The sequence below is a fragment of the Salmonella sp. SJTUF15581 genome (genome assembly GCF_043356775.1).
Taxonomy (GTDB): Bacteria; Pseudomonadota; Gammaproteobacteria; order Enterobacterales; family Enterobacteriaceae; genus Salmonella; species Salmonella enterica.
Genome location: NZ_JBEUJY010000009.1, coordinates 1 through 56,629 on the forward strand (window position 1 = coordinate 1; position 56,629 = coordinate 56,629).

Consider the following 56,629-nt stretch of genomic DNA (forward strand, 5'->3'; position numbering starts at 1 on the left):
TGGATTTGCCCCTATATTTCCAGACACCTGTTATCACTTAACCCATTACTGGCCTGCTGCCGCAGATATTCCCGTGGCGAGCGATAACCCAGTGCACTATGCGGATGCCATTCGTTATAATGCTCGAACGCCTCTGCAAGGTTCTTTGCTGCCGTTAACCCGTCTGGTTTAGGCATGATACTGATGTAGTCACGCTTTATCGTTTTCACGAAGCTCTCTGCTATGCCGTTACTCTCCGGACTCCGCACCGCCGTGTTCTTCGGTTCAAGCCCCAACATCCGGGCAAACTGCCGTGTTTCATTAGCCCGGTAGCATGAACCATTATCCGTCAGCCACTCTACTGGAGACGCCGGAAGCTCGTTGCCGAAGCGGCGTTCCACCGCTCCCAGCATTACGTCCTGTACTGTTTCACTGTCGAAGCCGCCCGTAGTGACTGCCCAGTGCAGTGCCTCACGGTCACAGCAGTCCAGCGCGAACGTGACTCGCAGTTTTTCTCCGTTATCACAGCGGAACTCGAACCCGTCAGAGCACCATCGTTGATTGCTTTCTTTCACGGCCACTTTGCCAGTATGTGCCCGTTTCGATGGCGGTACAGCGGTTTTTCGCTCAAGCAACAGCGCATTCTGGCGCATGATCCGGTAAACACGTTTGGCATTGATCGCAGGCATACCATCAAGTTCGGCCTGTCTGCGAAGCAGCGCCCATACCCGACGATAACCATACGTGGGCAGCTCTCCGATAACATGGTGTATACGGAGAAGCACATCCGTATCATCTGAGTGACGGCTGCGGCGACCATCTTTCCAGCCATCGGTTCGTCTGAGAATTACGTGCAACTGCGCACGCGACACCCGGAGACAACGGCTGACTAAGCTTACTCCCCATCCCCGGGCAATAAGGGCGCGTGCGCTATCCACTTTTTTGCACGCCCGTATTCAACGGCTTCTTTAAGGAGTTCATTTTCCATCGTTTTTTTGCCGAGCAGGCGCTGGAGTTCTTTAATCTGCTTCATGGCAGCAGCAAGTTCAGAGGCAGGAACGACCTGCTCTCCTGCGGCCACAGCAGTAAGACTTCCCTCCTGGTATTGCTTGCGCCAGAGAAATAACTGGCTGGCTGCCACACCGTGTTGCCGGGCAACAAGGGAGACCGTCATTCCCGGTTCAAAACTCTGCTGAACAATAGCGATCTTTTCCTGTGTAGTACGCCGTCTGCGTTTCTCCGGTCCTAAGACATCAATCATCTGCTCTCCAATGACTAGTCTAAAAACTAGTATTAAGACTATCACTTATTTAAGTGATATTGGTTGTCTGGAGATTCAGGGGGCCAGTCTACTTACATTAATAACCCTACTACGGCTCTTGACTGGGCCAATATGGATAATCCAGGTACAGTCGATGGTAACTATGTAAACTATAGCGGCTTTGTCTACTACAACAACGCCAATGGTGATTTCGATCAGACGTTCAACGGTGACACTGTTAATGGTACGATTTCTACCTATTATCTGAACCATGACTATGCCACTGATTCAGATAACACTCTGAACATTACGAATTCGAATATACATGGTTCAATTACTTCAAAGCTGCCTTTCGGCTACTGGAGTATTACACCAGCTTCTATTGACCCTGTAACTGGAGCTGTTACCCCTCGTATGTATAACGGTTATACATACGACAATGGTACTACCATTACTGATACAAATTGGTACGACGGTGATGTATTTACGCTGAATATTTCAAACTCTACTATTGATGATGATTATGAAGCGCTTTATTTCACTGACACTTATTTGAGCGGTGATGATGGTACTACAACTAAAACGACTAATGAGTCGTTCTATACGGCTTTAGGGGTTGCAGTAGATCTGAACGTAGAGAGCAATATCAATATTGCTAATAATTCTCGTGTTGCGGGTATTGCTTTGTCTCAGGGGGATACAACCAATACTGCGTATACATCCGAGTACCATCAGTGGGACAATAATATTAGCGTCTCCAACTCTACTGTGACTTCTGGTTCAGAAATTCCGTTGGAAGATGACTATGACGGAGCAAAATACTTCTTTGGTAACTCTGCTGAACCTAGTGACTATAATGGTGATGGTAGTGTAAATGATGTAGCACTGTCTTTCTCTGACAACGCTGATTCTAATTACTCCATGAAGAACAATGTTTACTTCGACCATTCTACCTTATTGGGCGATGTAGAGTTTTCTAGCCACTGGAATAATGATGGTGAATTCTTCTATTCAACAGGCTATGACAGCAACGGCGATGGTGTTAAGGATACCAACGGCGGCTGGATTGATGACAGTCAGAATGTTGATGAGCTAAATATTACTCTGGATAATGGTAGTAAATGGATTGGTTCGGCTAAGATTACTGCCGATGCTATTGCTCCAGCTAATATGTACGACGTTGCATATAATAGCCTTACCCCTGGTGCGACTATTGAAGCTAACGATTGGGATCGTGTTATTGACAACAAAGTATTCCAAAGTGGAGTATTTAACGTTGCATTAAACAATGGTTCAGAGTGGGATACTGTCAACTCTTCCATTATTGATACCTTAGCTGTAAATAATGGCTCTCAGGTAAATGTTACAGACTCTACCCTGGTATCAGACACCATTGGATTGACCAACGGTTCTAGTATGAATATCGGTGAAGATGGTCAGGTAGCAACTGATCATCTGACTATCGATAGCTACAGTACTGTTGCGCTGAATGATGATGTGACTCATTATGGTGATTATTCACTGTATGCCAATACTATCACTGTAACTAATGGTGGTATGTTGGATGTTAACGTTGATCAGTTTGATAATGGTGTATTCAGCACTGATAAACTGGAACTGACCAGCGGCAATACTGCTGATCACAACGGTAATGTTGTTTCTGGCGTGTTCAATATCCATAGCAGCGATTATGTTCTGAACGCTGACCTGGTGAACGACCGTACCTGGGATACCACTCAGGCTAACTATGGTTACGGTACTATCGCGATGAACTCTGACGGTCACCTGACCATCAACGGTAATGGCGATATCAACAACGGCGACGAACTGGATAACAGCTCTGTTGACAATGTTGTAGCGGCTACCGGTAACTATAAAGTGCGCATCGACAACGCTACTGGTGCCGGTTCTGTTGCGGATTACAAAGGCAACGAGCTGATTTATGTTAATGACGTAAACACCGATGCTACCTTCTCTGCAGCAAACAAAGCTGACCTGGGTGCTTACACCTATCAGGCTAAGCAGGAAGGCAACACTGTCGTGCTGGAACAGATGGAACTGACCGACTACGCTAACATGGCGCTGAGCATTCCTTCTGCGAACACCAATATCTGGAACCTGGAACAAGACACCGTTGGTACTCGTCTGACCAACGCTCGTCATGGCCTGGCGGATAACGGCGGCGCATGGGTAAGCTACTTCGGCGGTAACTTCAACGGCGACAACGGCACCATTAACTACGATCAGGATGTTAATGGCATCATGGTCGGTGTTGATACCAAAGTTGATGGTAACAACGCTAAGTGGATCGTTGGTGCGGCAGCAGGCTTCGCGAAAGGCGATCTGAGCGATCGTACCGGTCAGGTGGATCAGGACAGCCAGTCTGCCTACATCTACTCTTCCGCTCGTTTCGCAAACAACATCTTTGTTGATGGTAACTTGAGCTACTCTCACTTCAACAACGATTTGTCTGCTAACATGAGCGACGGTACTTACGTTGACGGCAACACCTCTTCTGACGCCTGGGGCTTCGGCTTGAAACTGGGTTATGATCTGAAGCTGGGTGATGCAGGCTACGTAACGCCTTACGGCAGCGTATCCGGTCTGTTCCAGTCTGGCGACGACTACCAGCTGAGCAACGACATGAAAGTTGACGGTCAGTCTTACGACAGCATGCGTTATGAACTCGGTGTAGATGCAGGTTATACCTTCACTTACAGCGAAGATCAGGCGCTGACCCCGTACTTCAAACTGGCTTACGTTTACGACGACTCCAACAACGATGCTGACGTAAACGGCGACTCTATCGACAACGGCGTAGAAGGTTCTGCGGTACGTGTTGGTCTGGGTACTCAGTTCAGCTTCACGAAGAACTTCAGCGCCTACACCGATGCTAACTACCTCGGCGGCGGTGATGTTGATCAAGACTGGTCTGCAAACGTTGGTGTTAAATATACCTGGTAATCATTTTCTCTCAGGAGAAATAAAGGTAATTTAAACTGAAAAATGCCCGTCAAGGACTTGACGGGCATTATTGCAAGGAATGCATATGTTATCTTTAAGCAAGCCACTACAGGAATTCTACAGACTCGATAAATGCCTTTCTAAGCATGGTACGCGTTTCGAGTTTGTTAATGATAAAGAGATTATCTGTTCACCTGATGAAAGTAATACCCATACCTTTGTTATTTTAGAGGGGGTTGTTTCGTTAGTTCGAGGTGATAAAGTTCTTATTGGTATTGTGCAGGCCCCCTTTATTTTCGGTTTAGCCGATGGTGTGGCGAAAAAAGAGGCACAATATAAATTAATTGCGGAGAGCGGTTGCATCGGTTATCGCCTCTCATCATCACAAACTCTTGCCATCATTGAGCAGAACCAACTGTGGCGTGAAGCCTTCTGTTGGATAGTATGGAAAAGTCAGGTACTGGAACTTCGTGACAAGCAGCTCATTGGTAATAATTCTTACGACCAGATTCGTGCGACGTTAATGACAATGATTGAGTGGGATGAAGAACTTCGCTCACGTATTGGTGTTATGAATTATATTCATCAACGAACGCGCGTATCGCGATCGGTGGTGGCGGAAGTTCTCGCGGCCCTGCGTAAGGGTAATTACATTGAAATGAATAAAGGCAAACTGATCAGTATTAACCGTTTGCCCTCTGAATATTAACAAGAATGTTGCGCCTCGTCTGATATAGCGCGAGGCGCGACGACTCAGGATGCAGGAATAGCAATCGGTTTATTGCCGCTTAGCTCAGTAACCAAATCGTTAATCCCGTCGCTCATATTGGTAAAACGCGTGAGGGGGGAACGGGTTACGACCACAAAAGCGCCAATATTATATTGTGGGATCATCGCCATATAGGTAATAAAACCGCCGCCGCCTCCTGTTTTCTGGATAATGCCAGGACGTCCGTCTTTTGGCGCCATATAGACCCAGCCCAGACCGAGCGCGTCGGCTTTACCCGGTACGTCCATCCCAATGATTTTCTTTAACTGTGTGCGCTGATAAATCAACGTTTGCATACGATCGGCCTGTTGGCTACGGTGATAGAAATCTGACGACAGATACTGTTGCATCCAGCGCATCATATCTCCTGGCGTAGAATAGACCCCGCCGCTGCCAATGGCAGCCAGCGTATTATTACAGGGGCTTGCGCCTTTTTCTGCCACCATCAGACGCTTACACTGATCGGGAGAAGGGGTAAACGTGGTGTCTTTCATTCCCAGCGGGCGAGTAATCTTTTCTTCAAACAGTTGCGTATAAGGTTTGCCGGAGGCGGTCGCCAGCGCGTCGGCTAACAGGTCGAACGCCAGATTGGAATAGGCCGCCTGCGAGCCTGGCGCGACTTTTAACGTTGCTGTGGAGAGCCAGTTCCAGCGTTGTTCGCGGGTTGGCCAGACAAATACCGGACGATGCGCCGCGCCGCCGGGCTGTTCTCGCGGAAGCGCGCTGGTGTGGGTCGCTAAGTTGACCAACGTAATCGGCGTGCCTTGATACGTCGGGACATGCGCGCCGGGAGGCGCATATTTGCTGAGAGGATCGTTTAATTTTACCGTTCCCTGATCGAGCAATTTTACCAACATTTCACTGGTCATTAGCTTGGTGAGCGAAGCGATACGAATGACCGAATCAAGCTGTGGACGAACATTATTGCCCGGTCTGGTGTCACCGAAACTACGAAATACGCGTTGATTGCCGTCGATCACCACCAGCGCCATGCCCGTGGCGCCGCTACCATAAAAGATATGCTCGGCATAACGATCAACGATATCAGAGGCAAAAACCGGATCGGCAATCGGCTGAGCCGCCTGGACAGAAGTAAGGGATGCCGCAAACAGCATGGCAGTAAAAAGCAGACTACGTTTCAACGGTGATGTCCATAAGTGAAATAACGGTGGTTATGCGTATTTATACTACCCGGCGGCACATTGCAAAACGTTAAAGAGAAAAAAGTGGGTGAAAAAACGTAACGGCGGGTTTTCGTGATGGAGAATGTTTACTTTTGTGATAGAGCGCTTGTGATAACCTGATAGCGTCAGCCTGCCTGCTTAGGATGAAACTCGTCGAAACAATTCTGTTGAGCAGAAGTGCGAACTAAGCGTCACAACGTAGGTCACAATGCCTGGTTTAGCCCTTTCATTTGCGTGGGCATGGCGTGATATTGCCGTCATCACAGCAGCCGTAATAAAGAGAAGAAGTTAGCAGGAGAGCATGATGTTTAAATCTTTTTTCCCAAAGCCAGGGCCGTTTTTCATGTCGGCGTTTGTTTGGGCGCTGATCGCCGTCATTTTCTGGCAGGCGGGAGGAGGAGATTGGGTGGCGCGACTTGTGGGGGCATCCGATGAAGTGCCTATCAGCGCAGCGCGCTTCTGGTCGCTGGACTATCTGATTTTTTATGCTTATTACCTGATTTGCGTGGGTTTATTTGCAACGTTCTGGTTCATCTATAGCCCGCACCGCTGGCAGTACTGGTCGATACTTGGCACCTCGCTCATTATTTTTGTCACCTGGTTTTTGGTGGAGGTTGGCGTCGCGGTTAACGCCTGGTACGCACCGTTCTATGATTTGATTCAAACGGCGCTCAGCTCGCCGCACAAGGTCACTCTTGGTCAATTTTATCATGAAGTGGGGGTGTTTCTCGGTATTGCGCTTATCGCCGTGGTGATCGGTGTGCTGAACAACTTCTTTGTCAGCCACTATGTATTTCGCTGGCGTACCGCAATGAATGAGCACTATATGGCGCACTGGCAGTACCTGCGCCATATCGAAGGGGCTGCCCAGCGTGTGCAGGAAGACACCATGCGTTTTGCCTCTACACTGGAGAATATGGGCGTGAGTTTTATCAATGCCATCATGACGCTCATCGCCTTTCTGCCGGTGTTGGTCACTCTGTCAGCGCATGTGCCGAATTTACCCATCGTAGGGCATATCCCTTACGGCCTGGTCATTGCCGCTATAGTCTGGTCATTAATGGGGACGGGCCTGCTGGCGGTCGTCGGGATCAAATTGCCGGGGCTGGAATTTAAAAATCAGCGAGTGGAAGCCGCTTATCGTAAGGAGCTGGTCTACGGTGAAGATGACGCCAGCCGCGCCACGCCGCCCACCGTCCGTGAACTGTTTAGCGCGGTGCGTCATAACTACTTCCGTCTCTACTTTCACTATATGTATTTCAACATCGCGCGCATTCTCTATTTGCAGGTCGATAACGTTTTCGGTTTGTTCCTGCTGTTTCCTTCCATTGTTGCCGGTACGATTACGCTGGGGCTGATGACGCAAATCACCAACGTGTTTGGCCAGGTGCGCGGTTCGTTCCAGTATTTGATTAACTCCTGGACGACGCTGGTGGAGCTGATGTCTATTTATAAACGTTTACGTAGCTTTGAACGTCAGTTGGATGGTCAGCCAGTTCAGGAAGTGACCCACTCTTTTAGCTAACAGAAGGAAACGTTATGTCGGCGGCGTCCCGTCTTTATCCTCTGCCTTTTCTGGCGGTCGCCATATTGGCTGGCTGTAGTAGTCAATCCGGGCAGCCGGTGAGCAAGGGCGAGAAGCCTGTCGACGTGGCAAGCGTAGTACGTCAGAAAATGCCAGCCACTGTCAAAGACAGAGAGGCCTGGGCGAAAGATATCACGACAACATTTAAGAGCCAGGGGCTGGCGCCGACGGTAGAAAATATCTGTTCGGTGCTGGCTGTCGCCCAGCAGGAGTCCGGTTATCAGGCGGATCCTGTCGTGCCGGGGCTAAGTAAAATCGCCTGGCAGGAGATTGATCGCCGCGCTGAACGACTACACATTCCGCTGTTTCTGGTGCACACCGCGCTGAAAATTAACTCCCCCAACGGCAAGAGCTATAGCGAACGCCTGGACACGGTAAAAACCGAAAAACAGCTTAGCGCTATTTTTGACGACTTTATCAATATGGTCCCTATGGGGCAGACGCTATTTGGCTCATATAACCCGGTGCATACGGGCGGCCCGATGCAGGTCAGCATTGCCTTTGCCGAACAGCACGCGAAAGGTTATCCGTGGAAGATGGCGGGTACGGTACGTCAGGAGGTCTTTACGCGCCGTGGCGGGTTGTGGTTTGGAACCTACCATTTGCTGAATTACCCGGCGAACTACAGCGCGCCTGTTTTCCGCTTCGCCGACTTCAACGCGGGATGGTACGCCAGCCGTAACGCTGCGTTCCAGAATGCCGTCAGTAAAGCCAGTGGGGTAAAACTGGCGCTGGATGGCGATCTGATTCGTTATAACAGCAAGGAACCGGGCAAAACAGAGTTAGCGGTGCGCAAACTGGCAGGGCAGTTGGGAATGAGTGAGCGTGAAATTCGCAGCCAACTGGAGAAAGGCGATAGCCTGGCGTTTGAAAAAACGGCGCTCTACAAGAAAGTCTATAAACTGGCCGAGGCCAAAACGGGCAAGACGCTTGCGCGGGAAATGTTGCCCGGTATTCAACTGGAAAGTCCGAAGATCACGCGTAAGCTGACGACCGCCTGGTTTGCTAAACGAGTTGATGAGCGGCGGGCGCGGTGTATGGGGCGATAAATTTCGCGCTGGGATATTTTCTCCAGCGCGCTAAGGTTTATTGGTGACGGTGACGCCAGCGTAAAAACGCGGCGATAACGGCGAAAATGAGGCAGCCCGTGAGGAAGGGCACCAGGCCAAAAATCGTCCCGACGCCCAGCCCAATCTCTACCCGCGGTCGACCTGTATCCTGTACCTGCATCAGATGCTCATAGATGCCCGGCGCATGAACCAGCAGGTTTAAGAGTTGCGCTCCGGCCCAGAAGCAAAACAGTACAAATATGGCGTAAGCAATATTTCCGGGCGTAGAGGAGGTTTCTCGATGCTTCCCGCTGAACAGCGATTTTGAGAGAGTGAAATCAGCCATAAAGACCTCCAGGATGATCGGCTACGATCTGGCGTTATGCCATCGGCTTACTGTGAAGTCTGACAGGTCATTGTGTTTGTCAATATCAGAATCATGGTAATTTCACATACGGAATGTATCCATCGCGTAAATTTTTGTTAGTTGTCACAAAACGATCACTTTTATCAAAATCAATTAACATTTAAGAAATTCCGTATCCCCCACAGACTCGCTCGCCAGAAGTATGTAAAAATACGTTTTTGTTGCTGTTAATACGTCGGAGTCGTTATGCGTTTGCCTGTAAAAATTCGTCGTGACTGGCACTACTATGCCTTCTCTATTGGCCTTATCTTTATTTTGAATGGCGTCGTAGGATTGCTGGGTTTTGAGGCGAAAGGATGGCAAACCTATGGTGTTGGGCTGGTAACGTGGATTATTAGCTTCTGGCTGGCGGGGTTCATCATTCGCCGGCGCGAAGATGATGAGGTAAAAGACGCCCGATAAACGTTGCGCTATCGGGCGTGCGCTATTACATCGTGGTTTTTAAGGCATTATTCGCCGTATGGCGTTCCAGCGCCAGCTCAATCAGACGGCTGATCAAATCGGTATAGCCCAGTCCGCTCGCCTGCCAGAGTTTTGGATACATACTGATATTGGTAAAACCTGGCAGCGTATTGATCTCGTTAATCACGACCTCATTGTCTGCCGTTAAAAAGACATCGACACGCGCCATACCCGCGCACCCCAGCGTCTGATAAGCCTGGATCGCGATCGCGCGGATCTTGTCATTCACCTCGGAAGGGATCTGCGCAGGCACGACAACTTGTGCGCCGTTATCATCAATATACTTAGTATCGTAGGCGTAAAATTCGCTATTCAGTACGATTTCGCCGCAGGTACTGGCCTGTGGGTTATCGTTACCTAATACGGCGCATTCGATCTCGCGCCCTTTGATCCCTTGCTCCACCACCACTTTATGATCGAATTCGAAAGCCAGCGCGACCGCCTGCTGATATTGCGCTTCGTTAGCGACTTTACTGACGCCGACCGAAGAGCCCTGATTGGCGGGCTTAACGAACAGCGGCAGTCCCAGACGGGATTCAACCTCGGCAAAACTAAACGCGTGACGATTCGTTCGGGTGAGTGTAATAAACGGAGCGATATTCAGTCCTGCATCGCGTAGCAGTCGTTTGGCGACGTCTTTATCCATGCAGGCTGCGGAGCTCAGCACGTCTGAACCGACAAACGGTAAGTTTGCGACGCGCAGCATCCCCTGCAATGAGCCGTCTTCGCCCAGCGTACCGTGGACGATAGGAAAAATAACATCTACCGTCGGTAGCGGCTGCCCGTTCTGAGCGTTAATCAATTGGTGTTGGTGTTTGCCAGGCACCTGGGCCAGACTGATTGCCGAAGGACGTAGCGCGATATGTGCCGGATCGTCTGCATTCTGCAAATAATTTTCCGCATCGTTAACATGCCATTGTCCCGCCTTATCTATCCCTAACAGCACCACGTCGAAGCGGGTTTTATCGATCGCATCAACGATATTTTTCGCTGATTGCAAAGACACTTCATGTTCCGCCGACTTACCGCCAAATACTATTCCTACCCGCAATTTCGCCATCTTAAAAACCCATTCCATCGAATGCAAAGCGTATACATTACCACGACAAAACGCGGGTTTCGCGGGGTTCTGCCATAATGTTTATGGGATGTGAGAACGGAGGCCGCGTGAGAGGTAAGGGTTTTCTGATTATTGTGCTGTTGGGCGGTATTGGCGGGCTGGGATATCGTTATCTTCCCTCTTATTATAATCCTTTTGCTCCGCTACAACTTGCCGATCCGCCAGGCTGGATCACGACCTTCAAACTACAGCGCCTGACGCCGTCGCAGTGCCGGGAGCTGTTGACGGCGGCCAATCAACAGGGATTAATTTCATCACAACCTGTTGCGGATAGCGCTGGTGAATGTCCCTTGTCCCATGTTGTGCGCGTCAGAGATTTTGGCCAGGTCAAACTGAGCAGCAGTTTTTTAGCCTCCTGCCCGCTGGCGCTGCGCTCCGCGCTGTTTGTCGAACAGCAGGCAAAACCTTTAACAGAAACGTGGATGAAGCGCCGCCTGACCCGCATCGAACATCTGGGCAGCTATGCCTGCCGTAATATTTATCACCGCCCGGATGCGCGTCGCAGTGAACATGCCAGCGCAGAAGCGCTGGATGTCAGCGGGTTTCAGCTATCAGATGGCCGAAAAATCACTGTTCTGCGCGGCTGGGGGCGTCAGGAGACGGGGCCCTGGTTACGCGCTATGTTAAACGCCAGTTGCCATTATTATGGCAATGGGCTCGGGCCTGACTATAACGCTGCGCATGCTAACCATTTTCATCTTGGAATGCGGGGCTACGGCGTGTGTCGTTAAAGCATAAACGTCTGCCTTGCGCGGCTATATAATGTGACATGTTTCACAAAAATGATGAACGGGGAGACAAAATAGCAAAGTGTGACGTATCGCACCTCTGGAACCACCAGGAAAAAGAGAACTTGCTAAGCTAACGCGTATTTTCAGCTACTTACTGTTACGAGTCTTATGGAATCCTGGAAAGTTAATCTAATTTCCGTTTGGTTTGGATGTTTTTTTACCGGGCTGGCAATCAGCCAAATCCTGCCATTCTTACCCCTTTATATTTCCCAGCTTGGCGTCTCTTCCCATGAAGCGTTATCAATGTGGTCCGGGTTAACGTTTAGCATCACGTTTCTTATTTCCGCCATTGTGTCGCCGATGTGGGGCAGTCTCGCCGATCGTAAAGGGCGTAAACTGATGCTATTGCGCGCGTCGCTCGGGATGGCGATAGCTATTCTACTGCAGGCATTTGCGACCCATGTCTGGCAACTTTTCCTGCTGCGCGGAATCATGGGGTTAACGTCAGGCTATATCCCCAATGCCATGGCGCTGGTAGCCTCTCAGGTACCGCGCGAACGTAGCGGCTGGGCGCTCAGTACGCTTTCTACCGCGCAGATCAGCGGCGTTATCGGCGGGCCGTTAATGGGCGGCTTTGTCGCGGATCATATCGGGCTGCGGGCGGTATTTCTGATTACCGCCATGCTGTTGGTGGTGAGCTTTCTGGTCACGCTATTTTTAATTAAAGAAGGCGTGCGTCCGGTCATCAGGAAAAGCGAACGCCTGAGCGGTAAAGCCGTTTTTGCGTCGTTACCTTATCCTGCGCTGGTGATCAGTTTGTTTTTTACCACGATGGTCATTCAACTCTGTAATGGTTCCATCAGTCCAATCCTGGCGCTGTTTATCAAATCAATGATGCCGGACAGTAATAACATCGCCTTTCTTAGCGGGTTAATTGCCTCGGTGCCCGGTATCTCTGCGCTTATCTCCGCGCCTCGCCTGGGAAAACTTGGCGACAGAATCGGCACGGAAAGAATTCTGATGGCCACGCTTATCTGCGCAGTGCTGCTTTTCTTCGCGATGTCCTGGGTCACCACGCCGTTCCAGTTGGGGCTGTTGCGTTTCTTGTTAGGCTTTGCCGATGGCGCGATGTTACCCGCCGTACAAACGTTATTGGTGAAATACTCCAGTGACCAAATTACCGGACGTATTTTTGGCTACAACCAGTCATTTATGTACCTGGGCAACGTGGTTGGGCCGTTGATGGGCGCGACGGTATCGGCGATGGCCGGTTTCCGCTGGGTTTTTATCGCTACGGCGGCGATCGTGTTGATCAATATCGGGCAACTGACCCTGGCGTTACGTCGTCGGCGTAACGCGCAAAAAGCGAAAGGCCAATAGCGGTGCATCGTAACGGCGCTTCTGCCGTTACGATATGGTTTAAATTAAAAGATATATTCTTTATCCGTGAAGTTTTTCTATAGATGGCATAACCTTAAATTATGATATAGCGTGATTATTGTTTTTTGATGGTTTATTATCGTCTCGTTTTCGGTCTGAGAAACGTTTCGCTGCGGCGACAGTGATAATTATTTGTGTAAAGTTCTTCCTGTATCATAAAAATAGTACTTTCAGCCTCTAGGCAGTGGTTCTTCATAGTGATAACGTCACCCTGGAACTAATAAGGAAATATGGTCATGAAAAATCTCATAGCAGAGTTGTTGCTTAAGCTAGCCCAAAAAGAAGAAGAGTCGAAAGAACTGGTTGCTCAGGTAGAAGCGTTAGAGATTATCGTCACAGCAATGTTACGTAACATGGCGCAAAACGAGCAGGAGATGTTGATACGTCAGGTAGAGGGGGCACTTGAAGGCGTAAAGCCGGATGCCAGCGTTCCTGATCACGATACGGAATTGCTGCGCCAATATGTAAAAAAGTTGCTGAGACACCCCCGGCACTAATCGTATTTTAAAACAACACAGTTGTTATAACGTTACTTTTATGAAATAACATAGCCGCTTCGTTTTTATTTTCTTCTGGGTAATACAGAGCGAAATAAAAACGAAGCGGCTATGGTAATAACAGTGTAACGCTATGCGCTGTTCTTCTGCATCCTGCCAGTGTGACTGTGGATAATCGAATTGCACATTAGCCTACGGTTTGTCAATCAATAAAACATCTATTGCTAACGGTAAGTAATACTTTTACAACCGGGTGGTATTTTTGCCAGTAACGGCCAGACTTATATAAAGTCCCTGGGATATTTCCCAAAGGGACAACGTGTAATGTGTACACTGACAAAAGGATGGTGCTATGAAAATAACATTACTGGTGACTTTACTTTTTGGCCTGGTCTTTTTAACCGCCGTCGGCGCAACCGAGAAACCGTTAACGCCGCAACAGCAGCGCATGACGACCTGTAATCAGCAGGCGACAGCGCAAGCGTTGAAAGGCGATGCGCGTAAAACCTACCTTAGCGACTGTCTAAAAAACAGTCAGTCAGCCCCTGGCGAGAAAAGCCTGACGCCGCAACAGCAGAAAATGCGTGAATGCAATGTTCAGGCGACGGAACAATCACTGAAAGGCGATGACCGTAGCAAGTTTATGAGCGCCTGCCTGAAAAAAGCGGCGTAGTGCTATCGGGTGAGTCCTGAAAAACACTCACCCGAAATTTCATACTTCCTCCATGCGCTCTGTTTCTATAATTTGGGAAAATTGTTTCTAAATGTTCCCAAAAATAATGAATGATGAAAATTTTTACCGAAAAGCGGTTGAACAGGCGGTAGCGCCGCCTGACCCTTCTGATGATCGCCAGCGCTCCGGATTGCGCTTCGCCCGGCGCATCAGGCTACCGCGAGCGGTGGGGTTAGGGGGGATGTTTTTACCGGTGGCCGCCGTGTTAGTGTCGCAACCTGTCTTTGGCGGCTGGTGGCTATTGCTGGTCGGCTGGTCTTTTGTCTGGCCGCATCTGGCGTGGCAGTGGGCGGCGAAAGCCCTTGATCCGCTACGCCAGGAAATTTACAACCTGAAAGTGGATGCGATCCTCTCCGGCATGTGGATCGCGTTGATGGGCGTCAATATGTTGCCTGCCGCCGCGCTGTTTATGATGATGAGCATGAATCTGATGGGCGCTGGCGGGCGGCGGCTATTCACTGTCGGAATGGGCCTTTTGCTGGCGTCATGTCTGGTGACGTTGCAGCTTACCGGGCTACCCGTCGCGATGCGAAGCTCGTCGCTGGAAGTCACGCTCTCTTTGCCCGTCATTATGTTGTATCCGCTTCTGTTCGCCTGGGTAAGTTATCAAACGGCCATTAAATTAGCGGAACATAAGCGACGCTTGCAGGCGATGAGTTCGCGGGATGGCATGACCGGCGTCTATAACCGACGCCACTGGGAAATTTTATTACGTAATGAATTCGATCACAGCCGACGCCACCATCGGGAGGCGACATTGTTGATTATCGATATCGATCATTTTAAGAGCATTAACGACACTTGGGGACATGATGTTGGGGATGAGGCTATTATCGCCCTGACGCGTCAATTACAGATAACGCTACGCGGGAGTGATATTATCGGGCGCTTTGGCGGCGACGAATTTGCGGTGATTATGTGCGGAACGCCGGCAGACAGCGCGATTACCGCCATGTCGCGAGTGCATGAACGGCTAAATACCTTACGCTTGCCGGGCGCGCCGCAGGTCATGTTACGTATCAGCGTGGGCGTGGCGCCGTTAACGCCACAAATCGGTCATTATCGGGAATGGTTAAAGTCTGCGGATATGGCGCTTTACAAAGCAAAGAATGCCGGACGTAACCGCACCGAAGTGGCGGCATGACGTCCAGCCGGGCTTCAGGATTTACTGAGCGCCTCTGATTTTTCCATACACTTCGTCATCGCTTCTATTACCGCTGCGCGGAAGCCACGTTCTTCCAGAACGCGTACGGCTTCAATCGTCGTTCCGCCAGGCGAGCACACCATATCTTTCAGTTCGCCGGGATGCTTTCCGGTTTCGAGTACCATTTTCGCCGATCCCATAACGGCCTGCGCGGCGAATTTATAAGCCTGAGCACGAGGCATACCGCCCAGAACGGCAGCGTCCGCCATCGCCTCGATAAACATAAAGACATAGGCCGGCGAAGATCCGCTCACGCCAACCACCGGATGGATCATCGGCTCAGCAATTACTTCCGCCTCGCCAAAGCAGCGGAAAATATTCAGCACATCAGCCGTATCTTCCGGTGTGACCAGCGCGTTGGGTGTGACGGAGGTCATTCCTGCGTTGACCAGCGACGGCGTATTCGGCATAGCGCGAATGATTTTACGGTCGTGCCCCAGCGCGCGCGCAAGCTGATCAAGCGTTACGCCTGCGGCGATAGAGACCACCAGCGAGTCTTTGTTCAGGCTGGAGGAGATTTCACTGAGCACTTTCACCATAATGCCCGGTTTTACCGCGCCGAAAACGATATCCGCGACCTGAGCGACCTCCTGCGCGCTTTGCGCCGCATTAATGCCGTACTGATCATGCAGGGCGGCGACTTTATCGGGGGAGGGGGTGTAGACCCAGATCTGGCCGGGAAGTACCTGACCGCTGGCAATCAGTCCGCCAAGAATAGCCTTGCCCATATTACCGCAGCCAATAAAACCGATTTTCTTCTCCATCTCGTCACTCCCTATGTTTGTGTGTTATGGGGAATGGTTAGCTTAACGCGGATTGAAAACGGGCAGAAGGAGAAACAGCACTTTGATGAAAGGCAAAAGCGCGAGACAATAAAAGATTGTATACCGTACGGGAGACATTATGACCATCTGGGTGGATGCGGATGCGTGTCCGAATGTCATTAAAGAAATTTTGTACCGCGCCGCCGAGCGGATGCAGTTGCCGCTTATTCTGGTTGCCAATCAGGCCTTGCGCGTGCCGCCTTCGCGTTTTATCCGCACGCTCCGCGTGGCCGCCGGGTTTGACGTGGCGGACAATGAAATCGTGCGTCAATGCGAAGCGGGCGATCTGGTGATTACCGCGGATATTCCGCTGGCGGCTGAAGTGCTGGAAAAAGGCGCTGCGGCTCTTAATCCCCGGGGAGAACGCTATAGCGACGCCACGATTCGCGAACGTCTGACGATGCGTGACTTTATGGACACGCTACGCGCCAGCGGCGTACAAACGGGGGGGCCAAACACTCTCTCGCCGCGCGATCGTCAGCATTTTGCCGCCGAGCTGGATAAGTGGTGGCTGGAAAGCCAGCGTAAAAAATAAATCCTGTAATGAAAAATTTACAGTTTATTCATTTCTGATTCTTGCTATAGTACTAATATTGTGACTTTAGTACCTTTGTGTAAATTATTATTTACATTTATGCGTTGTACTAGTTAGATGATATGATTATAACATTGCTGATATCAAATCCTGCGTATGCGCAGTTCCTGGGGGAACGCCTGCTATGATGCAACCTCTTTATCTTGTTGGCCCGCGGGGCTGTGGGAAAACCACCATCGGTATGGCGCTGGCGCAGGCAACCGGTTTTCGGTTTGCAGATACCGACCGCTGGCTGCAATCGCACGTGCAGATGAGCGTCGCTGATATCGTTGAAAAAGAAGGCTGGGGAGGGTTCCGCGCTCGGGAAACCGCGGCCCTGGAGGCGGTAAGCGCGCCTTCGACTGTCGTGGCGACGGGAGGCGGTATTATTCTCACGGAGTATAACCGACGTTATATGCACCGTGTTGGCGTAGTGATTTATCTGTGCGCGCCGGTATCCACGCTGGTTAACCGGCTTGAGGCTGAACCTGAAGCGGATCTGCGCCCGACCCTCACCGGCAAGCCGTTGAGCGAAGAGGTTCGGGAAGTGCTTGAGCAGCGTGACGCGTTGTATCGCGAAACGGCGCATTACATTATTGACGCGACGAAAGCGCCGGCCCAGGTCGTTTCTGAAATTATCGCGGCGCTGCCGCCGTCGACGCAACGGTTACAGGGAGATGTCTATACTTAACGCTCACCCAGAATAAAGGAAACGCTATGCCAACCAGACCACCTTATCCGCGGGAGGCTTATATCGTCACCATTGAAAAAGGCACGCCGGGCCAGACGGTGACGTGGTATCAGCTACGGGCTGACCATCCGAAACCTGATTCGCTCATCAGCGAGCATCCGACCGCAGAAGAAGCGATGGATGCGAAAAAACGTTACGAAGATCCGGATAAATCATAGACGCATGAACCACTCGGAAGGGATTCTGAGTACCCCTAAATTGTATCTCCATCACATTCTTGAAACATTTATACTGGCAACTAAAACCGTAAATTAAGCGATAACAATACAATATTGGAGTTATTTGGAATCTTTACACAATACGTTGCTCATCTGCTGCTACGCTTTCTGAGATTTGTAGGGCAGGTAGCGCGGTGAGCGTGTGAATATTTGCCCGGGAATTACGACGAAGTAATAAGGTGGAATAAAAATGAGTGCGTCGTTGGCAATCCTCACAATCGGCGTTGTGCCAATGAGCGAAGTGTTACCGCTTCTGACGGAATACATCGACGAACAACACATCACCCATCATAGCCTGCTGGGAAAAATGAGCCGGGAAGACGTTATGGCGGATTACGCTGTAGAGCCTGGCGACGATCCGCTTTTGACGTTGCTGAATGATAACCAGATAGCCCATGTTTCCCGCCAGAAAGTGGAGCGAGATTTACAAAGCGTTGTCGAGGTGCTGGATAACCAGGGTTATGACGTCATTATACTGATGAGCACCGCGGCGATTAAAAGTATGGCAGCCCGTAATTCTATTTTGCTTGAACCGCTGCGTATTATTCCACCGCTTGTCGCCTCTATTGTGGATGGGCATCAGGTGGGCGTGATTGTGCCTGTTGCAGAACTTCTGGCGGCCCAGGAGAAAAAATGGCAGGTATTGCAAATGCCGCCGGTGTATTCGCTGGCGAATCCGGTTCACGGTTCTGAGCAACAGTTAATTGATGCCGGGCAGGCGCTACTGGATCAAGGCGCGGACGTCATTATGCTGGATTGTCTGGGTTTTCATCAGCGTCATCGGGATATTTTACAGCAGGCGCTGGATGTGCCGGTTTTACTCTCTAATGTTTTGATTGCGCGGTTAGCTTCAGAACTGCTTGTCTAATTTTACGTGACAGGCCGAACGTCAGGACTCTATATTGGGTGTTAATTTAATAATGAGACGGGGCCTGATTATGCTACAAAGCAATGAATACTTTTCCGGGAAAGTGAAGTCTATTGGATTTACCAGCAGTAGCATCGGCCGGGCCAGCGTTGGTGTGATGGCGGAAGGGGAGTATACCTTTGGCACCGCCGAACCCGAAGAGATGACGGTTGTGAGCGGCGCGTTGAAGGTACTGTTGCCGGGAACTGTCGAATGGAAAGTGTATACAGCCGGTGAGGTGTTTAACGTGCCTGGCCACAGCGAGTTTCATCTACAGGTCGCTGAGCCCACCTCGTATCTGTGCCGCTATTTGTAACGGAACGGTGAGTCCCCTCTCCGGCGGAGAGGGACCCTCTGGTTAGCGCTGCGCTTCGCCGCCTAATCCTTCCACCAGGCTTTGAATCAGCGCCGCCAGCTCGCCGGTCATCAGGATAAAGTCCGCGTCAAAACGTTGGGCAAAATCTTCCCGGTCGATATCTTCGTTCTGATCGCGCAGCTCATCGCAGAATTTCAGACGCTTAATGGAGCCGTCGTCGCACATGACGAATTGAATACGCTGCTGCCAGTCGAGCGCCAGCTTCGTGACCACTTTACCCGCTTCAATATGAACGGCGATCTCGTCGCTGACCAGATCCTGCTTTTTCGCGCGGATCACGCCGCCATCTTCCAGCATCGCTTTCAATTCGGCTTCGTCCAGCAACTGGAAACCCTGAGCGACCGTACCGGAGCGCACCCACTCGGTGAGCGTCAGCTCAATCGGATTTTCCAGCGCCAGCGGGACGACCGGCAGCGAGCCAAGACTTTTACGCAGTAGCGCCAAAGTATCTTCCGCTTTTTTCGCGCTGGCGCAGTCAACCATAATCAGGCCGTTAACGGTATCAATCCACATCATTGTCTGACTGAAGCGGCTAAACGCGCGCGGCAGCAACGAATGCAACACTTCATCCTTCAGGGAATCTTTTTCCGTCTTCTTCAGCTTGCGACCCTGATCGGCTTCCAGTTTCTGGATTTTCGCCTCCAGTGCCTGTTTGATCACTGGCGATGGCAGGATTTTCTCTTCTTTGCGCGCGCAAATAATAATTTGGCCATTGGCGGTGTGCGTTAACGCATCGCTGTGAGAGCCCATCGGCGGAACCCAGCCCATTTTGGCCATATCCTGGCTACCGCATGGGGTAAACGTCATTGAGGCGAGCTGTTTCTCCATCTCTTCGGCGCGTAATGTGATATCGCGGCTAAGACGGTAAACCATTAAATTTTTGAACCACAGCATGATAATTTCCACGGCCTTGTCGTTAAATCCAGGCGGTATAGTAACGAATTGTCGGCAGGCTTGCATTGCCAATCAGAACGGTGAATTCTACCCTGTTGATATTCCCAAAAAATGAGGAGCGGTATGTGCGTATTGGTATCGATTTAGGCGGCACAAAAACGGAAGTCATTGCGCTTGATGATGCAGGAGAGCAGCGGTTTCGCCATCGTCTGCCTACGCCGCGGGAGGATTATCAGCAAACGATAGAAACCATCGCTACGCTGGTCGACATGGCGGAACAGGCGACCGGCCAGACCGGTAGCGTTGGCATTGGCATTCCCGGTTCTCTCTCGCCTTACACCGGCGTGGTAAAAAACGCTAATTCTACGTGGCTTAACGGCCAGCCGTTCGATAGCGATGTGAGCCGTCGTCTGAAGCGTGAAGTGCGGTTAGCCAACGATGCCAATTGCCTGGCGGTATCGGAAGCGGTAGATGGCGCGGCGGCGGGGGCGCAAACGGTATTTGCGGTGATTATCGGTACCGGGTGCGGCGCGGGCGTAGCGCTAAATGGCCGGGCGCACATCGGCGGCAACGGTACGGCAGGTGAATGGGGTCACAATCCGTTGCCGTGGATGGATGACGATGAGTTGCGTTACCGCGAAGAAATTCCCTGTTATTGCGGTAAACAAGGCTGTATCGAAACCTTTATTTCCGGTACGGGATTTGCCACGGATTACCAGCGTTTGAGCGGTAAAGCGCTAAAAGGCGATGAGATTATTCGTCTGGTCGACGCGCAGGACGCCGTGGCGGAACTGGCGTTAAGCCGTTATGAGCTGCGGCTGGCGAAAGCATTATCTCATGTCGTGAATATTCTGGATCCGGATGTCATTGTGCTGGGCGGCGGTATGAGTAATGTTGAGCGCCTGTACAAGACGGTTCCGTCGCTGATGAAATCGTTTGTTTTTGGCGGCGAGTGCGAGACGCCGGTACGTAAGGCGCGGCATGGCGATTCGAGCGGCGTGCGCGGCGCGGCCTGGCTGTGGCCGCTGGCGTAACGTTTTTAGCCGGATGGCGCGTCATCCGGCAACCGGCGTGACCGATGGCTGCTTGTGTTTTAGACGTCCGTATACCAGCAACGACGACATGGCGGAAAACGAGAGCAGGGCGGCGGGAAGCGCCACGTAGTGGTAGGTAAAACCTAGCGTCAGCATCAGCCCGCCGCACCAGGCGCCAATCGCGCTACCGAGATTAAACGCGATTTGCCCTCCCGCCGCGCCCAGCAGTTCGCCGCCTTTGGCGTTTTGCAGTAGCAGGATTTGCAGCGGCGCAGAGAGCGCAAACAGACCAGCGCAGCAGATAAACGCGAAAGTCAGCGATGCCGTTTTGTATCCGCTGAAGAAAAAGAGCGCCATGAGAGAGAGCACGATAACGAGGTCAGTCACTACCGCGATGCGCAGCGGAGTATATCTGCCGGAGAGTTTGCCGCTTAACAGATTGCCTAACACCATCCCCAGCCCGACCAGCATCATAATAAACGTCATGCTCGTCTCCGAAAAACCGGAGATGTACATCATAAATGGCTTGATATAGCTGAACCAGGCAAAAACGCCCGCATTGCCGAACATCGTGGCGGCGAAAATGAGCCACGGCGCGGGGCTACGCAAGAAGTGGAACTGCTCGCGCAGGCTGCCTTGGGCTTTGTCACGAATATCCGGCACCCAGAAGAAAATCGCGGTGAGCACAGCGATGTTGAAAACCGCGATCAATAAAAAGGTGTAGCGCCAGCTAAATTCCTGGCTCAGGTAAGTGCCGACCGGAATGCCCACCAGATTCGCCACCGTCATTCCTGAAACCATACCCGCGACGGCGGCGGTGACTTTCCCGGGGCGGATAATCTTTGACAGGACAATGGCGCCGACGCCAAAAAAGGCGCCGTGCGGAAAGCCGGAAACCAGTCTGCCGACGGCGAGCATCAGATATGACGAGGAAAAGGTAAATATGGCATTGCCCATCACGCACAGCGTGACCAGAAACAGCAGTATATGTTTAAGCGAAAAGCGGCTGGAAAAGAGCGCCATAACAGGCGCGCCCAGCACGACGCCGAAGGCGTAAAACGAGATCATATGCCCGGCGGCGGGAATCGTTATCCCGACATCGCGTGCCAGCTCCGTCAGAACGCCCATAATGCCAAACTCGGCCATCCCCAGTCCGAACGTACCCAGCGCCAAAGAAAAAATAACTTTTTTCATACCACCTGCCGAAAATAAAGGCGCATGTTGCGCGCTGTGGCTGTGAATTGTCACAGCCAATCAACGTATAGCTTGCGGATAAGCGCGAGGTAATACCATTCCTTATCCGTCTTTGTGTATTCATTATTATGCTATGTCATGACAGTATGCTGTGCGCAGGATGACCTCGCGTTACTCCACAGCAAACGCTTTGTCCAGTTTGCTATAACCAAGTCCATTGATTTTTTTCACTTTTATCTGCACGGGGATACGTTCTTTCATGGCTTCCACATGGCTAATCACACCGATGGTCTTCCCGCTGGCATTCAGCGCGTCGAGCGCATCCAGCGCGGCGTCCAGCGTTTCGCTATCAAGCGTACCGAAGCCTTCGTCGAGGAACAAAGAATCAATGCGCGTTTTATGGCTGACCAAATCTGATAACGCCAGCGCCAGCGCCAGGCTGACCAGGAAACTTTCGCCGCCTGATAACGTTCGCGTATCGCGCACGGCGTCGGCCTGCCAGGTATCGACAACCTCCAGTTCCAGCGCGTCGCTGGCTTTGCGCTGCAATAAATAGCGGCCATGCAGGCGGGTGAGCTGATGATTCGCCAGCCAGACCAGATTATCCAGCGTCAGTCCCTGGGCGAATTTGCGGAACTTATCACCTTCTTTAGAGCCGATCAGCGCATTGAGATAGCCCCAGTCTTCCACTTGCTGAGAGGCTTGCTTCATTTCCGCCATCAGCGCGCGTTGGCGCTGCCGATTATCTGCATCCTGTTTAATTTGCTGGCAGATTTCCCCCTGGCGTGTCGTGTTTTCACGCAGTTGTTGCGCCAACTGCGCCAGCCGCTGCGCGAGCTGCTCCGCCGTACACGTTGGGTCCAGACCGGCGGGCGGCTGTTGCTGATGGTCAGCCAGCGCCTGCGCGGACTGCGCGCTTAACGCCTTCGCTTGTTGTAGCTGACTTTCCAGCGTTTGTTGTTGTTTTTCCAGACGGGTCACGGTCTCTTCATCCAGCAACGCCGCCAGGAACGTTGCCTGGCTGTCAAACGGGCTATTTTTTAACGCCGCATCAAAGTGCGCTATCGCCTCGGCGGCGCGCTGCTGTTCCTGCGTCGTCTGTTCCTGCAGGGTTTGCAACTGGCTTTGTAATGACACGCACTCATCATGCGCCTGCCGCCAGTTATCCAGCGGCACGTCGTCGTCGGAATCCGCGGTATCCGTTTGCGGTAGCGTTTCCAGCAACGGGGCAAGCCTGTCGATCTGCGTTTGCAAATCCGCGAACTCGGTCTGACGCTGTTGCCATATTTTCGCTTCGTCGGCGCGCTCATTCAGCCACGAAGCCTCGTCTTCTGGCGCTGGAAGGGAAAGCGTATACTGCGCCAAATCAGCCGTCAGCGACGCCTGACGCTGCGCAATCTGCGCGGTAAAGCGCGCTACCTGTTCAGTATGCGCCGCGATTTGCGTTTGTAGAGCATGACGCTGGCTGAGCTGATCCAACTGTTGCTCATGTTCTTCCGCGGCGGTCAGCCAGCCCGCGAGGTCTTCTTGCGGCTGGAGCTGAACGCCCAGCGTAGCGCACAGCGTTTGCCATTCCTCAGTAAGCGCTTGCTCCTCCTGCAACAACGACTGCGCCTCGCTTTCATCCCGCTGTAATTGTTGCGTTAAGGCATCTAACTGTCCTCGCAGCGCCGCGCCTTCTTCCGCCAGCGTTTTGACCTCTTTTTCCAGCGCGTCGCGGCGGGTTTGATTCGCGCTCAGTTCCAGCGCCTGATAGGCGGCGATGGCGGGGTGCGTCGTCGAGCCGCAAAGCGGACACGGCTGGCCGGACTGTAAGTGCGCCCGCTGGCTTTCCAGATCTTTGATGCGCGCCTCCTGATCGCAAATAGTGCGAACGTCCGCAAGCTCCTGCGCTTTAGTTTTATAACTCAAACGCTTATCCGCCAGACGTTGGGTGTATTGCGCCTGCTCCTGATGATGACGCGCGATAGCTGCCTGTAGCTGCGCCTGACGCTTTTGTTTCGGGAGAATTTGCCCCTGAAGCGCGGCGAGACGATGGCGTAGCGGACGCTGCCGGGTATGCAATGCTCTGGCTTCCGCCAGCGCCTGTGGCGTGAGGTCGAGCGTGAGCGGCGGTAGCGCATCACGCTGACGCGTATCGCTCAGCAACTGCTGTTGCCATTGGCTCAGTTGCGCCCGATCGTGGGATTGTTGTGTTAATAATGCTCGCCACCCCGCCAGTTCGCTGCGCCAGACGCGGATGCCGTCGTGTTCCGCCAGCCATGTCTTCAACCGCTGCCCTGTGGCGTTCAGTTGCGTGAATTGTCGATGCGCGCAGGCGCGGATACGCTGGCGCAGGCGATACGCGCTTTGTAAGCGAGCATTCACTTCATCACTGTGCTGGCGAACACGCTCAACGGCGCGGGTTTGTTCCTGAATGCGCTCCCAATGCGGGCGCAACTGGCGAGCAGGTTGCGCCAGCGTCAGCGCCGCGAGCTGCGGCTGCGCTTTTTCTCGCGCCTCTTGCGCCGCGTACAGCGCCTGCTGCCGGGCGTGTAATTCAGTGTGGAGCTCGTTTTTTCGGGTCAGCCAGTGAAGGTGCTGCTGCTGTACCTGCTGGTCGGCCAGCAGGCGTTTCTCTTCGTCAGTAAGCGCCTGCAAACTGGCTTCCAGTTGCTGTAACTGTTCGTCCGCCAATAGGGCGACGCCGCTGGCCTGCGCTTGTAACTTTTCCAGTTCGAGACGGGCTGATTTATGTTTTTCAAATACCTGTGCGGAGATCTGCCCGTAAATCTCAGTGCCGGTGAGCTCCTCCAGAAGCTCTGCGCGCTCTTTCGCTTTGGCGTTAAGAAAGGCGGCGAACTGCCCCTGTGATAACAACATCGAACGGGTGAAGCGCCCGTAGTCCAGCCCGGTCAACGTGGCGATCATCTCCAGTTTATCCTTTACCTTATCGGCAAAGATCTTTCCGTCTGAACACCGCGCCAGCTCCACGCGTGGGGCCTGGAGATTGCCGTCAGGCTGATTTCGGGCTCGGTTCTGGCTCCAGAACGCGCGCCAGGCTTCGCCTTTTACCTCGAACTCCACTTCGGCCAGACATTCCGCTGTATCGCGCGTCATCAAATCGTTTTGCGACTGCGATACCGTATTCAGGCGCGGCGTTTCGTGGTACAGCGCCAGGCAGATGGCGTCAAGCAAGGTGGTTTTTCCCGCGCCGGTCGGGCCGGTAATGGCGAATAACCCGTTACTGGCAAACGGTTCGGCGGTAAAGTCGACCTTCCATTCTCCTTTCAGCGAGTTCAGGTTTTTCAGACGCAAACTGAGAATTTTCATGCCTCGTGCTCCTCATTCAACGCGTAGAGCGTGCTGGAAAAGAGCTGATTCAGGCGCTCGCGCTGCGGGGTATCTAACGCTTCCAGCGCCAGACGCCGCGCAAAAACCTCTTCCACGCTAAGCTCGCTTAATGTTTCCCGCCGCTCGTTCGCCAGCGAGCGCTCACGCTGTTCGCGGCTACGGCGCACCAGTAATACCTCTACGGGGAGTGACTCCGTTAATGTCTGTATTCTGCGTTGGATATCGTGCAGATAGTCATCGGTGGTGATTTCAATATCCAGCCAGACGGGGGGCGATTGCTCAACGCCGCGCCACTGCTCAAGCTGTTCGGTAATTGATGCCAGGTCGCCTTTTAAAACCGCCAACGGTTGAGTCACGGGGACAGCCAGACTTTCGGTGCTTTGCCATTTCCCCTGGTCGAAGGTCACCAGATGCACGCATTTGCTTTTGCCGCACTCATCAAAGCTGAGGGCGATGGGCGAGCCGCAATAGCGGATATGCTCCGTGCCGCCGACACATTGCGCGCGGTGAATGTGTCCTAATGCGATATAATCCGCTGGGGGGAAATGCTGCGCCGGAAAGGCATCCAGCGTACCGATATAAATGTCGCGAACCGCATCGCTTTTGCTGGCGCCGACGGTGGTTAAATGTCCCGTCGCGATAACCGGCAGCTTTCGTTCGCCGCGTAGCAGGCACGCTTCCTGATACTGCTGTTGATAATAATCGGCAATCGCATGAAGAAGTTGCTGCTGTTTCTCGCTGCCGGATAACCCCGCCTGACTGGTAATAATGTCGCGCGGGCGCAAAAAGGGAATGGGGCACAGTACGGCGCCCGGAGAACCGTCGCGACGATGAAGTAGCCGCGGCGCATAGCCCGCGCTGGCGATCACGGTTGTATTGAGAAACGCCAGTATGTCGCGTGACTCGTTTAGCGTGGCGACGGAATCATGATTACCGGCCAGCACCACCAGATGACAGCCCATTTGCTGTAAATTAACGACGAAACGGTTATAAAGTTCTCGGGCATAGCTGGGCGGCGAACCGGTATCAAAAATATCGCCAGCGACAATAATGGCATCCACCTGATGGGCCTGCGCGGTCTCCAGCAGCCAGTCCAGAAAAGCCTGATGTTCCGCGGCGCGGCTTTTACTGTAGAAGTTTTGTCCCAGATGCCAGTCAGAGGTGTGGAGGATGCGCATAATTGTTCCATGCAAAAAAAAGCGTGAACGGGATTATACACGTCATCCCCTCCATTTTTGGGCGCAATTTACCGCCGGTACACGGTAATGCACGGTTTCACCGGTGTCATAAATCATCAACATGCTGTCAATGCCGCCTTTTTTTTTCATAAATCTGTCATAAATCTGACGCATAATGGCGCGGCATTGATAACTAACGACTAACAGGGCAAATTATGGCGAGACGTATTCTGGTCGTAGAAGATGAGGCGCCGATCCGTGAAATGGTGTGCTTCGTGCTCGAACAAAATGGCTTTCAGCCCGTAGAAGCCGAAGATTATGACAGTGCGGTGAATAAACTTAATGAACCCTGGCCGGATCTCATCCTTCTTGACTGGATGTTGCCCGGCGGGTCAGGGTTACAGTTTATTAAACATCTCAAACGTGAAGCCCTGACCCGGGATATTCCGGTGGTTATGCTGACCGCGAGAGGTGAGGAAGAAGATCGCGTGCGCGGGCTGGAAACCGGCGCTGACGATTACATTACCAAGCCGTTTTCCCCCAAGGAGTTGGTGGCGCGCATTAAAGCCGTTATGCGGCGCATCTCGCCGATGGCGGTCGAAGAGGTGATCGAGATGCAGGGATTGAGCCTTGATCCTGGCTCTCACCGCGTGATGACCGGCGACAGCCCGCTGGATATGGGGCCGACCGAATTTAAATTACTCCATTTCTTTATGACGCACCCGGAACGGGTTTACAGCCGCGAACAGCTACTCAATCATGTCTGGGGCACCAATGTGTACGTTGAAGACCGGACGGTCGACGTGCATATTCGCCGTTTGCGTAAGGCGCTGGAGCACAGCGGCCATGACCGGATGGTGCAAACGGTACGCGGGACAGGGTATCGTTTTTCGACCCGCTTTTAATGCCTTTTCCGCCAGTAGAACACAGGTTTCTGGCGGAGAATGCTTTCCATTCTTGAGGGAGTATGACGCGTGCTGGAACGGCTGTCATGGAAAAGGCTGGTGCTGGAGCTGGTGCTCTGTTGCATCCCCGCGCTTATCCTTAGCGCTTTTTTTGGTTATCTGCCGTGGTTTTTACTGGCGGCGGTGACGGGACTGCTTGTCTGGCATTTCTGGAATTTATTACGCCTCTCCTGGTGGCTTTGGGTCGACAGAAGTATGACGCCGCCGCCGGGACGGGGAAGTTGGGAACCGCTGTTATACGGTTTACACCAGATGCAGTTGCGAAATAAGAAGCGTCGCCGCGAGCTGGGGAACCTGATTAAACGTTTTCGCAGCGGCGCGGAGTCGCTGCCTGATGCCGTGGTACTGACCACAGAAGAGGGCGGTATTTTTTGGTGTAACGGTTTGGCGCAACAGATACTGGGGCTACGCTGGCCGGATGACAACGGGCAGAATATTCTCAATCTACTGCGTTATCCGGAGTTTACCCAGTATTTAAAAACGCGTGATTTCACCCGTCCGCTTCATTTGGTGCTCAATACCGGGCGGCACCTGGAGATCCGCGTCATGCCTTATACCGATAAACAACTCCTGATGGTGGCGCGCGATGTGACGCAAATGCATCAGCTTGAAGGCGCCAGACGTAACTTTTTCGCCAACGTCAGCCATGAGTTGCGTACGCCCTTGACGGTATTGCAAGGCTATCTGGAAATGATGCAGGAACAGGCGCTGGAGGGGGCGACGCGAGAGAAAGCGCTGCATACGATGCGCGAGCAAACGTATCGTATGGAAGGGCTGGTAAAACAACTGCTTACGCTGTCTAAAATTGAGGCGGCCCCGGCGCTGTTATTAAATGAAAAAGTGGATGTACCGATGATGCTGCGGGTCGTGGAGCGTGAAGCGCAGACGCTCAGCCAGCAGAAACATACCTTTACGTTTGAGGTCGACGATAGTCTTAGCGTTCTGGGCAATGAAGAGCAGCTACGTAGCGCGATCTCAAACCTGGTGTATAACGCAGTAAACCATACGCCGGCGGGAACGCATATTACGGTGAGCTGGCGACGTGTCGCGCATGGCGCTGAGTTTTGCATTCAAGATAACGGTCCGGGGATTGCTGCCGAGCATATTCCTCGTCTGACCGAACGCTTCTACCGTGTCGATAAAGCGCGTTCGCGGCAAACGGGCGGCAGCGGCCTGGGATTGGCGATTGTGAAACATGCGTTGAATCACCATGAAAGCCGCCTTGAAATCGACAGTTCGCCTGGCAAAGGAACGCGATTTAGCTTTGTGCTGCCGGAACGTTTAATTGCCAAAAATAGCGATTAATTGCCTTTCGTAAGTATAACTTTCCATAAGCCAGCGGATGCTGGCTTATTTTCTTTGCAGTTAAGACGGGCTCGTTGAAACATTCAACGTTTGGTGATTTTTTGTTCGCATGATTAGCCATAACTTTTTCATGAGAATGGTGTTTTATTCTGGTTGTAAATTTCATATCGCTATATTCATCTGGTTTTTAGATCCCACCTTGCTTTAAAACGTTATAAGCGTTTAAATTGCGCTTCAGGTGCTGTCATTACGACTGCATTTGCGCGGTAAATCGAAAAACAATTCTTCGCCGCATCGGTCCGGGAGCTTTTCCCGCTGAAATTGATAAAAAACGCCGCTTTATAATCCTCCGGGAAAGGCAAAAATTTTAATGTTTACAACATCACCATCCACAGGCAGTAAGACTTTATGACCCATCAGTTAAAATCGCGCGATATCATCGCCCTGGGCTTTATGACATTTGCGCTGTTCGTTGGCGCAGGCAATATTATCTTTCCTCCTATGGTCGGTTTGCAGGCGGGTGAACACGTCTGGACAGCCGCTATTGGCTTTCTGATTACCGCCGTAGGGCTACCGGTTCTTACTGTTGTGGCGCTGGCGAAAGTCGGCGGCGGCGTAGACAGCCTCAGTACGCCGATTGGTAAAGTGGCGGGACTCCTGCTGGCGACCGTTTGCTATCTGGCCGTCGGGCCGTTATTTGCGACGCCGCGTACCGCGACGGTGTCGTTTGAGGTCGGTATCGCTCCGTTGACCGGCGATTCTGCAATGCCGTTGCTGATTTACAGCGTGGTCTATTTCGCTATCGTTATTCTGGTTTCCCTCTATCCGGGTAAGCTGCTGGATACGGTGGGGAATTTCCTGGCGCCGTTGAAAATTATTGCGCTGGTCATCCTTTCCGTCGCGGCTATCGTTTGGCCTGCCGGTCCAATCAGCAACGCCCTGGACGCTTATCAGAATGCGGCCTTTTCTAACGGATTTGTGAACGGCTATCTGACGATGGATACGCTGGGCGCGATGGTGTTTGGTATCGTTATTGTGAACGCGGCGCGTTCTCGCGGCGTGACCGAAGCGCGCCTGTTGACGCGTTACACGGTCTGGGCCGGCCTGATGGCGGGCGTGGGGCTGACGCTGCTTTACCTTGCCTTGTTCCGCTTAGGTTCTGATAGCGCGACGCTGGTCGATCAGTCAGCGAACGGCGCGGCAATTCTTCATGCCTACGTTCAGCATACCTTTGGCGGCGCGGGAAGCTTCCTGCTGGCGGCGCTGATCTTTATCGCGTGTCTGGTGACGGCGGTGGGGCTGACCTGCGCCTGCGCTGAGTTTTTCGCGCAGTATATTCCGCTGTCTTACCGCACGCTGGTCTTTATTCTCGGCGGCTTCTCTATGGTGGTGTCAAACCTTGGACTGAGCCATCTGATTCAAATCTCCATTCCGGTGCTGACGGCTATCTATCCGCCGTGTATCGCACTGGTTGTATTAAGTTTTACCCGCTCATGGTGGCATAATTCCACCCGTATCATCGCGCCGGCCATGTTTATCAGTCTGCTTTTTGGTATCCTTGACGGCATCAAAGCATCTGCCTTTGGCGATATGCTGCCAGCCTGGAGTCAGCGTTTACCGCTGGCGGAACAGGGACTGGCGTGGTTGATGCCAACGGTGGTGATGGTGATCCTGGCGATTATCTGGGATCGCGCGGCGGGTCGGCAGGTGACCTCCAGCGCTCACTAAAATCGCTGACATATGTGTACACCACGGGGCTTAACGCCCCGTGGTTTTTTATTGTGTTGATAGGTCAGAAATTGATGGAAAGCAATAATAAGCTAAAGCGTGGGCTGAGCACCCGGCACATTCGCTTTATGGCATTAGGTTCGGCAATCGGCACCGGCCTGTTTTACGGCTCGGCGGACGCCATCAAAATGGCGGGGCCGAGCGTGCTGTTGGCCTATATTATTGGCGGGGTCGCGGCATATATCATTATGCGCGCATTGGGGGAAATGTCCGTTCACAACCCTGCCGCCAGCTCATTTTCGCGCTATGCGCAGGAAAACCTCGGCCCGCTTGCGGGCTACATTACCGGCTGGACCTACTGTTTTGAGATCCTGATCGTCGCCATTGCCGACGTGACCGCGTTCGGCATTTACATGGGAGTCTGGTTCCCCGCCGTGCCGCACTGGATTTGGGTACTTAGCGTGGTGCTGATCATTTGCGCCATCAACCTGATGAGCGTCAAGGTGTTCGGCGAGCTGGAGTTTTGGTTCTCCTTCTTCAAAGTCGCCACCATTATTATCATGATTGTCGCGGGTATCGGCATCATTGTGTGGGGAATTGGCAACGGCGGGCAGCCGACCGGCATTCATAACCTGTGGAGTAACGGCGGCTTCTTCAGCAATGGCTGGCTGGGAATGATCATGTCGCTGCAAATGGTGATGTTCGCTTACGGCGGGATTGAGATTATCGGTATCACCGCCGGGGAAGCGAAAGACCCGGAGAAATCCATTCCGCGCGCCATTAACTCAGTACCGATGCGTATCCTGGTATTTTATGTCGGCACGCTGTTCGTCATTATGTCTATCTATCCGTGGAATCAGGTCGGCACAAACGGCAGTCCATTTGTGCTGACGTTTCAGCATATGGGGATTACCTTTGCCGCCAGCATTCTGAACTTTGTGGTATTGACCGCCTCGCTTTCCGCTATCAACTCTGATGTGTTTGGCGTAGGCCGTATGCTGCATGGTATGGCGGAGCAGGGGAGCGCGCCGAAAATTTTTGCCAAAACGTCACGCCGTGGTATTCCGTGGGTCACTGTACTGGTGATGACGATTGCGCTGCTGTTTGCGGTTTACCTGAACTACATCATGCCGGAAAACGTCTTCCTGGTGATTGCTTCGCTGGCGACGTTTGCGACGGTATGGGTATGGATTATGATCCTGCTGTCGCAAATCGCCTTCCGTCGTCGTTTACCGCCGGAAGAGGTAAAAGCGCTGAAATTTAAGGTGCCGGGCGGTGTCGTCACGACGATAGCGGGTCTGATTTTCCTGGTCTTCATTATTGCGCTTATCGGCTACCATCCGGATACCCGCATCTCACTGTATGTGGGCTTCGCCTGGATAGTTCTGCTGTTGATTGGCTGGATATTTAAACGCCGTCGCGACCGTCAATTGGCGCAGGCGTAGTCGTTTTTCTCTGCCTTATCCGGTCTGCAGGCAACGGTAGACCGGATAAGCGGAGCCGCTTCTCCTCCTGGAGCCTCCTCCCCTAATAAACCCCTGGATGATGAGTTATCCTTTAAATCTCTGTGGCAAGGTGGCCCCATTTTCAGTAGAGGGGATACGAGATGTTGAATGCCTGGCACTTACCGGTTGCCCCATTTGTGAAGCAACATAACGATAAATTAACCATTACGCTGTGGCTGAGCGGAGAAAATCCGCCGTCTCGCGTGACGTTGCGCTCAGAATTCGATAATGAAGAAATCTCACTGGCGATGCGCAAACAGCGCCGCCAGCCGCAGCCGGGCGTGACGGCGTGGCGAGCGACGCTCAATATCGCGTTAGGGCAGCCACGTCGCCGTTACAGCTTTAAATTGCTTTGGCACGACCGCCAGCTTTGGTTTACGCCGCAGGGATTTAGCCGTTTTCCGCCTGCGCGTCTGGAACAATTTGCCGTTGATGTTCCGGACAGCGGCCCGCAGTGGGTCGCCGATCAAATTTTTTATCAGATCTTCCCGGATCGTTTTGCCCGCAGCCAGTCTCGTGAAGCCGGGCAGGATAAGGTGTATTACCACCATGCTGCCGGTCACGACATCGTGCGTAAAGAGTGGGATGAACCGCTCACCCCCCAGGCGGGCGGTTCCACCTTTTACGGCGGCTGTCTGAATGGCATTTGTGAGAAGCTGCCGTATCTGAAAAAACTGGGCGTCACAGCGCTATATCTGAATCCGGTATTTACCGCGCCGAGCGTCCATAAGTACGACACGGAAGATTATCGCCATGTCGATCCGCAATTTGGCGGCGATCCGGCGCTGCTACGCCTGCGGCGTGAAACCCAGGCGCAGGGCATGAGGCTGGTGCTGGATGGCGTGTTTAATCATAGCGGCGACTCGCATGCGTGGTTTGACAGGCATAACCGCAGCACTGGCGGCGCGTGTCATCACCCGGACTCGCCGTGGCGCGACTGGTACTCCTTTTCACCACAAGGCGTAGCGCTGGACTGGCTGGGTTATCCGAGCCTGCCGAAACTCGATTATCAATCAGAAACGCTGGTGGATGAGATCTATCGTGGTGAGGACAGTATCGTTCGTCACTGGCTAAAGGCACCGTGGAATATGGACGGCTGGCGGCTGGATGTCGTACATATGCTGGGCGAGGCGGGCGGGGCGCGCCATAATTTGCAGCACGTCGCCGGTATTACCCGGGCGGCAAAAGAGGCGCAGCCCGAAGCCTATATTGTGGGGGAACATTTCGGCGATGCGCGGCAGTGGCTACAGGCCGATGCGGAAGATGCCGCCATGAATTATCGCGGCTTCACCTTCCCGCTATGGGGATTTCTCGCCAATACTGATATCGCTTACGAACCACAGCATATTGATGCCCGGACCTGTATCGCGTGGATGGATAACTACCGCGCCGGGCTGTCACATCAGCAACAACTGCGCATGTTTAATCAACTCGACAGTCATGATACTGCGCGCTTTAAAACCCTGCTGGGTAAAGACGCGGCGTGCCTGCCGCTGGCGGTGGTCTGGCTGTTTACCTGGCCCGGCGTGCCATGTATTTATTACGGCGATGAAGTCGGCGTGGACGGCGCAAATGACCCCATGTGCCGCAAACCGTTCCCGTGGGATGAACGCAAGCAGGACGGCAACTTGCTGGCGCTGTACCAGCGTATGGCGAAACTGCGTCAGCGCAGTCTGGCGCTGCGTCGTGGCGGATGCCAGGCGCTGTATGCCGAAGGTGACGTAGTGGTATTCGTGCGGGTTTATCAGCAGCAGCGGGCGCTGGTGGCGATTAACCGGGGCGAGGCCTGTGAAGTGGCGCTGGAAGCGTTGCCGTTGCTGAACGTGGCCGGATGGCAATGTAAAACGGGAAGCGGTGACATCCGCGAGGGAAGACTTCGTTTACCCGCGATTTCCGCGACGGTATGGATGAACCGTTGAGGCGAGGTGGTTCGTAACACCGCACGCATAAAAAAGGCTCGCATTCGCGAGCCTTTTATCAATGCACTGACTTACAGGCTGGAAATGTTCTCAGCCAGGTATTTAGCCACGCCGTCCGGAGAGGCGTTCATGCCTTCTTTGCCTTTTTCCCACTGCGCCGGGCAGACATCGCCGTGCTCTTCGTGGAACTGCAGCGCGTCGACCATACGCAGCATTTCGTCGATGTTACGACCCAGCGGCAGATCGTTTACGACCTGGTGGCGAACAATACCGTTTGCGTCAATCAGGAAAGAGCCGCGCAGCGCAACGCCTTCGTCCGGATGTTCGATACCGTAAGCTTTCTGAATTTCACGCTTCACGTCGGCGACCATTGCGTATTTCACCGGGCCAATGCCGCCTTTATCGACAGGGGTGTTACGCCATGCGTTGTGGACAAACTCAGAGTCGAAAGAAACGCCGACTACTTCAACGCCGCGCTTCTGGAATTCTTCATAACGTTTATCAAAGGCGATCAGCTCAGACGGGCAAACAAAAGTGAAGTCCATCGGCCAGAAGAACAGAACGGTCGTTTTACCATTGGTGTGCTGTTTGAAGTTGAATTTATCAACAATCTCACCGCTACCCAGTACCGCCGCAGCGGTGAAATCCGGGGCCTGACGAGTAACCAGTACCATAATAATTCTCCTGCAATATTAAGGGTTTTAGAACGCAACGCGGGCAGTATAGGGAGGGCGAAGCGACAAAACAATGCGGTCTTGACAATCAATGAGACAGCTTTTGCCTATCGATCGGGTCATTATAAATCGTAATGATGACCCCTTTATGACAGCGAACGATCTTTCTGCCAACGGCGGATCTGACGCACGCCCTTGCTATCAGGCCGTCACAGCGCTTTGCGGGCGGCCTGTGCCATCATACGCGGATAAAAATGCCAGAAGCGCTCTTCTAACGCGTCGTAGTGCGCGTCCAGATCGTACCAGGAATCACGCAAGGCATCCAGCCGGGGACGGCGATTCGCCATGCCATTCAGCACGTTTTGAATGAAATCCATATCGCGATACCGCTCTAACCATTTTTCTGACCAAAGATAATCATTCAGGTTGACAAAGCGCGGCGGGGAGTCGGGCAGAATCGTCGCGACCTGCGCATGGGCGTAGCCGACAAACGCCTGAAGTGGAAAATCAGGAGAGATTTGCGTCCAGTGACGCGATAAAAAATGATCCCACATGACGTCCAGCGTAATGGGCGCCACGCGCCGAGTTTCATGGCGGAACCACTCTCGCGCCTCACGAACTTCCGGCAGGTTGTCGGTCATGACGTCAATACGCCGATGCATATAAATACCCTCTACCACGTCAGGAGGATAATGCGTTGCCGGGTTACCGCGGACAAAATCGGCCAGAAGATTACCGGAAAGCGAGCTGTCGGCAAGGTGCGCCAGATGCAGGTGAGCAAGAAAATTCATTATTGATTCTCTGTCCAAAAAGCGGGTAACGGTTGCAGCGGGAACGCCCCGGCACTAGACTACCCGCCTCTTATTTTAGTCTGAGTCAGAGTCATGCGCGTTACCGATTTTTCCTTTGAACTACCCGAATCCCTGATTGCCCACTACCCACAGCCGGAACGCAGTCGCTGCCGTTTGCTGTCATTAGAGGGGCCGACGGGCGCGCTGACGCACGGTACTTTCACCGATCTGCTCGATAAGCTCAACCCTGGCGATTTGCTGGTCTTCAATAATACCCGCGTGATCCCGGCGCGGCTCTTTGGCCGTAAAGCCAGCGGCGGCAAGATAGAAGTGCTGGTCGAACGTATGCTCGATGATAAACGCATCCTGGCGCATATTCGCGCTTCTAAAGCGCCAAAACCGGGCACGGAACTGCTACTGGGCGACGACGAAAGTATCCACGCGACCATGACTGCGCGTCACGGCGCTCTGTTTGAAGTTGAGTTTAATGACCCGCGTCCGGTGCTGGATATTCTCAACGCCATCGGCCATATGCCGTTGCCGCCGTACATCGACCGTCCGGACGAGGACGCCGACCGCGAACTGTACCAGACGGTCTACAGTGAAAAACCGGGCGCCGTCGCCGCGCCGACCGCCGGGCTGCACTTTGATGAGCCGCTGCTGGCGGCGCTTCGTGAGAAAGGTGTCGAAATGGCGTTTGTTACGCTACACGTAGGCGCGGGCACTTTCCAGCCGGTGCGTGTCGATACCATTGAAGATCACATCATGCACTCCGAATATGCTGAGGTGCCGCAAGAGGTGGTCGACGCGGTGCTGGCGGCGAAAGCGCGCGGCAACCGGGTTATCGCCGTCGGCACCACCTCGGTACGCTCGCTGGAAAGCGCGGCGCAGGCGGCAAAAAGCGATTTGATAGAGCCGTTCTTCGGCGATACGCAAATCTTTATTTATCCAGGTTATCAATACAAAGTGATTGATGCGCTGATCACCAACTTCCATCTGCCGGAATCGACGTTGATTATGCTGGTTTCCGCATTTGCCGGTTATCAACACACCATGAATGCCTATAAGACTGCGGTAGAACAAAAATATCGCTTTTTTAGCTACGGGGACGCGATGTTTATCACGTACAATCCGCAGGCTATTTCTGAGCGTCCGTAAGAAGGCTATCTCACTTGCCATTTTGACGCCGGGCAGTGCTCACCATCCTCACGTACTGCGTGTACGCTCCGGTGGTTGTGCGCTGGTCGACCCCAAACTGGCTGCGCCGATGACGCCTTCGGGAATTTATTAGCTATGGAATCATTCCGTAGCGAGTCGTTAAACGTCGGACTGTTTTTCTGACGCAGGAGTGATAATGAAATTTGAGTTAGATACCACCGATGGTCGCGCGCGTCGCGGTCGTCTGGTGTTTGATCGTGGCGTAGTGGAAACGCCAGCCTTTATGCCTGTGGGTACTTACGGTACGGTAAAAGGCATGACGCCGGAAGAAGTGGAAGCGACCGGCGCGCAGATTATTCTCGGCAACACTTTCCACCTGTGGCTGCGCCCGGGTCAGGAAATCATGAAGCTGCATGGCGATCTGCACGATTTTATGCAGTGGAAAGGGCCGATTCTCACCGATTCCGGCGGCTTCCAGGTCTTCAGCCTCGGCGATATTCGTAAGATTACCGAGCAAGGCGTGCACTTCCGTAACCCGATCAACGGCGATCCGATTTTCCTCGATCCGGAAAAGTCGATGGAGATCCAGTACGATCTCGGTTCCGATATCGTGATGATCTTTGATGAATGTACGCCGTACCCGGCAGACTGGGACTATGCTAAACGCTCGATGGAGATGTCGTTGCGTTGGGCGAAGCGTAGCCGCGACCGTTTTGATAGCCTTGGCAATAAGAATGCGCTTTTTGGCATCATTCAGGGCAGCGTTTACGAAGATTTACGCGATATCTCGGTGAAAGGTCTGGTAGAGATTGGCTTTGATGGCTACGCTGTCGGCGGTTTGGCTGTCGGTGAGCCGAAAGCAGATATGCACCGCATTCTGGAGCACGTTTGCCCGCAGATCCCGGCTGACAAACCGCGTTACCTGATGGGCGTGGGTAAACCGGAAGATCTGGTGGAAGGGGTGCGTCGCGGTATTGATATGTTTGACTGTGTCATGCCAACGCGAAATGCCCGTAATGGTCATCTGTTTGTGACCGACGGCGTGGTGAAGATTCGTAATGCAAAGCATAAAAGCGACACCAGCCCGCTTGACGCCGAGTGCGATTGCTACACCTGTCGCAATTATTCACGCGCTTACTTGCATCATCTCGACCGTTGCAACGAAATATTAGGTGCGCGTCTCAATACCATTCATAACTTGCGTTACTACCAGCGTTTGATGGCGGGTTTACGCAAGGCTATTGAAGAGGGTAAATTAGAGAGCTTCGTAACCGAGTTTTACCAACGTCAGGGGCGACCCGTTCCACCTTTGAACGTTGATTAATTTTAATAATGAGGGAATTTGAATGAGCTTTTTTATTTCTGATGCGGTAGCGGCAACAGGTGCTCCAGCGCAGGGCAGCCCGATGTCTCTGATTTTAATGCTGGTGGTGTTTGGTCTGATTTTCTATTTCATGATCCTGCGCCCGCAGCAGAAGCGCACCAAAGAGCACAAAAAGCTGATGGACTCCATTGCGAAAGGTGATGAAGTTCTGACGAATGGCGGTCTGGTCGGTCGAGTGACCAAAGTAGCGGAAGCCGGCTACATTGCCATCGCGCTGAATGACACCACGGAAGTGGTTATCAAACGTGACTTCGTAGCTGCCGTTCTGCCGAAAGGCACCATGAAGGCGCTGTAATATTTCGTTTTCCCAAAGGGAACTGCCGTGTTAAACCGTTATCCTTTGTGGAAGTACATCATGCTGGTCGTCGTGATTATCGTCGGCCTGCTTTACGCACTTCCCAACCTGTATGGTGAGGATCCGGCTGTTCAAATCACTGGCGTGCGCGGCGTCGCCGCCAGTGAGCAAACGCTGATCCAGGTCCAGAAAACGTTACAAGAAGAAAAAATTCCCGCTAAGTCTGTGGCACTGGAAGAGGGCGCTATTCTTGCGCGCTTCGACACCACCGATACCCAGCTACGCGCCCGTGAAGCGCTGATGAGCGTGCTGGGGGATAAATATGTCGTGGCGCTTAACCTTGCGCCGGCTACGCCGCGCTGGTTGGCGGCTATTCATGCCGATCCGATGAAGCTCGGTCTTGATCTGCGCGGCGGCGTTCACTTCCTGATGGAAGTGGATATGGATACCGCGTTAGGTAAACTCCAGGAACAAAATATCGATAGCCTGCGCAGCGATCTGCGTGAAAAAGGCATTCCTTATACCACCGTTCGTAAAGAAAATAATTATGGGCTGAGCATCACGTTCCGTGACAGCAAAGCGCGTGATGAGGCGATCGCCTATCTGACGCCGCGTCATCGTGACCTGGTGATTTCCAGCCAGAGCGGCAATCAACTTCGCGCGGTAATGACCGATGCGCGCCTGAGCGAAGCGCGCGAATACGCCGTTCAGCAGAACATTAATATTCTGCGTAACCGTGTTAACCAACTGGGCGTCGCGGAGCCAGTCGTACAGCGTCAGGGCGCAGACCGTATTGTGGTTGAGCTGCCGGGTATCCAGGATACCGCTCGCGCGAAAGAAATTCTCGGCGCGACCGCGACGCTGGAATTCCGTCTGGTGAATACCAACGTTGACCAGGCCGCCGCTGCTGCCGGGCGCGTACCGGGCGATTCCGAAGTGAAACAGACCCGCGAAGGTCAGCCGGTGGTATTGTACAAACGCGTGATCCTCACCGGCGACCATATCACCGACTCGACGTCCAGCCAGGATGAATATAACCAACCGCAGGTTAACATCTCGCTGGATAGCGCAGGCGGCAATATCATGTCTAACTTCACTAAGGACAATATCGGCAAACCGATGGCGACCCTGTTTGTGGAGTATAAAGACAGCGGTAAGAAAGACGCTAACGGTCGCGCCGTACTGGTGAAACAGGAAGAGGTGATTAACATTGCCAACATCCAGTCTCGGCTGGGTAACAGCTTCCGTATTACTGGTATCAGCAACCCGAACGAAGCGCGTCAGCTCTCGTTGCTGCTGCGTGCGGGCGCCCTGATTGCGCCGATTCAGATCGTTGAAGAGCGCACCATTGGCCCGACTCTGGGTATGCAGAACATCAAGCAGGGCCTGGAAGCCTGTCTGGCCGGTCTGGTGGTCTCCATCCTGTTCATGATCTTCTTCTATAAGAAGTTTGGTCTGATTGCGACCAGCGCGTTAGTGGCTAACCTGGTGTTGATTGTCGGTATCATGTCGCTGTTGCCGGGGGCAACGCTCAGTATGCCGGGGATTGCGGGTATCGTGTTAACCCTTGCAGTGGCGGTCGACGCCAACGTTCTGATTAACGAACGTATCAAAGAAGAGTTGAGTAATGGCCGCACGGTACAGCAGGCGATAAACGAAGGCTATGCCGGCGCGTTCAGTTCCATCTTCGATGCGAACATCACGACGCTGATTAAAGTCATCATTCTGTATGCTGTCGGTACCGGGGCAATTAAAGGGTTCGCGATTACGACCGGTATCGGTGTGGCGACGTCGATGTTTACCGCGATTATCGGTACGCGTGCTATCGTAAACCTGCTATATGGCGGCAAGCGCGTCACTAAGCTGTCAATCTGAGGAGTGCGATGTGGCACAGGAATACACTGTTGAACAACTAAACCACGGCCGTAAAGTCTATGACTTTATGCGCTGGGACTTCTGGGCATTCGGCATCTCCGGGCTGTTGCTGATCGCGGCCATTGTCATTATGGGCGTACGCGGGTTTAACTGGGGGCTGGATTTCACCGGTGGCACGGTAATTGAAATCACGCTGGAAAAACCGGCTGAAATGGACGTGATGCGCGAAGCGCTGCAAAAAGCGGGCTATGAAGAGCCGCAGTTGCAGAACTTTGGCAGCAGTCACGACATTATGGTGCGTATGCCGCCAACCGAAGGTGAAACCGGCGGTCAGGTACTTGGTAGCAAAGTGGTGACGATCATTAATGAAGCCACCAACCAGAACGCGGCCGTGAAGCGTATTGAATTCGTGGGGCCAAGCGTGGGCGCCGATCTGGCGCAAACCGGCGCCATGGCGCTGCTGGTGGCGTTGATCTCTATCCTCGTTTATGTCGGTTTCCGCTTTGAGTGGCGACTGGCAGCAGGGGTGGTCATCGCGCTGGCGCACGACGTGATCATTACGCTGGGGATACTGTCGCTTTTCCATATCGAGATTGACCTGACCATTGTGGCATCGTTGATGTCGGTGATCGGTTACTCGCTGAACGACAGTATCGTGGTCTCCGACCGTATTCGTGAAAACTTCCGCAAAATCCGTCGCGGGACGCCTTACGAAATCTTTAACGTGTCGCTGACCCAGACGCTACACCGTACGTTGATTACCTCCGGTACGACGTTAGTGGTAATTCTGATGCTGTACCTCTTCGGCGGTCCGGTACTGGAAGGCTTCTCGCTGACGATGCTGATCGGTGTCTCTATTGGTACGGCATCTTCTATCTATGTCGCATCGGCGCTGGCGCTGAAACTCGGTATGAAGCGCGAGCATATGCTGCAGCAGAAAGTCGAAAAAGAAGGGGCGGATCAGCCGTCCATTCTGCCGTAAACACGTATTTAAGTGTTATCTGAATCCCGGTCATGCGATCGGGATTTTTTTATTTATGTACCATGACGATAAACATTACTGACAGTATGCTGTCAGGAGCCCTGTCATACACTCCTCATGAATTTACCCACACTCGCAGGAGGATGTATGAAAAACTTGATTAACTGGTTTGAAATTCCAGTTACTGATATGGCGCGTGCAATCGCCTTTTATGAGCAAGTGATGCAGATATCGTTACGTCGGGAAACCATGGATGGGGCGGACCTGGCCGTATTCCCGTATGCTGAACCCGGACCCGGCGGAGCGCTGATAAAGCAGGATGATGTCGCTCCAGTTGCGCAGGGAGTCGTTATTTATCTGCATACCGCCGATTTGTTAGCCTCGATTGAACGTGTCGTCCTTGCCGGTGGCAAGTGTGTTCTGGAACCCATGGTTCCCGGAGATGACATTGGAACCATCGCGTTGTTTATTGACAGCGAAGGTAACCGAATAGGTTTACATCAACCTGCGTGATATTTGCTAAATGTAGAGAGTCAATATGACCAGACGCGCTGACCGTTTGTTTCAGATCGTGCAAATTTTGCGGGGTAGACGACTGACGACGGCAGCGCTGTTGGCACAGCGGCTTGCGGTTTCTGAACGGACAATTTATCGCGATATTCGCGATCTGTCGTTATCCGGTGTGCCTGTCGAAGGTGAAGCGGGGAGCGGATACCGTTTAATGGCGGGTTTTGATCTGCCGCCCTTGATGCTTACCCATCGTGAATCGGAAGCACTGATGGTGGCTATACGGTTATTGAAAACCTGGGGCGGCGATTCGCTATCGCGCGAGCTTGAATCCGCCCAGGAAAAAGTGTTGGCTATTTTACCGGAAGAGAGCCGTCGTAAAGCGGAGCAGACACGGATTTACGCTCCGGATTTGGGTACATCTCCACATTCGCGCAGCGCGTTTGATCTTATCCATCAGGCCGTTTCGGCGCAGCAGGTGTTGGCGCTACATTATCGTGATGAAGCGGGGCATCTCTCTTCGCGGGATATACAACCGCTGGGATTGTTTTTCTGGGGAGAGCACTGGCTACTGGTTGCCTGGTGTGAGAGACGGGAAGACTATCGGTGTTTTCGCCTCGATCGCTGTTTACAAATTACTCCGCTTAACCGGCGATTTCGTGAAACAATCGACCGTTCTTTGCGTGATTTTTTGCGAAAAGTCGAGCACGAAAAAATGCCGTAAGATGTGATAGCGATACCTCTAACGCTTGTAAAACGGGTTGATTGGTCATCAGTTTGCCTGAAATAGCCTTCCTTACCTGGATATATAAGTTGCACAGAATCATTGCTAAAAGCCCGGCTTCGCGGGAAACTGCGCATAACCCTTTGTATTATTCAGGTACCTGTTAATTATGGCTATCATCCCAAAAAACTACGCGCGCCTGGAAAGCGGCTATCGTGAAAAAGCGCTGAAGCTGTTTCCGTGGGTATGCGGACGTTGTTCCCGTGAGTTTGTGTATTCAAATCTGCGTGAGCTGACGGTGCATCATATCGATCATGACCACACCAATAACCCGGAAGACGGCAGTAACTGGGAGCTATTGTGCCTCTACTGCCACGATCATGAGCATTCTAAATATACCGAAGCCGATCAGTACGGTTCGACGGTCATTGCCGGGGAAGATGCGCAAAAAGATGTCGGCGAGGCGACTTATAACCCGTTTGCCGATCTGAAAGCGATGATGAACAAAAAGAAATAAGCAGGCTGCTGACAAAGCTGTTGGTGCTGTTGAATGTTAGGTTACGCTTCGCTCCACCCAACGGAATCCGCAATATAAATGAATTATTGGTTTTCGTAGGTCGGATGCAATCCGACATTTTTTCAGCCCCGGAGTTTGTCGCCAGACCCAAACGTCCTGTAACGCATACATTGTCACTGGAATCCCGATCGCAAGGTTGGGATTTTTTTGTTTTTAATTCATGCCGATACTGGCGAGCAGAGTAGAATCAGCGGTAAGCCGGGGCAACCCGGTGAGGCGCAATGTTGCGGGGGCTTGATCCCCGGTGGCCTTGTCGCTGGAAAGAGAAAACCCCCGCACATTGTTCGGTATTCACCGGCAACATTACGGGGGCTAACTTGACCCTAGACAAGTTGAGGATAGCCGCGAACCGTTGCCATTGCAACAAAGGCGGCAATATGACGCTCACAGAGTTGAGCATTACTATCTGGCACGATCTGGCGGCACCAACGCTGGTCGGGATTGCGACAGGTCTGTTTTTAGGCTGGCGGCATCGCCGGAAGTAATGTGAAGTGGGCGCGACTCGCCGCCGCATGGCAGCATGCGCCCGAAACGGGCCAGAGGGCGACCTCTGGCCTTTTTTGCAGGTTTAGAAGTTATAACCCACGACCAGGTAGCCGCCCCAGCCGGTAGATTTCGCGCTGAAATCGCCGTCGCCCCAGTTCAGTTTTGCGCCATTCTGCCACTGTCCGCCGTTATGGAAGTAACGCGCAACGACCGAGTAGTGCCAGTGATCGTAGTTCAGCGCCAGGATATGGCTGGAAGCGATGGAGTTGCTGGTACGGTTCGGATCGTCGCCTAAATCAGATCCCCAGTCAAAGTTGGTAAAGCCGATATAGCTCAGTTTACCGCCCCACAGATCGGTGATGGGGACGAAGTATTTCACTTTGAAACGGTAGCCGTCCCATTCGTTTTCATTGGACGCGCCGTAGTTTTGCCACTGATATTTCGCATACACGTTCAGCGACAGGCCCATCGGCAGGCCGGTGTCGATATCGGTCCCCAGACCCATATACCACGTGCTCTGGCGGCTGGCTTTGTTATCGCCCATATCGTAGATGTAGTTGTTGGCGAAATACCACTCTTTAAACGGGCCGAAGCTCAGGTCTGCGCCGGTCAGCTTATCAATCGAGAAACGCGGCTCGATTTCCATGAACAGCGGAGAACCGTCGGACCAGATACCTTTATCGTTGCCGTTACCCCAATCAAAGGTTTTGGGAATATCGATATAGCCGTAGAAATCAAACCAGTCTTTTTTGGCAAATGCTTCATATTCCAGATAGACGTCGTTGTTCAATTTCGGCGAGAAACGGGTATGGTAGCTGCCTACCACGTTTACGCTCTGGTGCCACCAGTCGGACAAATACTGCGGCTGATCATTTTCTGCTGCGTTAGCAGTAAAAGATGAGGTGAGCGCCAGCGCTGCGCTGACTGCGAGTAAAGTTTTTTTCATATGTATGCCACTGTTTGAAATCCCTTGCGGGAGTGAAAAGAACGCAATTTGCGTTTCTAAATATTTCGTGTTTCTGCGGAGCCTATTATAAAAATCATTGCTCACAAAAATATGTCTTGTTTCACATATCTATCATTTACGTAATCGATTGCGTTCACGTTTGCACATTTTAGACGCGGCGACAGTACTATCTTTCATGAATATTACCAATCCATGTCATAAATGACGGAAATGTCAGTAGGGCAACAAAAGTCGCGCGGGGGATGTTGCGGAACGCACAAAACGCTCCGCCAGAACGTTTATTGATTAACAGGCTGAATATCATGGATGCGAATGAAGCCTAACTGCGCCGGTGTGATCCCCTTCAACGGTAACGAAATATTGACATCACTGGGCGCCAGCAAACTGGCAGGAGCATTTACCAGAAGGCTCTGTGCATTCACCTCCTGATAGTTCTCCGTAGTGCCCTGAAGTTGCCCGTACTCTACGGTAGCGCTGAATGCTGGCAGCGGATCGCGGGACTCGCCCTGAATGCGTAACGTTGCGTGAGCGCCGTCTGCGACAGGCGTAATCTCCAGCAACGTCATACGTAGCGTACCGATCTGACTCTCCAGCCGGGCAGGCGTATTGGCGCCAGGCAACAAATAGACGCCGCGGGTTGACTCCGCATTCAGCTTATTTTGTTGGGTAATTTTTACCGTTTCCTGATTCAGTTGGGTCATCTCTTTATTCAGGGTGCTAATGCTTTGATGCATCTGGCGAACTTCGCTCTGCGGCGCGCAGGCGGTCAGGCTCAAGAGACTTCCCACCAGGAGAATTCTTAGGTAACGTCTTGTCATGTCGATCATTTCCTTCGTGGTCCGATAGCGTAATGGTAGTGCGCTATACGCACAAAGGCACCGATCCTTTATCTCAAAAGCGCTCCGCCTTTGTTGTCGCGCCAGTTCAGGGTAAAATAGCATTTCCTAAATCATCTGGTCAGGACGCCGTATGCATTGCCCATTTTGTTTCGCCGTAGATACCAAAGTCATTGACTCTCGTCTTGTAGGCGAGGGCTCGTCCGTGCGCCGCCGTCGGCAGTGCCTGGTGTGTAATGAACGCTTTACGACCTTTGAAGTGGCTGAACTGGTCATGCCGCGCGTGATAAAAAGCAACGATGTGCGCGAACCCTTTAATGAGGATAAGCTGCGTAGCGGCATGTTGAGAGCGCTGGAAAAAAGACCCGTCAGCGCAGATGATGTTGAAATGGCATTGAACCATATTAAGTCACAATTACGTGCCACTGGGGAGCGTGAAGTTCCCAGCAAGATGATTGGCAACCTGGTCATGGAGCAGCTGAAAAAACTCGATAAAGTCGCGTATATTCGCTTTGCCTCCGTCTATCGCAGTTTCGAAGATATCAAAGACTTTGGCGAAGAAATCGCTCGCCTACAGGACTAAGCCATGCAGGATGAGTTTTACATGGCGCGAGCGCTCAAACTGGCGCAGCGTGGACGTTTCACCACTCACCCGAACCCTAATGTCGGCTGTGTCATTGTTAACAATGGCGACATCGTCGGCGAAGGTTATCACCATCGCGCCGGAGAGCCGCACGCCGAGGTTCATGCGCTGCGGATGGCGGGCGCAAAAGCCAAAGGCGCAACCGCCTATGTCACGCTTGAACCCTGTAGCCATCATGGGCGAACGCCGCCATGTTGCGATGCGCTGATTGCGGCCGGCGTCGCGCGCGTGGTCGCCGCGATGCAGGACCCGAACCCACAGGTCGCCGGGCGTGGGCTGTATCGCCTGCAACAGGCGGGTATTGCGGTCAGCCACGGGTTAATGATGAGTGAAGCGGAGGCGCTCAATAAAGGCTTCCTCAAGCGGATGCGTACCGGATTCCCTTATCTTCAGCTTAAACTGGGCGCCTCCGTGGATGGACGGACGGCGATGGCCAGCGGCGAAAGCCAGTGGATCACCTCGCCGCAGGCCCGGCGCGACGTTCAGCGCTTGCGTGCGCAAAGCCACGCTATCTTAACCAGTAGCGCGACGGTATTGGCTGACGATCCGGCCTTGACGGTGCGTTGGGCGGAGTTAGATGCCTCTACGCAGGCGTCTTACCCGCAGGAAAATCTGCGCCAGCCGGTGCGAATTGTTATCGACAGCCAAAACCGGGTAACGCCTGCGCATCGTATTGTGCAGCAGCCTGGCGAAACGTGGATCGCGCGTACCCAGGAAGATAGCCGCGCGTGGCCCGATGCGGTTCGTACTATCAGCGTGCCGGCGCACAACGGACATTTGGATCTGGTTGTACTGATGATGCAGTTAGGCAGGCAGCAGATTAATAGCATATGGGTTGAAGCCGGACCGGGACTGGCAGGCGCGTTGTTGCAAGCCGGGCTAGTGGATGAACTGATTGTCTATGTCGCGCCTAAATTGTTGGGAACCCAGGCGCGGGGATTATGCGAATTGCCGGGGCTTGAGAAGCTCGCCGACGCGCCGCAATTTACCTTCAGCGAAATACGTCATGTCGGCCCGGATGTTTGCCTGCATATGGTGAGCGCATGAGTTCTCCCGTCGAAAGGGGAGCAGCGCTCAAATTATTATGATAAAATCCGCCCCCCTGCGGGGCCAAATGAACCCTGGAAGAGAGAATATGAACATTATTAAAGCTAACGTTGCAGCCCCTGACGCTCGTGTCGCCATCACTATTGCGCGTTTCAATCAGTTTATCAACGACAGCCTGCTGGATGGTGCGGTTGATGCCCTGACGCGTATTGGTCAGGTAAAAGATGATAATATTACCGTAGTGTGGGTGCCTGGCGCCTATGAACTGCCGCTGGCGACCGAAGCGCTGGCGAAAAGCGGTAAATACGACGCCGTGGTTGCGCTGGGAACCGTGATTCGCGGGGGGACTGCGCACTTTGAATATGTGGCAGGCGGCGCCAGCAATGGCCTGGCAAGCGTTGCCCAGGACAGCGGCGTGCCGGTAGCCTTTGGTGTTCTGACCACCGAGAGTATTGAACAAGCCATCGAACGTGCTGGTACAAAAGCCGGTAATAAAGGCGCAGAAGCTGCGCTGACCGCGCTTGAAATGATTAATGTATTGAAAGCCATTAAGGCCTGATTTTTTGTAAGGGGAATTCCGTGAAACCTGCTGCTCGTCGCCGCGCCCGTGAGTGTGCCGTCCAGGCGCTTTACTCCTGGCAGTTGTCCCAGAACGACATCGCTGATGTTGAATACCAGTTCCTGGCGGAACAGGACGTAAAAGACGTCGACGTTCTCTATTTCCGTGAACTGCTATCCGGGGTGGCGACTAACAGCGCGTACCTGGATGGTTTAATGAAACCGTATCTGTCCCGCCTGCTTGAAGAGCTGGGACAGGTTGAAAAAGCCGTGCTGCGTATTGCGTTGTTTGAGCTGTCAAAACGCAGCGATGTGCCTTATAAAGTGGCCATCAACGAAGCGATTGAACTGGCGAAAACCTTTGGCGCTGAAGACAGCCACAAATTCGTCAACGGCGTACTGGATAAAGCAGCTCCGGTGATTCGTCCCAACAAAAAGTGATTCACAGGCCGGAAAGATAGCGGGCGATCGATACCCGCCGTCTCCGGCCTTTTCTTTTTTTCTGCTGAGGCATAACGTATGGCATGTGGCGAGTTTTCCCTGATTGCCCGTTATTTTGACCGTGTAAAAAGCTCTCGTCTTGATGTTGAAACCGGTATTGGCGACGATTGCGCGCTCCTGAATATTCCTGAAAAGCAGACCCTGGCGATCAGTACCGATACGCTGGTGGCGGGCATCCATTTCTTACCCAATATCGATCCTGCCGATCTGGCGTATAAAGCGCTGGCGGTGAATTTAAGCGATCTGGCGGCGATGGGCGCCGATCCGGCATGGTTAACGCTGGCGCTCACGCTTCCTGACGTCGATGAGGCGTGGCTTGCCGCGTTCAGCGACAGCCTGTTTGAACAACTGGATTACTACGACATGCAGCTCATTGGCGGCGATACCACGCGCGGCCCGCTGTCGATGACGCTCGGTATTCATGGCCTTGTGCCAGCCGGTCGGGCGCTGAAACGTTCTGGCGCAAAACCGGGCGACTGGATTTATGTTACTGGCACGTTGGGCGATAGCGCTGCCGGGCTGGCGATTCTACGGGGTGATTTTCGCGTGGGAAGCTGGGGGGATGCCGACTATCTGGTCAAACGCCATCTGCGCCCGACGCCGCGTATTTTACAAGGACAGGCGCTACGCGATCTCGCCAGTTCGGCGATCGATCTTTCCGACGGTTTGATCTCCGATCTTGGTCACATTCTGCAAGCCAGCAACTGCGGCGCGCGAATCGATTTGGAGGCGCTGCCTGACTCCGAAGAACTGTGGGGACATGCCAATGATCCCGAACAAAAGCTTCGCTGGATGTTATCCGGCGGCGAAGATTATGAACTGTGCTTTACCGTCCCGGAGCTGAACCGTGGCGCGCTGGATGTCGCGCTTGGTCATCTGGGCGTGCCGTTTACCTGTATCGGGCAAATGACGGCGGATATCGAAGGGATCGCCTTTGTGCGTGACGGAGAACCTGTCACTTTTGACTGGAAAGGATATGACCATTTTGCCACGCCATAAAGATGTTGCGAAAAGCCGCCTGAATTTGCGCAATCCGTGGCACCTGCTCGCTACCGGCTTTGGCAGCGGGCTGAGCCCTGTGGTGCCGGGCACGATGGGCTCGCTGGCGGCGATCCCCTTCTGGTATTTGATGACGTTTCTGCCGTGGCAGCTTTATTCGCTGGTCGTGATGTTTGGGATCTGCATTGGCGTTTATCTTTGCCATCAGACGGCGAAAGATATGGGCGTACACGACCACGGCAGTATTGTCTGGGATGAATTTATCGGTATGTGGATAACGCTAATGGCGTTGCCGACGACGGACTGGCAGTGGGTGGCTGCCGGGTTCGTTATTTTCCGCATTCTGGATATGTGGAAACCCTGGCCGATCCGTTGGTTTGATCGCAACGTGCACGGCGGCATGGGGATTATGATCGATGATATCGTCGCCGGCGTGATATCTGCCGGCATACTGTATTTTATCGGTCATCACTGGCCGCTCGGTATTATTTAAAGGGTTTGCCGGATGGCGGCGTAAATGCCTTATCCGGCCTACCCCCGAACAATATGTCGATTTCACAGGCCCGATAAGCGCCGCGCCATCGGGCAATGGCGGATTATTTAAATCCCACCACCGGATGCTGTTTGTACGGTGTTTCGAGTTCGGCAATCTGCTCCGGTTTGAGCGTTAAATCAACGGCATTCAGCAACTCATCTAACTGCTCTTCACGCGAAGCGCCGATAATCGGCGCGGCGACGCCTCGTTTACTGAGTAGCCAGGCCAGCGCGACCTGCGCTCGCGTTGCGCCAAGCGCCTCGCTGACGCCAGCCAGCCGTTCCGCTATTTGCGCATCATTTTTATCGCTTTCAGCGTATAAATTTTTACCCACGTCATCCGAGACCAGCCGGGCCGTGGTTTCTCCCCAGGGGCGAGTTAAGCGCCCGCGCGCCAGCGGGCTCCACGGAATCACGGCGACGCCTTCCTGCCAGCACAGCGGTAGCATCTCACGCTCTTCCTCGCGGTAGATCAGGTTATAGTGATCCTGCATGGTGACAAACGGCGCCCAGCCGTGTTGTTTTTGTAGCGCCAGCGCCTGGGCAAATTGTGAGGCGTGCATTGAGGAAGCGCCGATATAGCGGGCTTTACCCGTCTTCACCACGTCGTTTAGCGCTTCCAGAGTCTCTTCTATCGGCGTGGTGTAATCCCAGCGGTGGATTTGCAGGATATCGACATACTCCATTCCCAGACGGGTGAGGCTATCGTCAATAGAGCGCAGGATTTGCGCGCGGGACAATCCTTCCGGCAGATCGCCGACGCGATGGAAGACTTTCGTCGCTACCACCACCTCGTCGCGCCGGGCGAAATCACGCAGCGCGCGGCCGACAATCTCTTCGCTGCTGCCGTCGGAATAGCTGTTGGCGGTATCAAAAAAGTTAATGCCGCCCTCAAGGGCGCGCTTGATGATGGGACGGCTGCTCTCTTCGGGAAGCGTCCAGGCGTGATTGCCGCGACTCGGCTCGCCGAACGTCATACAGCCCAGACAAAGGCGGGACACCTGAAGATCTGTATTTCCTAACGTGTTGTATTGCATGACTCCGCTCCTGTTATACCCGTCACTCTTCAAGCATAGCAGGAGCAAAGAGGGGATTATGCCAGCCAGGCCTTGATTTTGGCTTCAATGCCTGCGGCGTCAAGCCCCAGTTCCGCGCGGGCTTCTTCCTGCGTTCCTTGCGGGATAAAGAAATCCGGAAGACCGATATTCAGCACAGGTACAGGTTTACGATGGGCCATTAGCACTTCGTTTACGCCGCTGCCAGCGCCGCCCATAATGGCGTTTTCTTCCAGCGTCACCAGCGCGTCATGTTGCGCGGCCATCTCCAGAATTAACGTGTCGTCCAGCGGCTTAACAAAGCGCATGTCGACCAGCGTGGCGTTCAGCGCTTCGGCGACTTTCGCCGCCTCAGGCATTAAGGTGCCAAAGTTCAGAATCGCCAGTTTTTCGCCATGACGCTTCACAAGGCCTTTACCAATAGGCAGTTTTTCCAGCGGGGTTAGCGCCACGCCCTGCGCATTACCGCGTGGATAACGTACTGCCGTCGGGCCGTCGTTATAGTGATACCCGGTAAATAACATCTGGCGACATTCGTTTTCGTCGCTTGGCGTCATGATCACCATATCCGGGATGCAGCGCAGATAGGAGAGATCGAACGCGCCCTGGTGTGTTTGTCCATCCGCGCCAACGATACCGGCGCGATCGATGGCGAACATGACCGGCAGTTTCTGGATAGCGACGTCATGGATGACCTGATCGTAGGCGCGTTGCAGGAAAGTAGAGTAGATCGCCACGACGGGCTTATAGCCGCCAATCGCCAGACCTGCGGCGAAGGTGACGGCATGCTGTTCGGCGATGGCGACGTCAAAATAGCGATCCGGGAATTTACGTGAAAATTCCACCATGCCGGAGCCTTCGCGCATTGCCGGGGTGATCGCCATCAGCTTGCTGTCTTTGGCGGCGGTTTCACACAGCCAGTCACCGAAGATTTTTGAATAACCAGGCAGACCGCCGCTGCTTTTCGGCAAACATCCGCTGGAAGGATCAAATTTAGGCACCGCATGGAAAGTGATCGGATCTTTTTCCGCGGGCTCATAGCCGCGGCCTTTCTTGGTCATGATATGCAGGAACTGCGGGCCTTTCAGGTCGCGCATGTTCTTCAATGTGCTGATAAGCCCCATGACATCGTGACCATCGACCGGCCCGATGTAGTTAAAGCCCAGCTCTTCGAACAGTGTGCCCGGCACAACCATGCCTTTAATATGTTCTTCGGTACGCTTGAGCAGTTCTTTAATTGGCGGTACGCCGGAGAAGACCTTTTTTCCGCCTTCGCGCAGAGAAGAGTAAAGCTTACCGGAAAGTAGCTGCGCCAGATGGTTGTTGAGCGCGCCGACGTTTTCCGAAATCGACATTTCATTGTCGTTCAGAATGACCAGCATGTCGGGCCGGATATCGCCTGCGTGATTCATTGCTTCAAACGCCATACCGGCGGTGATGGCGCCGTCGCCAATCACACAGACGGTGCGGCGATCTTTGCCTTCTTTCTCCGCCGCCACGGCAATGCCGATACCGGCGCTGATGGAGGTGGAGGAATGCCCAACGCTTAGCACATCGTATTCGCTTTCTCCGCGCCACGGGAACGGATGCAGACCGCCTTTCTGGCGAATGGTGCCGATTTTGTCGCGACGACCGGTAAGGATTTTATGTGGATAAGCCTGGTGTCCAACATCCCAGATTAGCTGGTCAAACGGGGTGTTGTAGACATAATGCAGCGCCACGGTAAGTTCTACCGTGCCCAGCCCGGAAGCGAAATGCCCGCTGGAACGGCTTACGCTGTCGAGTAAGTAGCGGCGTAGCTCGTCGCAGAGTTTCGGCAGACTCTCTTTCGGTAACAGTCGTAACTCCTGGGTGGAGTCGACCAATGCCAGGGTAGGGTATTTGGCTATATCAAAACTCATCGCAAGCTCATTGGATATGGGGTTTATTTATCACGCTGGATTATGTAGTTCGCTAGCGCTTCCAGTGCCGAGGTGTCCAGTGATTGCGCGGCCAGCTGATGTAACGACTGACGGGCGTCCTCTATCAGGTCCCGGGCTTTATTCCGGGCTTGCTCAAGACCCAGAAGTGCAGGGTAGGTACTTTTGCCAAGCTGCTGGTCTGCGCCCTGACGTTTACCTAACGTTGCAGTATCGCCCACCACATCCAGAATGTCATCCTGAACCTGGAAGGCAAGGCCGATACTCTCTGCATAGCGGTCAAGTATCGGCAGGGTATTCCGTCCTTTATCGCCCGCGCTCAACGCGCCAAGTCTAACGGCGGCGCGAATGAGCGCGCCGGTCTTATGGCGATGAATGCGTTCCAGCGCGTCCAGAGTGATCCGCTGGCCTTCTGCCGCCAGATCCAATGCCTGACCGCCGCACATACCGGCGATACCGCTGGCGTTTGCCAGTTCGGCGATCATCGCGATACGATCGCGATCGGCGACTTCCGGCATCGGCGCATCGCTGATAATGGCAAACGCCAGCGTCTGCAACGCGTCTCCCGCCAGGATTGCGTTGGCTTCGCCAAATTTAATATGGCAAGTCGGCAGGCCGCGACGCAAATCGTCATCGTCCATTGCTGGCAGGTCGTCATGGATCAGCGAATAGGCATGAATGCATTCGACCGCCGCAGCTGGCGCGTCCAGCGTTGCCGTACTGACGCCAAACATTTGACCGGTGGCGTAAACCAGAAATGGCCGCAGGCGTTTACCGCCTAATAATGCGCCATACTGCATGGCTTCGACCACGGGAGTGTTCTGAAAGGGCAGTGGCGCGATAAAACGGCTCAGCGCCTGATTCGCTTGCGTTACGCAAGCCTGTAGCTGCTGCGTAAAGTCCATTTACTCATTATCCGCGATAAAAGGCTCAGGTGAAGCCTCTTCATTATCAGACAGCAAAATTTGCACGCGCTGTTCCGCCTGCTGCAGTTTTGCCTGCCCCTGACGCGCCAGCTGTACGCCGCGCTCGAATTCATTCAGCGCGTCTTCCAGCGGCAAATCGCCGCTTTCCAGGCGGGTAACAATATGTTCCAGCTCGCTCAGCGCAGTTTCAAAGCTGGCGGGCGCCTCATTTTTCTTCGGCATGATGACTGTTTGACTCTCTGTAATGGCAGCACAAGTCTATGGTAACGGACTCACACTGATAAGCAAATAACGCGCAATGGTAAGGGGAAATGCGCAAGATGTCCGTGATAGTGATATACTTCCGCGCCTGGATGCAGCCGTAGGTATGGGCTGCTGTACTATTTCTCCACGACAAGCCTTAGATTGCTTGCTAAAGAACCATTGCCGCCATGAAGTTTATCATTAAATTGTTCCCGGAAATCACTATCAAAAGCCAATCTGTGCGTTTGCGCTTTATAAAAATTTTAACCGGGAACATCCGTAACGTTTTAAAGCACTACGATGAGACCCTCGCGGTTGTCCGTCACTGGGATAACATTGAAGTTCGCGCCAAAGATGAAAACCAGCGTCTGGCGATTCGCGACGCGCTGACCCGCATTCCGGGGATTCACCATATTCTTGAAGTCGAAGATGTGCCGTTCACCGATATGCACGACATTTTCGAGAAAGCGTTGGCGCAGTATCGCGAGCAGCTTGAAGGCAAAACCTTCTGCGTGCGCGTAAAACGTCGCGGTAAGCATGAGTTTAGCTCCATTGAGGTGGAGCGCTATGTCGGCGGCGGATTAAATCAGCATATTGAATCGGCGCGCGTGAAGCTCACTAACCCGGATGTGACGGTGCATCTGGAAGTGGAAGATGATCGCCTGCTGCTGATCAAAGGGCGTTATGAAGGTATTGGCGGTTTCCCGATTGGCACCCAGGAAGATGTGCTGTCGCTGATCTCCGGCGGTTTTGACTCCGGCGTCTCCAGCTATATGCTGATGCGTCGCGGCTGCCGCGTACACTACTGCTTCTTTAACCTTGGCGGCGCGGCGCATGAAATCGGCGTTCGCCAGGTGGCGCATTACCTGTGGAACCGCTTTGGCAGCTCCCATCGCGTGCGTTTTGTGGCGATTAACTTCGAACCGGTGGTCGGCGAGATTCTGGAGAAAGTTGACGACGGCCAGATGGGCGTGGTGCTCAAACGTATGATGGTACGCGCGGCGTCGAAAGTGGCGGAACGTTACGGCGTACAGGCGCTGGTGACCGGCGAAGCGCTGGGCCAGGTGTCCAGCCAGACGCTAACCAATTTGCGCTTGATCGATAACGTGTCTGACACGCTGATCTTGCGCCCGCTGATCTCTTACGATAAAGAGCACATTATCAACCTGGCGCGCCAGATTGGTACGGAAGATTTTGCCCGTACGATGCCGGAATACTGTGGCGTGATTTCAAAAAGTCCGACGGTGAAAGCCATTAAAGCGAAAATTGAAGCCGAAGAAGAAAATTTCGACTTCAGTATTCTCGATAAGGTGGTAGAAGAAGCGAGCAACGTCGATATTCGTGAAATCGCCCAGCAGACCCAGCAGGAGGTGGTGGAAGTAGAAACCGTGAGCGGTTTTGGTGCCAACGATGTGATTCTGGATATCCGTTCTGTCGATGAGCAGGATGACAAGCCGCTGAAAGTGGAAGGCGTCGACGTCGTTTCGCTGCCTTTCTACAAGCTGAGCACTAAATTTGGCGACCTCGATCAGAGCAAAACCTGGCTGCTATGGTGCGAACGCGGCGTAATGAGTCGCCTGCAGGCGCTCTATCTGCGCGAGCAGGGGTTTGCCAATGTGAAGGTGTATCGCCCGTAATTCCTTTGCCGGGTGGCGGCTATGTCCTACCCGGCCTACCGTTTTATTTCTGCCCCAACCGTTTTGCAATGCGCTCCAGCTTCATCATCAGCAGCAGCGTAATGGCCACCAGCACAATGGTCAGCGCCGCGCCGTCGGCGATATTTCCACGGTCGGTCAGGCTAAAGATAGCCACCGGCAGCGTCGTCCAGCCCGGCGGATAAATCATCATCGTCGCGCCCAACTCCCCCATGGAGAGCGATAAACTCAGCGCCAGCGCTGACACCATCCACGGCATCAATAACGGCAACGTCACGTGACGCAGACGATACCAGGGCGATGCCCCCAGACTCGACGCGACGTTTTCAATATCGGCGGAAATTCGCGCCAGTCCGGTCGACACGTTACTGAAGGTAAAGGCGGAAATCAGCACAAAGTGCGCTGTCAGCACAATCCATAGGGTGCCGTTCATTTGCAATGGCCCCTGGCTGAAAGCAACCAGAATGCCCAGGCCTACGGACACAGACGGAATCGCACTCGGCAGATAGAACACCATACTTAACCATTTCTGCGTTTTCACCCCATATTGACGCAGCGCCAGCGCCGCCCAAACGCCGCAAAGCAGCGCAAACAGGCTGGCGCAAAAGCCAATCGTGAGGCTGGCAAGTAGGGCATCCCATGCCGCACCGTGCAGAGCGTTAACAAAGTGGTTCAGCGTGAAGCCACTCGGCAGAATACCGTTCCACTGCTGGCTAAGGCTGGACATCAGAATCACCGCCAGCGGCAGGAAAAAGAACACGATAAACAGTACGCTAGCCACAACGCCCGCCGCTGCGCGTCCTTTAGGTGACCAAATTAGCATGGCTAGCTCCTTACGCCGGTACGCGATGCCGCCAGGCGATAGAGGGAGAACAGCCCCAGCGACAAGACAATGTTAATCAACGCAATCATGCAGGCGACCGTATAGTCGGACTCCAGAATCGCTTTGCTGTAAACCATCATCGGCAGGGTGTTAACCCCTTTCGCGCCAATAAACAGTACGATGCCAAACTCGTTAGTGGTCAACAGCAGGCACAGGCTGCCACCAGCCATCAGCGCCGGTAGCGCCGCCGGGAAAATCACCTGCCCAATCACCCGTAACGGGTGCGCCCCCAGAATGCTGGCTGCTTCTAGCTGGCTTTTATCAATTTGCCGCAGCGCGGCCATCAGTGGCCGCATCACC

The 56,629-nt window shown here is 53.1% G+C and carries 55 protein-coding genes and 2 pseudogenes (1 of these 57 cut by a window edge); 37 read left to right on the plus strand and 20 right to left on the minus strand.

Annotation, left to right across the window (positions count from 1 at the left end; genetic code table 11):
- Positions 1–11: 11 nt before the first annotated feature.
- A protein-coding gene (locus ABVN36_RS15835; protein ID WP_164528041.1) for an IS3 family transposase occupies positions 12–1,240 on the minus strand; the annotation gives its coding sequence in 2 pieces (ribosomal slippage) (positions 12–925 and positions 925–1,240; 1,230 coding nt in all).
- 90 nt (positions 1,241–1,330) lie between these two features.
- Here ABVN36_RS15835 and ABVN36_RS15840 point away from each other — a divergent pair.
- A pseudogene (locus ABVN36_RS15840) lies at positions 1,331–4,204 on the plus strand (autotransporter outer membrane beta-barrel domain-containing protein); the annotation flags it as partial.
- An 85-nt stretch (positions 4,205–4,289) separates the two neighbouring features.
- Positions 4,290–4,913, plus strand: a complete 624-nt coding sequence (gene iprA, locus ABVN36_RS15845; RefSeq protein WP_000950242.1) for a hydrogen peroxide resistance inhibitor IprA — start codon at positions 4,290–4,292, stop codon at positions 4,911–4,913.
- Between the two features lie 44 nt (positions 4,914–4,957).
- On the opposite strand, the gene ampH is transcribed toward iprA, so the two are convergent.
- Positions 4,958–6,115 (minus strand): D-alanyl-D-alanine-carboxypeptidase/endopeptidase AmpH, encoded by a 1,158-nt coding sequence (ampH, locus tag ABVN36_RS15850; RefSeq protein ID WP_000830777.1) that lies wholly within the window; start codon positions 6,113–6,115, stop codon positions 4,958–4,960.
- 346 nt (positions 6,116–6,461) lie between these two features.
- Here ampH and sbmA point away from each other — a divergent pair, with 346 nt between their 5' ends.
- Both sbmA and yaiW read left to right on the plus strand, forming a co-directional pair.
- Positions 6,462–7,682, plus strand: a complete 1,221-nt coding sequence (gene sbmA, locus ABVN36_RS15855; RefSeq protein ID WP_000477024.1) for a peptide antibiotic transporter SbmA — start codon at positions 6,462–6,464, stop codon at positions 7,680–7,682.
- A gap of 14 nt (positions 7,683–7,696) precedes the next feature.
- Positions 7,697–8,791 (plus strand): surface-exposed outer membrane lipoprotein YaiW, encoded by a 1,095-nt coding sequence (gene yaiW / locus ABVN36_RS15860; protein WP_023137925.1) that lies wholly within the window; start codon positions 7,697–7,699, stop codon positions 8,789–8,791.
- A 37-nt stretch (positions 8,792–8,828) separates the two neighbouring features.
- On the opposite strand, the gene ABVN36_RS15865 is transcribed toward yaiW, so the two are convergent.
- Positions 8,829–9,137 (minus strand): YaiY family protein, encoded by a 309-nt coding sequence (locus tag ABVN36_RS15865; protein WP_000763139.1) that lies wholly within the window; start codon positions 9,135–9,137, stop codon positions 8,829–8,831.
- Between the two features lie 267 nt (positions 9,138–9,404).
- On the opposite strand from ABVN36_RS15865, the gene ABVN36_RS15870 reads away from it, so the two are divergent.
- The gene (locus ABVN36_RS15870; RefSeq protein WP_001239240.1) at positions 9,405–9,620 is read left to right on the plus strand and encodes a DUF2754 family protein; all 216 of its coding nucleotides are present in this window, start codon (positions 9,405–9,407) and stop codon (positions 9,618–9,620) included.
- Between the two features lie 25 nt (positions 9,621–9,645).
- On the opposite strand, the gene ddlA is transcribed toward ABVN36_RS15870, so the two are convergent.
- Positions 9,646–10,740, minus strand: coding sequence for a D-alanine--D-alanine ligase (gene ddlA / locus ABVN36_RS15875; protein ID WP_001096588.1), 1,095 nt, complete (start codon positions 10,738–10,740; stop codon positions 9,646–9,648).
- Positions 10,741–10,817: 77 nt separating this feature from the next.
- Here ddlA and ABVN36_RS15880 point away from each other — a divergent pair, with 77 nt between their 5' ends.
- The 5 genes from ABVN36_RS15880 to adrA all read left to right on the plus strand — a co-directional run bounded on the left by ABVN36_RS15880 (position 10,818) and on the right by adrA (position 15,345).
- Positions 10,818–11,531, plus strand: a complete 714-nt coding sequence (locus ABVN36_RS15880) for an extensin family protein (protein ID WP_000480794.1) — start codon at positions 10,818–10,820, stop codon at positions 11,529–11,531.
- Between the two features lie 168 nt (positions 11,532–11,699).
- A complete protein-coding gene (locus ABVN36_RS15885; RefSeq protein WP_000446772.1) occupies positions 11,700–12,911 on the plus strand; it encodes a multidrug efflux MFS transporter in 1,212 nt (403 codons plus the stop codon).
- Between the two features lie 296 nt (positions 12,912–13,207).
- A complete protein-coding gene (iraP, locus tag ABVN36_RS15890) occupies positions 13,208–13,468 on the plus strand; it encodes an anti-adapter protein IraP (RefSeq protein ID WP_001518423.1) in 261 nt (86 codons plus the stop codon).
- A 352-nt stretch (positions 13,469–13,820) separates the two neighbouring features.
- The gene (psiF, locus tag ABVN36_RS15895) at positions 13,821–14,141 is read left to right on the plus strand and encodes a phosphate starvation-inducible protein PsiF (RefSeq protein ID WP_000705165.1); all 321 of its coding nucleotides are present in this window, start codon (positions 13,821–13,823) and stop codon (positions 14,139–14,141) included.
- Positions 14,142–14,232: 91 nt separating this feature from the next.
- Positions 14,233–15,345, plus strand: a complete 1,113-nt coding sequence (gene adrA / locus ABVN36_RS15900) for a diguanylate cyclase AdrA (protein WP_000484097.1) — start codon at positions 14,233–14,235, stop codon at positions 15,343–15,345.
- A gap of 14 nt (positions 15,346–15,359) precedes the next feature.
- On the opposite strand, the gene proC is transcribed toward adrA, so the two are convergent.
- The gene (gene proC / locus ABVN36_RS15905; RefSeq protein ID WP_000412193.1) at positions 15,360–16,169 is read right to left on the minus strand and encodes a pyrroline-5-carboxylate reductase; all 810 of its coding nucleotides are present in this window, start codon (positions 16,167–16,169) and stop codon (positions 15,360–15,362) included.
- 139 nt (positions 16,170–16,308) lie between these two features.
- Between proC and ABVN36_RS15910 the strand changes: the two genes are divergently transcribed.
- The 5 genes from ABVN36_RS15910 to ppnP all read left to right on the plus strand — a co-directional run bounded on the left by ABVN36_RS15910 (position 16,309) and on the right by ppnP (position 18,995).
- Positions 16,309–16,764 carry a YaiI/YqxD family protein gene (locus tag ABVN36_RS15910; RefSeq protein ID WP_000158137.1) on the plus strand — a complete coding sequence of 152 codons (456 nt, stop codon included), beginning with the start codon at positions 16,309–16,311 and terminating at the stop codon, positions 16,762–16,764.
- 184 nt (positions 16,765–16,948) lie between these two features.
- Positions 16,949–17,494, plus strand: coding sequence for a shikimate kinase AroL (gene aroL / locus ABVN36_RS15915; RefSeq protein ID WP_000983569.1), 546 nt, complete (start codon positions 16,949–16,951; stop codon positions 17,492–17,494).
- A 26-nt stretch (positions 17,495–17,520) separates the two neighbouring features.
- Complete coding sequence (gene yaiA / locus ABVN36_RS15920) at positions 17,521–17,712, plus strand: protein YaiA (protein WP_001143161.1); 192 nt, start codon at positions 17,521–17,523, stop codon at positions 17,710–17,712.
- A gap of 250 nt (positions 17,713–17,962) precedes the next feature.
- Positions 17,963–18,640, plus strand: a complete 678-nt coding sequence (locus ABVN36_RS15925) for an AroM family protein (protein ID WP_001276437.1) — start codon at positions 17,963–17,965, stop codon at positions 18,638–18,640.
- A 70-nt stretch (positions 18,641–18,710) separates the two neighbouring features.
- Positions 18,711–18,995 carry a pyrimidine/purine nucleoside phosphorylase gene (gene ppnP / locus ABVN36_RS15930; protein WP_000941945.1) on the plus strand — a complete coding sequence of 95 codons (285 nt, stop codon included), beginning with the start codon at positions 18,711–18,713 and terminating at the stop codon, positions 18,993–18,995.
- A gap of 42 nt (positions 18,996–19,037) precedes the next feature.
- Here ppnP and rdgC read toward each other — a convergent pair whose 3' ends face one another.
- Positions 19,038–19,949: a recombination-associated protein RdgC gene (gene rdgC, locus ABVN36_RS15935; RefSeq protein WP_000964305.1), complete on the minus strand. Its 912-nt coding sequence runs from the start codon at positions 19,947–19,949 to the stop codon at positions 19,038–19,040.
- Positions 19,950–20,074: 125 nt separating this feature from the next.
- On the opposite strand from rdgC, the gene mak reads away from it, so the two are divergent.
- The gene (gene mak, locus ABVN36_RS15940) at positions 20,075–20,983 is read left to right on the plus strand and encodes a fructokinase (protein WP_001219270.1); all 909 of its coding nucleotides are present in this window, start codon (positions 20,075–20,077) and stop codon (positions 20,981–20,983) included.
- Positions 20,984–21,004: 21 nt separating this feature from the next.
- Here the strand turns inward: mak and araJ are convergent, their stop codons facing one another.
- From araJ to sbcD, 3 genes are all read right to left on the minus strand, one after another.
- Positions 21,005–22,177, minus strand: coding sequence for an MFS transporter AraJ (araJ, locus tag ABVN36_RS15945; protein WP_023137926.1), 1,173 nt, complete (start codon positions 22,175–22,177; stop codon positions 21,005–21,007).
- A 171-nt stretch (positions 22,178–22,348) separates the two neighbouring features.
- Positions 22,349–25,489 (minus strand): exonuclease subunit SbcC, encoded by a 3,141-nt coding sequence (gene sbcC / locus ABVN36_RS15950; protein ID WP_023137927.1) that lies wholly within the window; start codon positions 25,487–25,489, stop codon positions 22,349–22,351.
- On the minus strand, positions 25,486–26,688 hold the full coding sequence (gene sbcD, locus ABVN36_RS15955) for an exonuclease subunit SbcD (RefSeq protein ID WP_023137928.1): 1,203 nt from the start codon (positions 26,686–26,688) through the stop codon (positions 25,486–25,488). Before sbcD ends, sbcC begins: the two co-directional genes overlap by 4 nt.
- 215 nt (positions 26,689–26,903) lie before the next feature.
- On the opposite strand from sbcD, the gene phoB reads away from it, so the two are divergent.
- The 5 genes from phoB to malZ all read left to right on the plus strand — a co-directional run bounded on the left by phoB (position 26,904) and on the right by malZ (position 34,110).
- A complete protein-coding gene (phoB, locus tag ABVN36_RS15960; RefSeq protein WP_000113918.1) occupies positions 26,904–27,593 on the plus strand; it encodes a phosphate response regulator transcription factor PhoB in 690 nt (229 codons plus the stop codon).
- 69 nt (positions 27,594–27,662) lie between these two features.
- The gene (phoR, locus tag ABVN36_RS15965) at positions 27,663–28,958 is read left to right on the plus strand and encodes a phosphate regulon sensor histidine kinase PhoR (RefSeq protein ID WP_000893645.1); all 1,296 of its coding nucleotides are present in this window, start codon (positions 27,663–27,665) and stop codon (positions 28,956–28,958) included.
- Positions 28,959–29,366: 408 nt separating this feature from the next.
- Positions 29,367–30,686 carry a branched-chain amino acid transporter carrier protein BrnQ gene (brnQ, locus tag ABVN36_RS15970; protein WP_000149625.1) on the plus strand — a complete coding sequence of 440 codons (1,320 nt, stop codon included), beginning with the start codon at positions 29,367–29,369 and terminating at the stop codon, positions 30,684–30,686.
- A 74-nt stretch (positions 30,687–30,760) separates the two neighbouring features.
- Positions 30,761–32,131 carry a proline-specific permease ProY gene (gene proY, locus ABVN36_RS15975; protein WP_000445556.1) on the plus strand — a complete coding sequence of 457 codons (1,371 nt, stop codon included), beginning with the start codon at positions 30,761–30,763 and terminating at the stop codon, positions 32,129–32,131.
- Between the two features lie 161 nt (positions 32,132–32,292).
- A complete protein-coding gene (malZ, locus tag ABVN36_RS15980; protein WP_023137929.1) occupies positions 32,293–34,110 on the plus strand; it encodes a maltodextrin glucosidase in 1,818 nt (605 codons plus the stop codon).
- A 71-nt stretch (positions 34,111–34,181) separates the two neighbouring features.
- Here the strand turns inward: malZ and ABVN36_RS15985 are convergent, their stop codons facing one another.
- Both ABVN36_RS15985 and acpH read right to left on the minus strand, forming a co-directional pair.
- On the minus strand, positions 34,182–34,784 hold the full coding sequence (locus ABVN36_RS15985) for a peroxiredoxin (RefSeq protein ID WP_000244731.1): 603 nt from the start codon (positions 34,782–34,784) through the stop codon (positions 34,182–34,184).
- Between the two features lie 209 nt (positions 34,785–34,993).
- Positions 34,994–35,575: an ACP phosphodiesterase gene (gene acpH / locus ABVN36_RS15990; protein WP_001009858.1), complete on the minus strand. Its 582-nt coding sequence runs from the start codon at positions 35,573–35,575 to the stop codon at positions 34,994–34,996.
- A 93-nt stretch (positions 35,576–35,668) separates the two neighbouring features.
- Between acpH and queA the strand changes: the two genes are divergently transcribed.
- From queA to ABVN36_RS16035, 9 genes are all read left to right on the plus strand, one after another.
- A complete protein-coding gene (gene queA, locus ABVN36_RS15995; RefSeq protein ID WP_001266530.1) occupies positions 35,669–36,733 on the plus strand; it encodes a tRNA preQ1(34) S-adenosylmethionine ribosyltransferase-isomerase QueA in 1,065 nt (354 codons plus the stop codon).
- A gap of 196 nt (positions 36,734–36,929) precedes the next feature.
- Positions 36,930–38,057: a tRNA guanosine(34) transglycosylase Tgt gene (gene tgt / locus ABVN36_RS16000; protein ID WP_000667305.1), complete on the plus strand. Its 1,128-nt coding sequence runs from the start codon at positions 36,930–36,932 to the stop codon at positions 38,055–38,057.
- 22 nt (positions 38,058–38,079) lie between these two features.
- Positions 38,080–38,412 carry a preprotein translocase subunit YajC gene (gene yajC / locus ABVN36_RS16005; RefSeq protein ID WP_000007628.1) on the plus strand — a complete coding sequence of 111 codons (333 nt, stop codon included), beginning with the start codon at positions 38,080–38,082 and terminating at the stop codon, positions 38,410–38,412.
- Positions 38,413–38,439: 27 nt separating this feature from the next.
- On the plus strand, positions 38,440–40,287 hold the full coding sequence (gene secD / locus ABVN36_RS16010; protein ID WP_000934811.1) for a protein translocase subunit SecD: 1,848 nt from the start codon (positions 38,440–38,442) through the stop codon (positions 40,285–40,287).
- Between the two features lie 10 nt (positions 40,288–40,297).
- Positions 40,298–41,269, plus strand: a complete 972-nt coding sequence (gene secF / locus ABVN36_RS16015; RefSeq protein ID WP_000046629.1) for a protein translocase subunit SecF — start codon at positions 40,298–40,300, stop codon at positions 41,267–41,269.
- A 147-nt stretch (positions 41,270–41,416) separates the two neighbouring features.
- Positions 41,417–41,782 (plus strand): VOC family protein, encoded by a 366-nt coding sequence (locus ABVN36_RS16020; RefSeq protein WP_000793035.1) that lies wholly within the window; start codon positions 41,417–41,419, stop codon positions 41,780–41,782.
- Between the two features lie 25 nt (positions 41,783–41,807).
- Complete coding sequence (locus ABVN36_RS16025) at positions 41,808–42,500, plus strand: YafY family protein (RefSeq protein ID WP_000198318.1); 693 nt, start codon at positions 41,808–41,810, stop codon at positions 42,498–42,500.
- A 169-nt stretch (positions 42,501–42,669) separates the two neighbouring features.
- Positions 42,670–43,017, plus strand: coding sequence for an HNH nuclease YajD (yajD, locus tag ABVN36_RS16030; RefSeq protein ID WP_000974818.1), 348 nt, complete (start codon positions 42,670–42,672; stop codon positions 43,015–43,017).
- Positions 43,018–43,454: 437 nt separating this feature from the next.
- Positions 43,455–43,562 (plus strand): type I toxin-antitoxin system toxin Ldr family protein, encoded by a 108-nt coding sequence (locus ABVN36_RS16035; protein ID WP_023137930.1) that lies wholly within the window; start codon positions 43,455–43,457, stop codon positions 43,560–43,562.
- An 83-nt stretch (positions 43,563–43,645) separates the two neighbouring features.
- On the opposite strand, the gene ABVN36_RS16040 is transcribed toward ABVN36_RS16035, so the two are convergent.
- Positions 43,646–44,509 carry a nucleoside-specific channel-forming protein Tsx gene (locus ABVN36_RS16040; RefSeq protein ID WP_000752021.1) on the minus strand — a complete coding sequence of 288 codons (864 nt, stop codon included), beginning with the start codon at positions 44,507–44,509 and terminating at the stop codon, positions 43,646–43,648.
- Positions 44,510–44,808: 299 nt separating this feature from the next.
- A complete protein-coding gene (locus tag ABVN36_RS16045; protein ID WP_000198488.1) occupies positions 44,809–45,348 on the minus strand; it encodes a DUF3251 domain-containing protein in 540 nt (179 codons plus the stop codon).
- A gap of 151 nt (positions 45,349–45,499) precedes the next feature.
- On the opposite strand from ABVN36_RS16045, the gene nrdR reads away from it, so the two are divergent.
- From nrdR to pgpA, 6 genes are all read left to right on the plus strand, one after another.
- On the plus strand, positions 45,500–45,949 hold the full coding sequence (gene nrdR, locus ABVN36_RS16050) for a transcriptional regulator NrdR (RefSeq protein WP_000543533.1): 450 nt from the start codon (positions 45,500–45,502) through the stop codon (positions 45,947–45,949).
- A gap of 3 nt (positions 45,950–45,952) precedes the next feature.
- Positions 45,953–47,056, plus strand: coding sequence for a bifunctional diaminohydroxyphosphoribosylaminopyrimidine deaminase/5-amino-6-(5-phosphoribosylamino)uracil reductase RibD (ribD, locus tag ABVN36_RS16055; RefSeq protein ID WP_001150216.1), 1,104 nt, complete (start codon positions 45,953–45,955; stop codon positions 47,054–47,056).
- An 88-nt stretch (positions 47,057–47,144) separates the two neighbouring features.
- Positions 47,145–47,615: a 6,7-dimethyl-8-ribityllumazine synthase gene (gene ribE, locus ABVN36_RS16060; RefSeq protein ID WP_001021372.1), complete on the plus strand. Its 471-nt coding sequence runs from the start codon at positions 47,145–47,147 to the stop codon at positions 47,613–47,615.
- 20 nt (positions 47,616–47,635) lie between these two features.
- Positions 47,636–48,055 carry a transcription antitermination factor NusB gene (gene nusB, locus ABVN36_RS16065; RefSeq protein WP_000801129.1) on the plus strand — a complete coding sequence of 140 codons (420 nt, stop codon included), beginning with the start codon at positions 47,636–47,638 and terminating at the stop codon, positions 48,053–48,055.
- Between the two features lie 78 nt (positions 48,056–48,133).
- A complete protein-coding gene (gene thiL, locus ABVN36_RS16070; protein ID WP_001658864.1) occupies positions 48,134–49,114 on the plus strand; it encodes a thiamine-phosphate kinase in 981 nt (326 codons plus the stop codon).
- Positions 49,092–49,607, plus strand: coding sequence for a phosphatidylglycerophosphatase A (gene pgpA, locus ABVN36_RS16075; RefSeq protein ID WP_000154063.1), 516 nt, complete (start codon positions 49,092–49,094; stop codon positions 49,605–49,607). The genes thiL and pgpA overlap by 23 nt, the downstream gene beginning before the upstream one ends.
- A 4-nt stretch (positions 49,608–49,611) precedes the next feature.
- On the opposite strand, the pseudogene ABVN36_RS16080 reads toward pgpA, so the two are convergent.
- The 5 genes and pseudogenes from ABVN36_RS16080 to xseB all read right to left on the minus strand — a co-directional run.
- A pseudogene (locus tag ABVN36_RS16080) lies at positions 49,612–49,703 on the minus strand (hypothetical protein); the annotation flags it as partial.
- Between the two features lie 7 nt (positions 49,704–49,710).
- A complete protein-coding gene (locus ABVN36_RS16085) occupies positions 49,711–50,685 on the minus strand; it encodes an aldo/keto reductase (protein ID WP_023137931.1) in 975 nt (324 codons plus the stop codon).
- Positions 50,686–50,741: 56 nt separating this feature from the next.
- A complete protein-coding gene (gene dxs, locus ABVN36_RS16090; protein WP_000006777.1) occupies positions 50,742–52,604 on the minus strand; it encodes a 1-deoxy-D-xylulose-5-phosphate synthase in 1,863 nt (620 codons plus the stop codon).
- Positions 52,605–52,627: 23 nt separating this feature from the next.
- Positions 52,628–53,527: a (2E,6E)-farnesyl diphosphate synthase gene (ispA, locus tag ABVN36_RS16095; protein WP_000348074.1), complete on the minus strand. Its 900-nt coding sequence runs from the start codon at positions 53,525–53,527 to the stop codon at positions 52,628–52,630.
- On the minus strand, positions 53,528–53,770 hold the full coding sequence (xseB, locus tag ABVN36_RS16100; RefSeq protein ID WP_001124944.1) for an exodeoxyribonuclease VII small subunit: 243 nt from the start codon (positions 53,768–53,770) through the stop codon (positions 53,528–53,530).
- Between the two features lie 209 nt (positions 53,771–53,979).
- Between xseB and thiI the strand changes: the two genes are divergently transcribed.
- Complete coding sequence (gene thiI, locus ABVN36_RS16105; RefSeq protein WP_000668655.1) at positions 53,980–55,428, plus strand: tRNA uracil 4-sulfurtransferase ThiI; 1,449 nt, start codon at positions 53,980–53,982, stop codon at positions 55,426–55,428.
- 43 nt (positions 55,429–55,471) lie between these two features.
- Here thiI and phnV read toward each other — a convergent pair whose 3' ends face one another.
- Together phnV and phnU are read right to left on the minus strand one after the other, a co-directional pair.
- Complete coding sequence (gene phnV / locus ABVN36_RS16110) at positions 55,472–56,269, minus strand: 2-aminoethylphosphonate ABC transport system, membrane component PhnV (RefSeq protein WP_000909793.1); 798 nt, start codon at positions 56,267–56,269, stop codon at positions 55,472–55,474.
- A 2-nt stretch (positions 56,270–56,271) separates the two neighbouring features.
- Positions 56,272–56,629, minus strand: the 3' portion of a protein-coding gene (gene phnU, locus ABVN36_RS16115; RefSeq protein ID WP_000052716.1) for a 2-aminoethylphosphonate ABC transporter permease subunit. The gene runs 503 nt beyond the window's last position; only the last 358 of its 861 coding nucleotides appear in the window; its start codon lies beyond the right edge, outside the window; it ends in the stop codon at positions 56,272–56,274.

Excerpts from the sequence above, each read along its gene's own strand:
- iprA (WP_000950242.1), top strand. The coding sequence starts at position 4,290 with ATGTTATCTTTAAGCAAGCCACTACAGGAATTCTACAGACTCGATAAA.
- sbmA (WP_000477024.1), top strand. The coding sequence starts at position 6,462 with ATGTTTAAATCTTTTTTCCCAAAGCCAGGGCCGTTTTTCATGTCGGCG.
- yaiW (WP_023137925.1), top strand. The coding sequence starts at position 7,697 with ATGTCGGCGGCGTCCCGTCTTTATCCTCTGCCTTTTCTGGCGGTCGCC.
- ABVN36_RS15865 (WP_000763139.1), bottom strand. The coding sequence starts at position 9,137 with ATGGCTGATTTCACTCTCTCAAAATCGCTGTTCAGCGGGAAGCATCGA.
- ABVN36_RS15870 (WP_001239240.1), top strand. The coding sequence starts at position 9,405 with ATGCGTTTGCCTGTAAAAATTCGTCGTGACTGGCACTACTATGCCTTC.
- ddlA (WP_001096588.1), bottom strand. The coding sequence starts at position 10,740 with ATGGCGAAATTGCGGGTAGGAATAGTATTTGGCGGTAAGTCGGCGGAA.
- ABVN36_RS15880 (WP_000480794.1), top strand. The coding sequence starts at position 10,818 with ATGTTTATGGGATGTGAGAACGGAGGCCGCGTGAGAGGTAAGGGTTTT.
- ABVN36_RS15885 (WP_000446772.1), top strand. The coding sequence starts at position 11,700 with ATGGAATCCTGGAAAGTTAATCTAATTTCCGTTTGGTTTGGATGTTTT.
- iraP (WP_001518423.1), top strand. The coding sequence starts at position 13,208 with ATGAAAAATCTCATAGCAGAGTTGTTGCTTAAGCTAGCCCAAAAAGAA.
- psiF (WP_000705165.1), top strand. The coding sequence starts at position 13,821 with ATGAAAATAACATTACTGGTGACTTTACTTTTTGGCCTGGTCTTTTTA.
- adrA (WP_000484097.1), top strand. The coding sequence starts at position 14,233 with ATGTTCCCAAAAATAATGAATGATGAAAATTTTTACCGAAAAGCGGTT.
- proC (WP_000412193.1), bottom strand. The coding sequence starts at position 16,169 with ATGGAGAAGAAAATCGGTTTTATTGGCTGCGGTAATATGGGCAAGGCT.
- ABVN36_RS15910 (WP_000158137.1), top strand. The coding sequence starts at position 16,309 with ATGACCATCTGGGTGGATGCGGATGCGTGTCCGAATGTCATTAAAGAA.
- aroL (WP_000983569.1), top strand. The coding sequence starts at position 16,949 with ATGATGCAACCTCTTTATCTTGTTGGCCCGCGGGGCTGTGGGAAAACC.
- yaiA (WP_001143161.1), top strand. The coding sequence starts at position 17,521 with ATGCCAACCAGACCACCTTATCCGCGGGAGGCTTATATCGTCACCATT.
- ABVN36_RS15925 (WP_001276437.1), top strand. The coding sequence starts at position 17,963 with ATGAGTGCGTCGTTGGCAATCCTCACAATCGGCGTTGTGCCAATGAGC.
- ppnP (WP_000941945.1), top strand. The coding sequence starts at position 18,711 with ATGCTACAAAGCAATGAATACTTTTCCGGGAAAGTGAAGTCTATTGGA.
- rdgC (WP_000964305.1), bottom strand. The coding sequence starts at position 19,949 with ATGCTGTGGTTCAAAAATTTAATGGTTTACCGTCTTAGCCGCGATATC.
- araJ (WP_023137926.1), bottom strand. The coding sequence starts at position 22,177 with ATGAAAAAAGTTATTTTTTCTTTGGCGCTGGGTACGTTCGGACTGGGG.
- sbcC (WP_023137927.1), bottom strand. The coding sequence starts at position 25,489 with ATGAAAATTCTCAGTTTGCGTCTGAAAAACCTGAACTCGCTGAAAGGA.
- sbcD (WP_023137928.1), bottom strand. The coding sequence starts at position 26,688 with ATGCGCATCCTCCACACCTCTGACTGGCATCTGGGACAAAACTTCTAC.
- phoB (WP_000113918.1), top strand. The coding sequence starts at position 26,904 with ATGGCGAGACGTATTCTGGTCGTAGAAGATGAGGCGCCGATCCGTGAA.
- brnQ (WP_000149625.1), top strand. The coding sequence starts at position 29,367 with ATGACCCATCAGTTAAAATCGCGCGATATCATCGCCCTGGGCTTTATG.
- proY (WP_000445556.1), top strand. The coding sequence starts at position 30,761 with ATGGAAAGCAATAATAAGCTAAAGCGTGGGCTGAGCACCCGGCACATT.
- malZ (WP_023137929.1), top strand. The coding sequence starts at position 32,293 with ATGTTGAATGCCTGGCACTTACCGGTTGCCCCATTTGTGAAGCAACAT.
- ABVN36_RS15985 (WP_000244731.1), bottom strand. The coding sequence starts at position 34,784 with ATGGTACTGGTTACTCGTCAGGCCCCGGATTTCACCGCTGCGGCGGTA.
- acpH (WP_001009858.1), bottom strand. The coding sequence starts at position 35,575 with ATGAATTTTCTTGCTCACCTGCATCTGGCGCACCTTGCCGACAGCTCG.
- queA (WP_001266530.1), top strand. The coding sequence starts at position 35,669 with ATGCGCGTTACCGATTTTTCCTTTGAACTACCCGAATCCCTGATTGCC.
- tgt (WP_000667305.1), top strand. The coding sequence starts at position 36,930 with ATGAAATTTGAGTTAGATACCACCGATGGTCGCGCGCGTCGCGGTCGT.
- yajC (WP_000007628.1), top strand. The coding sequence starts at position 38,080 with ATGAGCTTTTTTATTTCTGATGCGGTAGCGGCAACAGGTGCTCCAGCG.
- ABVN36_RS16020 (WP_000793035.1), top strand. The coding sequence starts at position 41,417 with ATGAAAAACTTGATTAACTGGTTTGAAATTCCAGTTACTGATATGGCG.
- ABVN36_RS16025 (WP_000198318.1), top strand. The coding sequence starts at position 41,808 with ATGACCAGACGCGCTGACCGTTTGTTTCAGATCGTGCAAATTTTGCGG.
- yajD (WP_000974818.1), top strand. The coding sequence starts at position 42,670 with ATGGCTATCATCCCAAAAAACTACGCGCGCCTGGAAAGCGGCTATCGT.
- ABVN36_RS16035 (WP_023137930.1), top strand. The coding sequence starts at position 43,455 with ATGACGCTCACAGAGTTGAGCATTACTATCTGGCACGATCTGGCGGCA.
- ABVN36_RS16040 (WP_000752021.1), bottom strand. The coding sequence starts at position 44,509 with ATGAAAAAAACTTTACTCGCAGTCAGCGCAGCGCTGGCGCTCACCTCA.
- ABVN36_RS16045 (WP_000198488.1), bottom strand. The coding sequence starts at position 45,348 with ATGACAAGACGTTACCTAAGAATTCTCCTGGTGGGAAGTCTCTTGAGC.
- nrdR (WP_000543533.1), top strand. The coding sequence starts at position 45,500 with ATGCATTGCCCATTTTGTTTCGCCGTAGATACCAAAGTCATTGACTCT.
- ribD (WP_001150216.1), top strand. The coding sequence starts at position 45,953 with ATGCAGGATGAGTTTTACATGGCGCGAGCGCTCAAACTGGCGCAGCGT.
- ribE (WP_001021372.1), top strand. The coding sequence starts at position 47,145 with ATGAACATTATTAAAGCTAACGTTGCAGCCCCTGACGCTCGTGTCGCC.
- thiL (WP_001658864.1), top strand. The coding sequence starts at position 48,134 with ATGGCATGTGGCGAGTTTTCCCTGATTGCCCGTTATTTTGACCGTGTA.
- pgpA (WP_000154063.1), top strand. The coding sequence starts at position 49,092 with ATGACCATTTTGCCACGCCATAAAGATGTTGCGAAAAGCCGCCTGAAT.
- ABVN36_RS16085 (WP_023137931.1), bottom strand. The coding sequence starts at position 50,685 with ATGCAATACAACACGTTAGGAAATACAGATCTTCAGGTGTCCCGCCTT.
- dxs (WP_000006777.1), bottom strand. The coding sequence starts at position 52,604 with ATGAGTTTTGATATAGCCAAATACCCTACCCTGGCATTGGTCGACTCC.
- ispA (WP_000348074.1), bottom strand. The coding sequence starts at position 53,527 with ATGGACTTTACGCAGCAGCTACAGGCTTGCGTAACGCAAGCGAATCAG.
- xseB (WP_001124944.1), bottom strand. The coding sequence starts at position 53,770 with ATGCCGAAGAAAAATGAGGCGCCCGCCAGCTTTGAAACTGCGCTGAGC.
- thiI (WP_000668655.1), top strand. The coding sequence starts at position 53,980 with ATGAAGTTTATCATTAAATTGTTCCCGGAAATCACTATCAAAAGCCAA.
- phnV (WP_000909793.1), bottom strand. The coding sequence starts at position 56,269 with ATGCTAATTTGGTCACCTAAAGGACGCGCAGCGGCGGGCGTTGTGGCT.